Genomic DNA, 55,337 nt, shown 5'->3' on the forward strand with positions numbered 1-55,337 from the left:
GAAGGCTCGCAATCCGGCTGCGCTTTCGAAACGTTTTGGGTCGTCGCCGATTTCGGCGAGGATCCGTCCGCTCAGCACAGTCCCGAGTCCGGGTACGGATTTGAGGATCGGGGCGAGCGGATGCGTGTCGAAGACATCGGCGAGTTGCTTTTCCAGTGATTCCACGGCTGTGTGCATCGCGGCGACGATGCCGAGGAGTCCGGTGACCGCATGCCCGAGTGCATCCTCGACCTCGGGTGGCTGGGTCAATGCGGGGGCGTGCAGGTCGGTCAAGATCTGTTCGACCAACTTCTCGTCGTTGCGACGTCCCGCGCGGTGCAGCAAGGCAATGAGCTTTCGTTTGGTGAGGGCGCGGCCGGCGGACGGTGTGGGTACCGCGGCCAACACGGTCAGCGCTGCTTTGTGCTTCTGATTCGGAAACGCGTGCAGCGCTGCGGGATAGAATTCTAGGAAGACCGACCGCAGCCGGCTCAGTGTCTGATGCAGTGCCCACAAAGCTTCTTGGTGTTGGCGGGCCAGGGCTTTGACCGCGCGCGCGTGTTCAGTCGTTGCCGGAAGCGTTCGATGCGCCTCCCGGTCGGTGCGCAGAATGTTCGCCAGGATCGCGGCGTCGCCGGGATCGGATTTCCCGCCTGCTTGTCCGTGCCGTTCGCGGTACCGGGCGACGGCCCTCGGGTTGATCGGGTAGACGGTGAATCCGGCGTCGGCGAGTGCGACGACGAGCAGGTTCTTGTCGGTTTCGATGGCGACCGGGGTGTCCTCCACGGTGCCGCCGTGCGATGCGATCAGGTCGAGCAGTTCAATGAATCCGGTTGCACCGGTGTCGATCCTGGCGCGCGCGAGCATTGTTCCTTCGGTGTTCATGATGGCGACGTCGTGGTGGATCTCGGCCCAGTCGATCCCGACGGTCAGTGCCATGTGCTGCCCCTCCCCGCTAGACGGTTTACTTCTTCATCCCGTGAGCTCGAGGTGGTGCGGCGACCTAATGGACAGCGCTCGGTGGCGCGGCATCTCACAAGCCGATCACGTACCTCGAACGACCGGCAGGGCCACCGTCTACGTTCAGACCTTGGGGTGCGGTCCGTACTGTCTCGGGTAGTGGTCACCTTCCAGCAGCTCACCACCTCAGACTGCGCCCCGGTCGGTAAAATCTCAGTGACCACCTGCCAGTCGTCTTTTCGTGTCGCATACGGTGCCGACCACCCCATTATGTGAAGTCAGTAACCCATACCCGGTTGGGTTCGTCCGCCCGGAACTGCCGGTTCAGTAGATCTCCCGCCCGGACACCGTCCGCGGAACGAATGGTGGTTCTGATGCCCTTCGCTCGCCGAACACCATTGAGCGACAACAACTTCATTGCACGATCCACCGAACCGTACGAGACACCTGGGGTGACTGTTCGGTCCAGATGAGCGCGCATCTTCACCCGCCCATACAAGCCCTCCGGGTTCATCCGGCGCCGACCGTCGGTGTCGGTGCGCCAGGCGGCATCGCGAACGGCATCGACGACGTGGGCGTCGGATACGGTGCGCGCAGCGGGTTTGCGTGTCCGCCATGCTCGGTAGGTTCTCGCGGCGATCTGACACCCCTGACCACGTAGGGTCCGGCAGACCGACTCGACCGCAAAACCATTGGCGCGCAACGAATCTATGAACGCTATGATCATCGATTGCGGGGGTCGAGTTCCCCCGCGAAGAAAGTCGTCGCCGCTTTCAAGATCGCGACGTCCTCGCGTAACTGCTTGTTCTCGGCCTTGAGTCGTTTGATCTCGGCGGCCTCGGCCGAGGTGGTTCCGGTCCGGTCGCCGGCGTCGATCTGGGCTTGCACCGCCCAGCGGCGCACCGTCTCCTGGCCCACACCGACCTGCTTAGCTATGGCCTCGGCCGCAGCAGTCATCGACGGGTACTCCCCGCCGTGGGTCTCCAACAACCGCAACGCCCGCGCACGGACCTCCGGATCGATCTTCTTAGGCATGTGCTCATCCTTCCTGACTCAGAAGGAAGCGGCATCAAACCTGGGGTGATTCAGACGGCGACGGGGTCGTTGGTGAAGATGCGGGATGCCATTCGAATGGCCTCGCACGCGCATCACTATCTGGTGTTGTTCGATGAGCAGGAGCGGCCGTTGCAGTTGCGGCGGACCAAGCGGATTGCGTCGGAGGATCAGCGGATCGTGCTGATCGCAGCCGATCGGGGTTGTAGCTTTCCGGGCTGCACTCGTCCGGCGACGTGGTCGCAGGTCCATCACGTCAAGGAGTGGGCGGCCGGCGGTAATACCGATATCGAGGATTTGACGTTTGGCTGCGATCAGCATCATCGGTTGGTGGGGCCGGGGAACAACGATTGGGCGACAACGAAAGCCGGCGCAAACCATCCCTATCCGGGGCGTACGTTGTGGCATGCGCCGGCGTCGATCGATCCGAGCCGGAGGGGGCGGGTCAATCATTTTCATCACCCGAACGAATACATCTATCCCTGCCCTGAGGTTCCGCTACCGGACATGCCCGCGCCGGATAGCCCTGCGTCGGGTGTGCCTGTGTCCGAGGCGGACACGCGCGCGACCTGCCAGCCCGAGACCGTCCAGCCCGAGACCCTTCAGTCCGCTACCTGCCAGCCCGAGACCGTCCAGCCTGAGACCCTCCAGTCCGATCCCGTCCAGCCCGAGCTTTTCGATGACATTCGCGACGATCACGCCACCCGGTCCGATGCGGGAACACCCGTTGGGCAGCCGGCGACCGGGGTGTCGGGCGGTAGAGGATCTGCGGGCGGGCCGAATTCGGTTGGTGAGGAGGCCGATCCACCGGCCGCCTGATTCGGCGGCGGCTGGGGTGGTGGGCTGCAGGACGGCCCGCCCCAGCTGAGCCGGTCGACAACTACATCCGCGCCCAGCGGCACACACGAAGCCCGACGTGTGCCGCCTACAGTGCTGCCCGGAAACCCTGCCCCGAACTGCCGCACGTAAACCGTTGCAGCGCAACCGAACCATCGCGTAATTCCGTTGAGCCGGGCATCCTCATGACAGATGTCATGCTCCACCCGTGATGCTGTAACCAGAACTCGTGCGTGTGTGCACTGTCGAGAATGCGGCGTACCGACGACTCTGTACAGCGTGAACGAGCAACCTACGCCCGCGAAGCGCCTGAGTCCGTTCAGGCCGTGGCAGGTGCTGAACCGGTATCTGTACACGCTGGAGCGGCCGTCATCGGCTGGCGTGCCCATCCTGTACACCGTCGAGGTGGACTCGCTGTCCGAGGACGACACGGTCCAGCTGTACGAGAACGGATACCTCGCCACCACGAACGACCTGCCCGCCTCCATCGAGATCGACGGCGGCACCATCGAGGTGGCGGTCTCGCTGTACGGCGTCACGCGAGTCGATTTCGTGTCCGACGACGGTACCGGCCGCAGACTCGCACCTGTCCCCGGCACGCTGGAGTACCGTCGCCGACGCTTCGATCGTCGCCACCCGAGGCTCAGTCGCGCGATCGGCTGGGCAGCGATCGCCATTCTGGTCGTCAACCTCGTACTGGCCGCGTCGTTCGCGCTCGAGATCGCAACGAAGGTACCGATGGTCGCAGAACAGTTCGGCACATTCGTGTCGCCGATCCAATTACCCGCCTGGGCCAACACGACGCTGGTCGTCGCAGGCATTCTCGCAGCGACCGAACGTGTCCTGACGTTGCGTCACAACAAGATTCTGGATCTCGAAACGATCTGGGCCGCGTCCTGAGATCGACCCCATGCGCCTCGCGACCGACATGCGGCCATACCGAAACCCCAGAACCGAGAAGAGAAATGGAAGGAAGAATGATGAACGCACCCGAACTGATTTCCCTCGACGACTTCTTCGGACCCCCGGCACGGACCGGAGCGTCGATCTCGCCGGACGGCAACAGAATTGCCTTCCTGGCCCCATGGAAGAACCGCCTCAACGTGTGGGTTCAGGATGTCGACGGCAACGACGACGCAAGATGTGTGACGGCCGACGACGTTCGGAGCGTGCTCGACTACCACTGGACGGACAACCCGCGGTGGCTTCTGTACCTTCAGGATTCGGGTGGTGACGAAAACCATCACGTCTTTCGCGTCGACCTCGACGATCCCGACGCCGATGCCGTCGACCTGACGCCGTTTCCTGGATCGCGGGTCTACGCGCTGGAACGCTCGCGCGAGAAGGAGGGCGTCGTCACGCTGCTCATGAATGCCCGCGACCTGGCGGCGTTCGATCTGTACGAACTCGAGATCGCCACAGGTGAATTGACGATGATCGGCGAGAGCCCCGGGCCCGGCCAGTCCTGGACCCCCGGCGTCGGGGGCGATCTCCTGCTCTTCGAGATGACTGCGCAGGGCGGCATGAACATTGCGCGTCGAAAGAAGGGCTCGGACGTCGTCCAGCACGTGACGACGTTCGACGGAGCCGACTATCCGATGGGCGTCGGCGTCACCCACCCCACGGCCGACGGCACGGGATTGTGGATCGCGTCGACGACCGACAGCGATCTCACTCGGCTGAACCGCGTCGACCTGGACACGGGAGAGGAGACTGTCGTCGACAGTCATCCGACGCTGGAACTGGATGCTGCTCGCCGAGCCGTCGAACAGGTGGAGTCACCGCTGATCTTCGACAAGGCGGGTGAGTTGATCGGAGCCCGCTACCTCGGCGAACGGCAGGTGATACACACGTTCGACTCGGAGTTCGCCGAGGTCGTGAAGAATCTGAATGCGTTGTCCGACGGCGATATCGGCGCGATGTCCTCGGACGACAGTGGCCGAAAGTGGGTGGTGGCGTTCACGCACGACCGAGATCCCGGAGTGACCTACTACTACGACCACACGACGGGCGAGAGCCGAAAGTTGTTCCGTCCCTACCCGCATCTGAATCCCGACGACATGGCGCCGATGACCCCGGTGACGATTACCGCCCGTGACGGACTGGAACTGCCGTCGTACCTGACACTTCCGGTCGGCGTCGAACCTGTGGGTTTGCCGATGATTCTTCTGGTCCACGGCGGTCCGTGGTACCGCGACGCCTGGAGGTACGTGCCGATCGTGCAATTCCTGGCCAATCGCGGATATGCGGTGCTGCAGGTCAACTTTCGCGGATCGACCGGGTACGGGAAGGCGCATACCCAGGCCGCGATCGGTGAATTCGCCGGCAAGATGCACGACGATCTGATCGACGGCGTCGAATGGGCCATTACTCAGGGATACGCGGACAGGGATCGCGTCGCGATCATGGGCGGATCCTATGGCGGGTACGCGGCGCTCGTCGGTGCCGCATTCACGCCAGACGTCTTCGCTGCGTCCGTCGACTACGTGGGAATTTCGGACCTGGCCAATTTCATGCGGACTCAGCCGGCCTTCGCGCGTCCCGGCCTGGTCAACAACTGGTACCTGTACGTCGGCGACCCGGCGATTCCCGAGCAGGAAGCGGACATGCTCGCGCGTTCGCCCATCACCCGGCTCGACGACATCACCACGCCGCTGTTGATCGCCCAGGGCGCCAACGATGCCCGTGTCGTGAAGGCCGAGTCCGACAACGTCGTCGAACGGCTGCGGGCTCGGGGAGTCGACATCGACTACATCGTGTACGACGACGAGGGGCACGGCTTCGTCAACCCGGAGAACAGCATCGGCTTCTACCGTGCGGTGGAGAGGTTCTTCGCCGAGCATCTGGGTGGACGTCGAGTCTGATCGGAGCGAATGACGCCTTCGGTCACTCAGAGTGACCGAAGGCGCCCCTCGGTGTCGAAGGCGGAGCCGTCAGCTCAGCCGCACACCATCCCCGGCGCCGTCGAAGACGTGTGCGTGCGCCTCGTCGAACCGGATGTGCACGACCTCGCCCTTCTGCGGCGGGTCACGCCAGTCGGCGCGGGCGACGATGGTCTGCGGCGATCCGTTGATGTCCGCCCGCCCGAAGACGAAGGCCTCCGAACCGAGTTCCTCGACGACGTCGATCTCGAGCTTCAGTCCGGACTCGGAGATCTCGACGTGCTCCGGGCGAATACCGAAGACGACGTCGGCGCCCGTGGATCCGGCCAGCGCGGCGCGGGACACGGGAACGACCTGGTTGCCGATGCGGACTCCGCCGTCGGCGACAGGGACTCGGAACAGGTTCATCGACGGTGATCCCATGAAGCCGGCGACGAAGACGTTGGCCGGAGTCCGGTACAGCTCACGCGGTGACGCGCACTGCTGCAGGACCCCGCCCTTCAGCACTGCGACGCGGTCGCCCATCGTCATGGCTTCGACCTGATCGTGCGTGACGTAGACGGTCGTGGTGGCGAGTCTGCGTTGCAATTGTGCGATCTGCGTACGCGTCTGGACGCGCAGTTTGGCGTCGAGGTTCGACAACGGCTCGTCCATCAGGAATACCTGCGGCTGGCGAACGATGGCCCGTCCCATGGCAACTCGCTGACGCTGACCGCCGGACAGTGCCTTGGGCTTGCGGTCGAGGTACTGCTCGAGGTCGAGCAGCTTGGCGGCTTCGAGGACCCGCGTACGGATTTCCTCCTTGCTCGCCTTGGCGAGCTTGAGGGCGAAGCCCATGTTCTCGGCGACGCTCATGTGCGGGTACAGCGCGTAGTTCTGGAACACCATCGCGATGTCGCGTTCCTTGGGCTCGGCGTGCGTGACGTCGTTGCCGCCGATGAGGATTCGGCCGCTGTCGACCTCCTCGAGGCCCGCGAGCATGCGCAGAGACGTCGATTTGCCGCAACCCGATGGGCCGACGAGGACGAGGAATTCGCCGTCGGCGATCTCGAGGTCCAACGCGTCCACGGCGGGCGCGTCGGAACCTGGAAACAGCCTGGTGGCACGGTCGAAAGTAATCGAAGCCATGAGAAAGTAGATCCCTTCACCGGCAGGAACGTGCCGGACGATCCGAGTGACGGGTGTCGGTGAAGGAACCTACCGTAGAGCAGGGCTACCCGGAGATGTTCACCATCCAGTTGATGCCGAACTTGTCGGTGAGCATCCCGAAGGTGTCGCCCCACGGCGCCTTGTTCAGTCCCATCGTGTTCTGGGCGCCGACGGCGAGCTTGTCCCAGTAGCCGGTCAGTTCGGCTTCGTCCTCACCGCTGAGCGAGACCGAGACGTTGTTGCCGACGTCGAGAGGCATGCTAGCCGGGGTGTCCGCGCCCATCAGCGTCAGCCCGTTCGGTGTCTCGAGCTGGCTGTGCATGATCTGGTCCTTGTCGGCAGGGTCGTCGCTGGCGCCGAACTCGGCGAACGTGTTCATCGTCAGTTCGCCGCCGAAGACACCCTGGTAGAACTCCATTGCGGTGCGCGCGTCGCCTCGGAAGCCGAGGTACGGGTTGAGTCGAGTAGTCATCGTCATCTCCACAGTCGAGTCGGTTCGAAATATTCGCAGTTCTACGACATCTATCGAGACACGCAGCGAGACCGAAAATCATCGCCGACGGCGGACATCGCCGATCATCGACATGCTGGCCCCGCACGTCGATCGTAGGAAAGCGCGGCCCGTGTGACCGCCCGAAACGAAAAAAAGTTCTGGAACCATGTCGACAACGGTCCTTCGGCTCCGTCCCAGGGGTGGATGCAGCCACAGGGGCTGCCCGATACCGAAGGAGACAGTCATGGCGAAGTACCTGTTCCTGAAGCATTACCGCGGCGCCCCCGAGGCAGTGAACGACGTCCCGATGGACCAGTGGGCACCCGACGAGGTGGATGCGCACATGCAGTACATGGAAGATTTCGCGGACAAGCTTCGCGGAACCGGTGAGTTCGTCGCCAGCCATGCGCTGTCCTCCGAGGGCGCCTGGGTCCGCTACGACGGCGAGGGTAAGCCGCCTGTGACCGACGGGCCGTTCGCCGAGACGAAGGACCTGATCGCCGGGTTCATGATCATCGACGTCGACACCTACGACCGCGCCCTCGAACTCGCAGGCGAACTGTCTGCCGCGCCCGGCGCACACGGCAAGCCGATCCACGAGTGGCTCGAAGTTCGTCCGTTGATGGGTGTGCCCCCGACCGTCACCGAGTGACATGAACGAACAGCTGCTCCGGGAGCTCACTCCCGCAGTGATCGGTGTGCTCGTCCGTCGCGGACTCGATTTCGCGACGGCCGAGGACGCCGTTCAGGAGGCGCTGCTGCAGGCTTTCAAATCCTGGCCCGACAGAACGCCTGCAGATCCGAAGGGCTGGCTCGTCACCGTCGCGTGGCGCAAGTTTCTCGACGCTCACCGATCCGAGATGTCTCGACGCGAGCGCGAGCTACGCGTCGACGCCGAGCCGCCGCCGGGCCCGGCCGAGAGTCGCGACGACACACTGCATCTGTTCTTCCTGTGTGCGCACCCGTCGCTGAGCTCGGCGTCCGCGGTCGCGCTGACGTTGCGGGCCGTCGGTGGTCTGACGACCGAACAGATCGCGGCGGCCTACCTCGTCCCGAAGACGACGATGGCACAACGCATCAGCCGCGCGAAGAAGACCGTCTCGGACGTCCGATTCGACGAACCGGGCGATCCTGCGACCGTCCGCCGGGTGCTGTACCTGATCTTCAACGAGGGCTACAGCGGCGACGTCGACCTCGCGTCGGAAGCCATCCGCTTGACGAGGCAGTTGCACACCATGTCCGACGACGAGGAAACCGCCGGACTGCTGGCGTTGATGTTGCTGCATCATGCTCGGCGGCCGGCCCGGACGCGCAGCGACGGCACGTTGGTGCCCTTGGCCGAGCAAGACCGCAGCCTGTGGGACACGACGATGATCGCCGACGGCGTCGACATCCTGCAGAAGGCGTTGCGACGCGATCGACTCGGCGAGTTCCAGGCACAGGCCGCGATCGCCGCGCTGCATGCCGACGCGCCTCGCGCCGACGAGACCGACTGGGTCCAGATCGTGGAGTGGTACGACGAGCTGCAGGCGATCACCGACAGCCCCGTCGTCGGACTCAATCGCGCAGTCGCGGTCGGCGAGGCCGACGGTCCTGCGGCGGGTCTTGCAGCGCTCGCGCGGATCGATCCAGGTGTGCCGCGTTATGCCGCGGCGTCGGCGTACCTGCACGAGAAGGCGGGCGATCTCGAGACCGCTGCGACGCTGTTCGCCGAGGCGGCGGAGGCTGCGACCACCCTCGCCGAGCGGCGTCACCTGGCGACCCAGGCGGCGCGACTCGGTGGATCGCGGCGAAATCTACCCTCCTGATGTGTGCCTCGAAGCGTCGAAACCGCACAACAGGGGAGTAGATCTCGCGCGGACGGGTAGCCGTGACCCCATGAGCAAAGACGAGTTCCACAATGGCGACAAGGTCGAATGGAAAAGCCACGGCAGCACGGCCGAGGGTGAGGTCAAGGAGAAGATCACCTCGGAGAAGGAAGCCGCAGGCCGGACCGTCAAGGCGTCGAAGGACGAACCTCAATACCGCGTCGAGAGCGACAAGTCCGGCAAGGACGCCGTGCACAAGCCGTCGGCGCTGAAGAAGAAGTCCTGACCATGGCCGACGACCACGAGGACACCTGGAAGGACTTCAAGGACGCGGTCAACATGACCGCGGGCGAGCTCGAGAAGTTTCTGAAGACGGACGAGTCGAAAGACGTCGGGCAGAAGAAGGACGGTGGCGAATCCACCGGTCACGAAAGTGGCCGTCGCATCGTCGACATCCTGCATACGAAGAAAGCCGATCTGACGGACGACGACTACAAGCACATGCGGAAAGTCGTCGGGTACATCAATCGGCATTCCGCGCAGAGGCCCAAGGGCGATGTCAGCGACACACCGTGGCGGTACTCGCTGATGAACTGGGGCCACGACCCCCAGAAGAAGTAGCGCCTACTGCCGAGCCCACTCCGCCAGCGACTGCTCCGACGTCACGTGATCGAGTCCGATTGCGACGGCGCCATGCAAAGGCCCGTCGTCGCCGTGGAGGCCGTCGAGAACGGGCGGCGCTGCATTCTTACGAAAAGCCATGAGGCCCTGCCGGTATGCCGCGTCGAAGCTGTCCGACGCGGCTCCCCGCAGTGTCGGGGCGAGCCCGCCGAGCGTGACGACGTCGGGGTCGTGCAGATTGACCAGGCCCGCGATGCCACGCCCGATGGAGGTCGCGACGGCGTCGAATGCGCCGCGAATCCTGTTGTCGGACAGTTTGTTCCCCCCGGCGATGCCGCGTGCGTACGCGATCGGATCTACGGGCGCCTTTTCCCCGATGTGCCGCGCGAGGGCGCGGCCGTCGATCGTCAGGTCCCAGCAGCCCTGCGCGCCACAGGGACACACCTGGGAGGGGTCACCGAACGGGATGTGGCCGTACTCGCCTGCCGCGCCGTGCGCGCCCATCGCTGGAACGCCGTCGACGACCAACGCGCCTCCCAGTCCGACGCCGATCATCAGATGCAACGCGGTCCCGGCGCCGTGTGCCGCACCGGTTCTCGCCTCGGCCAAGCCCGCCAGCGTGGCGTCGTTCCCGATCAGCAACGGTATGTCGAGGTGGCGGGGGAGGGCGGCGGTCAGTGGGCTGAGATCCACGTCGGACCACCCGCGCGGCGTGAATTGAACGAGCCTGTCGTCGCTGACGGTGCCCGCAACCGACACCGACACCGCCCGAACCCGGCCCGGTTCACGGTCGTACGCGTCGCGAATTGCGGACGCGACCTCCGCGACGAGCTGTGCCGGATCGGGCGAGTCGAGGGGCGTCGGGGTGACGAATTTCGGCTGCCCGCCGATGTCGGCCAGCGCCAGACTCCAGTCTTTCGGACGTAGGTCGGCGGCGATGACGAGCGGCCCACGCGCGTGTGGCTGCAGCACCGTCGTCGGACGCCCACGCCCTTTGCTCGGAGCCGGAACCTCGTCGAGCAGTTCATGGGCACGAAGGCGGGCAACGAGATCGGTGGCCCCGCCGCTGCTGATGCCGAGCCTCTGCGCGGCGGTCGCTCGGGTGATGCCCGGTTCGGCGCGCACGAGTCCGACGAGTTGGGCGGCTCCGTGCCAGCGTGCGGCGGTGCTGTCCTGTGGTCGACTCATCGCCGTCATCATCGCACTTGATTAAACTCGGCGGCTGAGTATATTCAGAACGCATGACGACGACTCATGCCGCGGGCGGTGGTGCCCGAACAGTCCGGGCCACGCTCCCCGGCTTGATCTCGCTTGCCGTCGCGTCCTGCCTTGCGGTGACGACGGAGATGCTCCCGGTCGGGTTGTTGCCCGCCATCGGCTCCGGGTTCTCCGTCGACGAGTCGACGGCGGGTCTGCTCGTGAGCCTCTACGCCGGAATGGTCGCTCTGTTGGCCGTGCCGATGACCATCCTGACGCGGTCGTTGCCGCGAAAGCCGTTGCTGCTGGCCACGATTGCGGGGTACGTCGTCAGCAATGCCGTGGTGGCGGCGGCGCCGACCTTCGCAGTCGTCGTCGGTGGACGCGCGATCGGCGGCGCCGCACACGCCCTGTTCTTCTCGCTGTGCATCGGCTATGCACCTCGGCTGGTCGACCGCGGCCAGGTCGGCAAGGCGTTGGCGATCGCGACGGGCGGCGCGTCGGTCGGATTCGTGCTCGGCGTCCCGGTGTCGACGTCACTGGGCACGGCCATGGGGTGGCGAGCGGCGTTCGTGGTTCTTGCGGTGGCGTCGGCGATCACGCTCGTGTTGGTTGCCCGCTTCCTTCCGCCGGTCACGTCGGAGACTCCCGAGCGGCCCGACGGTGTCGGTGCGGGTCGGCGCCAATTGACGGCCGTCGTGTCGTCGAACGCCGTCACCTACGTCGGACAGTACATTCTGTACACCTATATCAGCCTGCTGTTCCTCGCTGCGGGAGTGAGCAATTCGGCCATCGGACCCCTGTTGCTCGTCTGCGGAGCGTGCGGCCTGGCCGGACTGTGGTTCGCCGGCCAGATGCTGGATCGCAATCCGCGTCGGACCACCGTCGTGATCCTGTCCATCGTGTCGATCGGCGTGCTCGCCGTGGGGTGGGCCCATCCGTCGGCGATCGCCGTCGTGATCGCGGCAGCGATGTGGAACGGTGCGTTCGGCGGTGTGCCGTCGATCTACCAGTCGTCCGCGGTGCGCACACACGCGACGTCACCGGAACTGGCCGGTGCGTGGGTGAACGCGTCGTCGAACATCGGGATCGCGGCCGGCGCGGCGATCGGGGCGGCGTTGCTTCCCGCTCTGGGGGTGTCGAACCTGGCATGGGTCGCTGCCGGGGTTCTCGCGTGCGGCTTGATCATCGCCGTCGTCTCCCGGCGCGCGTTTCCTGACCGGGTCTAGTCGGTCAGATACCGCGTGACGTCGGGTCGACCCACCGGACGACGTCCTCGTGCGTCAACGGATGTTGACCGAGGCGTCGGCTCAGACCAGCCAGTCGTCCGGCGCGAAGAGTTCGGTGTGCACGCGCTCCCCGGGGATCCCGCGCAGTGTCAGCTGGTCTCGAGCCGACCGGGTGAACCCGACGTTGCCGCACAGGTAGAACTCGGCGTCGTCGGGGAACGCGGTCTCACTCAGATCCATCAGGCCGCGCTGCTCGTACCAGACATCGAGCGACGCCGACGGCAGTTCCGAGATCAGCTGTGCGTGCCGCTCACGCAAAGGGTGTGTCTGCTCCGAACGATCGGCGTGCAGCGACAACACCTCACAGGTCTTCGCTTCGGCGGCAAGGAATTCGAGAATGCCGATCATCGGTGTGATGCCGATGCCCGCCGACACGAGCACCACAGGACGCGATCCGAGTGTTCCCGAGGCCAGGTCGCCGAACGGCAACGTGACGTCGATCGTGTCGCCGACGCGCAGGTGGTCGCGAATCCAGGTGGACACCTCGCCCGCGGGCGTGCCCTCGTTGTCGACAGGCTTGACCGTGAACGTCCACACACCGGTGGCGGGTGCACCGACGAGGCTGTACTGACGCAGCTGCCGTGCGCCGTCGGGAAGCGTCACGCCGACCGAAACATACTGTGCCGCAGTGAAATCAGGCAGCGAAACCGCCGGGTCTTCGACGGAGATCGACACGGCACCGGACGGGTCGTCGACGCGTTCGGTGACGGTGACGCGTCGGAACACGTCCCCGGCCTCGACGCCGGCGATCTCGTACAGGCGTCGTTCCAGGTCGATCAGCGTATCCGCCATCATCCAGTAGACCCGGTCCCATGCGGCCGCCACGTCGGCCGAAACGACGTCGGCGCCGAGGATTTCGACGATCGCTGCAAAGAGGTTCTCGTGTACGACGCTGTACTGGTCGGCCGTGATTCCGAGCGACGCGTGCTTGTGCCCGATGCGCGAGAGCAACTCGACGGGGTGCGGCAGATCGGGGTCGACGAGGTGTGTCGCGAAAGTCGCGACTGCGCCTGCGAGAGCGCGCTGTTGGGCGCCGCGAGCCTGATTCCCGCGGTTGAACAGGTTCTGCTTCAGCGACGGGTGGGCCTCGAACAAGCGGCGGTAGAACTCCGTCGTGATCGCGTCGATGTTGGCGCCGACGAGCGGAAGCGTCGCGCGGATGACGGCCGCGTGATGCTCGTCGAGTTCGTCCGGCGCCGAGGGCGTCACCGGGGTGTGGGCATGGGTCGTCTCGGTCATGGCTACGGGGCCTTTCGGGCTCAGCGTCCGGCGGTGCCGGGCAGGAGGGGAAGTGAAGAAATCAGAGGGAGGACGGCGTTGTCGGTCAGATCGCCGATCGTGTGACCGTCGAGTTCGCGGTAGAACGCTTCCTTCGCGTCCGCGAGTGCACGACGCAGTCTGCACGCAGGAAGCAGTGGGCACGGGCGCGTGCCGACGCAGTCGACGACGTCCGCGTCACCCTCGAGTCGGCGGACGACCTGTCCCACCGTCGCGGTTCGTCCCTGGGCAGTGAGGGACAGTCCGCCGCCGCGTCCGCGTTGCGACTCGACGAGACCCAGTTCGGCCAACTGGGTGACGGCTTTGGCGACGTGATGCTCGGACGCGTGAACATTCGTGGCGATGGATCGTGTGGTGACCCGGCGCCCGTCGTCGGACGCGGCTGCGAGCAGCATCAACGCTCGCAGTCCGAGGTCCGTGAAGCGCGTCAGCTGCATACGACAGACGGTAGTAATTGCGCATCGCGGATGCGACTTTTTCGGGTGTGTACTGCAACACCGCGAACAGTGCGGTTTTTGTACCTGCACGAATGGTGAAAACTCGCTGAATTCCCGGGTCGAGTCAACAGGCGTTGACCGGGATGCGGACCCGGTTCAGCGTCGAAGTCGACAACCGTTGACCCAAGCCCAGGAGGCCGTCATGGACACCGTGGATGTCGTGGTCGTCGGAGCCGGACCCGCCGGATGCACCATGGCAGGCGAGCTGGCGTCGGCAGGAAAGTCCGTCGTCGTGCTGGAGAAACATGACGCGGTGTCACCACTCAGCCGAGCTTTCGGCGTGCACGCACGCACGCTCGAAATGCTCGACACTCGCGCGCGGCGCCGCGACGACGGACCGGCGATGCTCGTCCGTCCCGACGGCTACGTGGCGTGGGCCGGTGACAGTGCGTCGGGTGACTGGCAACCGGTGCTCAGGCGCTGGACCGGTCAGTCGTCGTTTTCCTCGGCGATCTCGGGTGCGAGTTCGCGCGTGGCCATGCCGCCGTCTTTGCCTTGGTCCGTCGGACCCGGTCGGCCGCCCTTGGGTTCGTCCTCGGTGTGATCGGGGTTCTCGTTCGCGGTCATGTCTGGCGAGATAACCCCTCGCGGGAACTTCCAATCATCGGTAGGCGGAGCGCCCTCGCGCGACGTCGATCTTGTAGTAGCGGATCTTGCGGTACAGCGTCGCCCGGCTCATCCCGAGTTCTGCCGCTGCCTGCTGCATCGTGAGCTTTCCGGACAGCACGCGCACGATCTCGCCGTGCTCGAATGCCTCGATCGACGACATCCGTCGAGCAGGCCCGGCGAGCACCTCGGTGGGAAGAACGGGAGTGTCGACGATGTCCGAGCGATTGATCGCGCGGGCGATCACGCGTGACAGCTCGGCGGCATCGTGTGGCCAGTCGTAGTTGCGCAGAGCGCGTTCCGCGGCGGGCGAGAACGCCACCTCGCGACCGCGGAACGTCGCGGCGAAGTGACGCGCGAGCGGCATGACGTCCTCGGGGCGATTGCGCAACGGCGGCACCGCTGCGACCGACGTGACCACGTCGGCCAACGCGGTGGGAACATCCTGGTACGTCTCGGCCGTCAGTGCGACGGGCATCGCCGCGCCCTGGGCGGTGAACAACAGATTTCTGAGTTGACCCGCGGCGTAGGCGGGCAGCGTGTCGACGTCACGCAACACGACGACGGTGTCGGACCGTCCCGCCTCGAACGACCACAGATCGAGCCACGCCTGCAGGTCTGCGAGGTCGGGAGCCGCAGCCGAGAGAATGCGGTGACGCGGGAACACGCGTCGCGCAGCCTGGGCCAGCAGCGTCGCGCGACCGGAACTCGGCGGACCGACTGCCGCGACGACGGAGCCCGCCGACATCGCGGTACACGCGGTGGTCGACGCCTCGGACCAGGCTGGGCCGAGTTCGAGACCGTCGGCCGACGACGGGTGCTCGATGCGAAAGAGGTTGCGACGCGACGGCGGCCGCGCGCGACGTTCGGAGCCGCGCGCCAGCATCGAGCCGGCGATCGTGCTCGCAGCCGAGCGCGCCAACGTCAGCAGTAGGTTGCTCGACGTCCTCGACCACGTCGTGAGGTTGACCGCCCCTTCGAGCTTGCCGGTGGCCGGGTCGACGACGGGAGCCGCCGCGCACGTGAATCCGGTGAGGCTGTGGGAGTAGTGCTGGTCGGCACGCACCATCGTCGGAGCGATGTCGGCGAGCGCGAGACCGAGGCCGTTGGTGCCCACCTCCCGCTCGGAGTATCCGAACCCGGGTGCGAGATGAACTGCGTCCAGCGCACGGAGAAGGCTGTGGTCGCCGCTGACCCGGCTCAGTACGACGCCGTCGGAGTCGGTCAGCATCATGCCGACCGGCTCGGACTCCATCGTGCGCTGCAGATCGGCGAGCACCTCGTTGCCGCATTCGTGGAACAGCGACTCCGCTGGTTCGGTGCCGGCGAACATCGGCTCGACGGCGTCGGCGGAGACGCCGTAGCGCTCGCTTCTGAGCCAGGACGCGCGCAGCCGCTGCGGGACGAGGGCGTCGTCCCGATTCGCGAGCGGGCCGGATGCGGCCGGTCGGTCTGGTCGAAGGTCTGACAAGCGGCTTCCTCGCGCGTCGACGGCATATGTGTGATTCAGGTTACAGCCAGAAGCCGAGATGTCCGCGTCTCACATTGAGACATCCGAGCCCTGCCCGACGTCTTCGCGTCGCCCTAGCGTCGACGCCACCAAGTGTGGTGCCGGTCACTGGCCGGAAAAGCGGGAAGGATGCGAGATGTATCAAAAGGGAGACGACAAGTTCTTCATCGTCGATGCGCACGTCGCGCTGTGGGATGCGCGCGTCGAGAATCAACGCAACATCCACGGCAAGCAGTTCATCGACTGCTTCTACGACTACCACCGGAACCTGTCGCCGGAGTCGGAGCTGTGGACGTACGACGAGTACCTGTACCAGGGCGGCGAACGCCTGATCAAGGATTTGTTCATCGACGGCTATGTCGACCATGCGATCTTCCAGCCGGCGCACCTCGGTGAGTTCTACGTGAACGGTTTCGGCCAGACCGAGGAAGCGTGGGCGTTGACGCAAGCCCACAAGGGACTGCTCACCTACAACCACCACTTCGACCCGCGGAACGGTGAGCGCGGACTCGACCAGCTTCGTGCGGACGCCGAACGGTTCGGACTGAAGGGCGTCAAGCTCTACACCGCCGAGTGGCACGGAGACTCTCGCGGCTACAAGCTGGACGACGACTGGACTCGCCGCTACCTCGAGGTGTGCCGAGAACTCGGCATCACGAACATCCACGTTCACAAGGGACCGACCATCCGGCCGCTGGACCGCGACGCCTTCGACGTCGCCGACGTCGATCACATCGCCACCGACTTCACCGACCTGAACTTCGTCGTCGAACACTGCGGACTACCGCGGCTCGAAGATTTCTGTTGGATCGCGACGCAGGAGCCGAACGTGCACGCGGGTCTCGCGGTGGCGATACCGTTCATGCACACCCGTCCGAAGTACTTCGGGCAGATCATGGGTGAACTGCTGTACTGGCTGGGAGAGGATCGCATCCAGTTCTCGTCGGACTATGCGCTGTGGACGCCGCGGTGGTTGATCGAGTCGTTCGTCGACTTCCAGATCCCGGAGGAGCTCAGCGAATACCCACCGATCACGCTCGATCAGAAGAAGAAGGTTCTGGGGCTGAACGCGGCCAAGATGTACGACATCGAGGTACCCGAGGATCTCCGACTCGCCGACGCCGACGAGCCTGCCGTCGGCCCGCGTGGCGCGGACCGGATGGACGACGATCGTCTCGTGGGAGCATGAGATGTCGGATTCACGTGAAACAGAGGCATTTCGAGCGTTGAGCGTGGTCGTCGATCCCGAATTGGACGAGCCGATAACCGATCTCGACTTCGTGCATTCGCTGATCGTCTCGTCGGACCACGACGTGCTGGTTCAGTTGCGGTTGCCGACGTCGTTCTGCGCGCCGAACTTCGCGTACCTGATGGCGTCGGACGCCAAGGATGTGCTGACAGCCTTGCCCTGGACGCGAAGTGTGACAGTCGAATTGATCGACCATCACGACTCGAAGATCATCAACGCGGGGTTGGCCGCCGATGCCGGCTATCGGGGTACGTTCTTGCACGAGGCGGAGGACGATCTGGAGGAACTCCGAACGATTTTCCACCGCAAGGCCCATGTGGCCGCCATGGAGCGGTGCTTGACGGCGCTGCTCAAAGCGGAACCGTCGCGGCAGATGAACGAGATGGGACGCGTCGTGCTCGGCGATCTGCCGAATGACTCCGTGACCCGTGCTCTGTTGTCGCGTCGCAGGGTCATCGGACTGCCGTCATCTCCGGACAGCCTCGTCATGGTCGACCACGACGGAAACGACTATGCCGAGATCGACGTTCCGCTCGCATTGCGCCGAGCCCGCTCGACACGAATCTCGATCGACGGCAACGCGCACTTCTGCCGCGGGCTCCTGCGCACCCGCTACGACGACCCCGACCGCACCACGGTCGACGCCCTCTAGGAGAGAAACGATGAGCACGATGCGAGCCGTACAGGTCGTGGGATACCACGACAAACTGCAGATGGCCGAACTGCCGATACCCACGCCCACAGGGCCTTTCGACGTCGTCGTCAAGATCGGCGGTGCAGGCGTGTGCCGCACCGACCTGCACATCCTCGAAGGGCAATGGGCCGAGAAATCGGGCGTCCAGCTGCCGTACACGATCGGTCACGAGAACGCGGGATGGGTACATGCCGTCGGGTCCGCCGTGACGAACGTGCAGGAGGGCGACAAGGTCATCGTCCACCCCCTGATCACGTGCGGGCTCTGTCGTGCGTGCCGGTCCGGCGACGACGTGCACTGCGAGATCAACCAGTTCCCCGGAATCGACACGAACGGCGGCTACGCCGAGTACTTGAAGACGTCGGCACGGAGCGTCGTCAAGATCGACGACTCACTCGAACCCGCCGACGTCGCCGCCCTCGCCGACGCGGGACTGACGGCCTACCATGCGGCCGCGAAGGCGTCGAAACTGTTGACGCCGCGAGACCGCGTCGTCGTCATCGGCGCAGGCGGATTGGGCCACATCGGAATTCAGGTGTTGAAGTCGCTGACCGCAGCGGAGATCGTCGTCGTCGATCGCAATGCCGCCGCCGTCGAACTCGCGACGTCGATCGGTGCGGACCACGGAATCGTGGCCGACGGAACGCATATCGATCAGGTACTCGAGCTGACCGGCGGTACAGGCGGTGAGGCGGTGATCGACTTCGTCGGCGAAGGAGGTGCGACGAAGGAAGGCGTCGCGATGCTGCGTCAGGCAGGCAACTACTACGTCGTCGGATACGGCGAGAACATCGATGTGCCGACGATCGACATCGTGTCCTCCGAGATCAACATCGTCGGTAATCTGGTGGGGTCCTACAACGATCTGTGCGACCTGATGGCGCTGGCGGCCAGAGGATCGGTGGTGCTGCACACGGTGAAGTATGCGCTCGACGACTTCCAAAGTGCCATAGACGATCTCGACGCAGGCGCCATCCGCGGCCGCGCAATCCTGACCCCGTGAGGAGTACGCCATGATCTTCATCGTCGTCAAGTTCGAGACGAAGCCCGAATGGACCGAGAAGTGGCCCGACCACGTCGCCGAGTTCACCGCTGCCACCCGCGCCGAAGAGGGCAACATGTGGTTCGAGTGGTCCCGCAGCCTCGAAAACCCGGCGGTCTACGTGCTCGTCGAGGCGTTCCGCGACGGCGACGCCGGCGGCGCACACGTGAACAGCGACCACTTCAAGAAAGCCATGGAGGAGCTGCCGCAGGCCCTCGTATCCACCCCGAAGATCATCAGCCAGTCCCTCGACGCGACCGGCTGGAACGAGATGGGGGAGATGACCGTGGGCGAGTGAGGCGCCTCCGGCGCTCGTGCGTGCGAATGTATAGCCCGCTATACATTCGCGCGCACGTGCGCCTTGCGCAATTCCGCCTTCGCGATGGTCCGCAGATGCACCTCGTCCGGCCCGTCGAAGATGCGCATGGCCCGGTGCCACCCGTACATCGCGGCGAGCGGCACGTCGTCGCTGACACCCGCACCGCCGTGGACCTGAATGGCACGGTCGATGACTTCGAGCGCGACACGCGGCACGGACACCTTCGCCGCCGAAACATACGGCGCCGCAGCCTTGTTGCCGTGTACGTCGGTGATCTTCGACGCGTACTGGCACAGCAACCGGGCCTGATCGATCGCGATGCGCGACTCCGCGATCTGCTGCTGCACGACGCCCTGTTCGGCGAGAGGTTTGCCGAACGCAATGCGGTCCTGTGCCCGCGCCGTCATCAGCCCGAGTGCACGTTCGGCGGCACCGAGTGCACGCATGCAGTGGTGAATACGTCCGGGGCCGAGACGGGCCTGCGCGATCGCGAACCCCGCGCCCTCCTCGCCGAGGATGTTGCTCACCGGGACGCGCACGTTGTCGTAGACGATTTCGCAGTGCCCGTGCTGATCGTGCCTGCCGAACACCGGAACATCCCGTACGACGGTCACACCCGGGGTGTCGACGGGCACCAGCACCATCGACTGCTGTCGATGCGTCGCCGCGTCGGGATCGGTCTTGCCCATCACGATGAGCAGTTCGCACCGCGGATCCGACGCCCCACTCGTCCACCATTTGCGCCCGTCGATGACGTACTCGTCGCCGTCGCGTCGGATGCGGGTCTGGATGTTGGTGGCGTCGGAACTCGCGACCTCGACCTCGGTCATCGAGAACGCGGATCGAATCACGCCGTCCTTCAACGGTTCCAGCCATCGCGCCTGCTGTTCCTCGGTGCCGAACATGTGCAGCAACTCCATGTTGCCCGTGTCCGGCGCCTGCCCGTTGGTTGCTTCGGGTGCGAGATGCAAGCTCCAGCCGGTGATCTCGGCGAGACCCGCGTAATCGAGCTGACTGATACGGGAATACGCGGGGAGGAACAGATTCCACAGCCCGCGCGAGCGTGCTTCCTTCTTGAGCTCTTCGACGACGGGAGGCAGTGAGCTGTCACCGGGGTCGGCCGACGCTCGGTACTTCTCGTACTCGTGCTCCGCGGGGAAGACGTGGGTGTGCATGAAGTCGACGAGCGTCTCGCGAAGCTCCAGCGCCCTGGCCGACGGCCGAAGATCGAGCGAAGCGACGTCGATCGAAGCGGGCATTGCGACGGTGTTCACGGTGTGTGTCAAGAGATGCGTCCTTCTACGAGTTAAGCTCGGGAACCGAAGAGGCAGAGGCGCGTTCGAGAGCGCGGCCCAGTAGCGGGCCGACCATCTCGCCGACCGTCGAGAAGTCCTCACCCTCGGTGTGCCCCTGCTGGTGACGCGCGTGAATGCCTTCGAGAATCACGGCGACCTTGAAGTCGGCGAACACGAGATACCAGTCGATGTCGGGCACGTCGATGCCCCGCGCGGCGATGTACCGGCGCACCACCTCGTCGCGCGTCGGGAATCCGGGGAGTGCGGTCGCGCCCGCGGTGATGGGATTGAAGAACTCGCCTTCCTGATCCCAGAACGAGCACAGAATGCCGAGGTCGGTCAGTGTGTCTCCGAGAGTGGACATCTCCCAGTCGAGCACCCCGAGGATCTTCGTCGGGTCGGACCGATCGACCATCATGTTGTCGATCTTGAAGTCTCCGTGCACGATTCCCGGAAAGCTCTTCTGCGGCAGCGCCGCGGTGAGCCTGCGATGAATCTCCGCGACTTCCGGTCGCTCGGACGTCGCCGACGCGTCCCACTGTCGCATCCACCGGCGCAACTGGCGTTCGAGAAAGCCGTCGGGATTACCCCAATCGGACAGGCCGACGTCCGCCGGATCGAGGGAATGCAGCGCGACGAGCGTGTCGATCATCGAGTCGGTGATTCCGGTGCGCTGCTGCTCCGTCAGCTCTTCGGTGTCCGATTGCGTGCGTAGCGTGATGCCGTCGAGTTTGTCCATGACGTAGAACGATGCGCCGATGACGCTCGAATCCTCGCACAGGCCAACAGTTCTGGGGACAGGAACCGTGCTGTCGCGCAGCGACGACATCGCTCGGTACTCACGCCCCATGTCGTGCGCCGTCGGGAGCACGTGTCCCTGGGGTGGGCGACGCAGAATCCACTGCCGGGTGCCGTCGCCGATCTCGTACGTCGGGTTCGAGCGACCCCCCGCGATGAGGCGTGTCGTGAGATCGCCGATCGGTCCGGTCTCGTTGTCCACCAGCCATTGTCGAACTCCGGCGACGTCGAGGTCGTCCGTCGTGGTCGCTGCCGTCATCGTTCACTGCCTCCCGGCGTCTGCGGTACGAAGTTCGCGACGGAGCAGCTTTCCGCTCGTCGTCTTGGGTAGTTCGTCGAGAATCACGACGTCGCGCGGGTACTTGTAGGCCGCCATACGCGTCTTGCAGAAGTCGACGAGTTCGGCGGGGGTCACCGTCGCATCGCGCGTCAGAGACACGAACGCCTTCACGGTTTCTCCTCGATACTCGTCGGGCACACCGATGACCGACGCTTCCCGGACTGCCGGATGCTGGTACAGCACGTCCTCGACGTCGCGCGGAAAGACCTTGTAGCCACCGGCATTGATCATGTCCTTGAGACGGTCGACGACGAACAGCCACCCGTCTTCGGTCATCTTGCCGATGTCACCGGTGTGCAGCCAGCCGTCGCGAATCGCATGCGCCGATTCTTCGGGCAGTTGCCAGTATCCCGGCACCACCATGGGGCCCGACACGATGATCTCGCCGGTCTCACCGGGAGCGACGTCGTGGCCGTCGGTGATGTCGACGATGCGCACCCGCGCATTCGGTACCGGCACACCGACCGACAACGCGCCGCTGTCCGGATCGACCGGTGGATCGACGCCGACCGGACCGAGATGTGTGGGCGAGGTGGTCTCGGTCATGCCGTACGCGCCGCGCAGCACCCAACCCGTTGCGGCACGGACGCGTTCGAGCAACGCGGGTCCGACGGGGGCGCCACCGGACGGCGTCTTCGTCAGCGACGTCAGGTCGTACTTCTCGCGCGACGGGTGATTGCACAACGCGATGAACGCCGTACTCGCACCGATCATGAAAGTGCCCCGCCACGTGTCGATGGCTCGCAGCGTCTCTTCGGCGTCGAAGCGATGCAGCAACACGATCGGTGCGCCGCTCAGGATGTGGATGCCGAAGCCCGCGACGAGACCGGTGATGTGGAAAACCGGTGCGACGCCGATGATCACGTCCTGGTCTGCGCGCAGGTCCCACCACGACGTGTAGACCGTCGAGTTGTGGACGAGCGCACTCTGCAGGTTCATCGCTCCCTTGGAGCGGCCGGTCGTACCGGACGTGTAGGTCAGGACGCCGATGTCGGATGCCGAACACGGTGCCGAAACGGGTTGGGAGCCTGCGTGTTCGGCCAGCAACGTATGCCAGTCCACAGTGTCTTCGAATGTGCGACGCTCCCCGATGTGCGACGCGATCGACGCGGGCACCTCGGCCGTCGGCGTCATGTCGAGCGGATGCGTCGTGACGACGATCGCCAGGTCCGTCGTGTCGCGCATCGGGGCGACGACGTCGTCGTACAGGCTGTCGAGGCAGACGAGCGCACGCGCACCCGAGTCGAGCAGATGGTGTGTCAGTTCCTTCTCGCGCAGCATCGGATTGATCGCGACGGGTACCGCGCCCGCCTTCCAGGCGGCGAGCAGCGCGACGAGCCATTGCGGATCGTTCTGCAGATAGATCGCGACGCGGTCGCCCGGCACGAGACCGTGCGACGTCAGTCCCGATGCCAGGGCATCCGCGGCGGCGTCAATCTCGGCGAAGCTGAGCGTCGACCCGAAGTAGTGCACCGCAGGCGCGCCCGGCCTCGTCGCGACGTGGGCGTCCCAGGCATCGCGCATCGTCGAGAACTCCAGGTCCATACCGGCGCGGACGGCGTCGGGGTAGAGCGCCGTCCAGGGCGCGTCGATCTGCTTCACGTTGGTCCACCTCATCGGGCTCGAACTGTCACTGCAGTCGGTGCACGGCACTCGATCCCCACCATAGTCGTGATCCGAACGATCGTTTGTCAACTGTTCGGCGCTGGAGTGCAGATGTGCGGAAACAACCACTACAGGTGCCGCATGCAGATGTTCAGTCATTGACAAACGATTGTTCGACATTCAGTATCAGCATGACGTAGGTCACATTCTTCGCGAGGAGCCGAACCCTATGACCGCACCAGACATCACGTCCGCCCCACCGGCGAAGCCGTGGACGACCGAGGATCGCAAGAAGACTCGGCGTGCCGCGCTCGCCGGTGGCGTCGGAACGCTCATCGAGTACTACGACTTCAGCCTGTACGGCTACCTGGCCGTCGTCATCGCGCCGCTGTACTTCCCGAGTGAGCACCCCGTGACGTCGCTGCTGTCGGCGCTTGCGGTGTTCGGCACGGCCTACCTCGTGCGCCCGCTCGGCGGCATCGTGTTCGGTCACATCGGCGATCGGTTCGGCCGCAAGCGTGCGCTGATGGCGACCCTCGTCTGCATGGGCGTCGGAAGCACGGCGATGGGTCTGCTGCCCACCCCGGCGCAGATCGGCGTCTGGGCGACGGTTCTGCTCGTGATCGTGCGTCTGCTGCAGGGCTTCTCGGCGGGCGGAGAGGTCGGTGGCTCGGCGACCTTCATCTCCGAGTCGGCGCCGTCGCACCTGAAGGCCACGTACGGCGCCTTCACCCCGATGGGCTCGACGGGCGGCTTCGCCCTGGCTGCTGCCGTAGCCGGCGCTGTGTCCGCGCTGACGACGGACGTGCAGATGGACAGCTGGGGGTGGCGCATCCCGTTCCTGATGGCGCTGCCGCTCACGCTGTTCTGCCTGTGGGTGCGCACCCGCGTCGAGGAGACCCACGAGGTCACCGAGACGAAGCACGAGAAGAGCTCGCCCGTGCGTTCGGTGTTCCTCCGTCAACCGCGCGCCCTGGCCCAGGCCACCGCACTCAGCGCGGCGGTCAACGGCACCGCCTACATCGGCCTGACGTACATGGCCATTCACCTGACCAAGCAGCTCGGCTACGACGCGACGCCCGTGTTCTGGGTGGCGACGACGGCAATCGGCATCGCCGCAGTGGCCATGCCCCTGGCGGGACGTCTCGGTGACCGCATCGGAACGGTCCGTCTGATGGCCATCGGATTCGTCGGGTTCATCGTGCTGACCTATCCGATGATGGGGCTGATGCATCTCGGATTGGTCGTCGCGACACTCGCATTCGTCGTGATCATGCTGAACAGCGCCGCGGCGCAGGTCGGCGCCTACACGATCCTGCCGCAGTTCTTCGACAAGCAGTCGCGGTACACCGGCGTCGCGATGGGCTGGAACCTCGGCGTCATCATCGCAGGCGGTACGGCGCCGTTCGTCGCAGTCTGGCTGGTCGAGCAGACGGGCAACATTCTGTCACCGGCGTTCTTCGTGATGACGCTCGCCGTGGTCGGGCTGATCGCCCTGGCGACGGTCCGGGCGCGTCACACGCAGGGGACGTAGCCCACGTGCGCGCGAATGTACAGCCGGCTATACATTCGCGCGCACGGGTGGAGCCGCCGGCCGAACGAAGAACGACGCCGCCACGGCGAGCAAGGACACGACGCCGCCGACCAGGAAGGCGGTGTGGATACCCGCCTCGTTCGCGGCGAGTTCGGCCGTCCCCGACGAGATGCGCGACGTGGTGGTCGTCGTCATCACCGTCACGAACAACGCGGTACCGGCGGCGCCTGCAACCTGCTGAAGCGTGTTGAAGATCGCGCTGCCGTGCGAATAGAGCTGCGGCGGTAGCGAACCCAGCGACGACGTCATCATCGGCGTCATGACGGTCGCGAGCCCGGCGGTCATCAGACAGTGGATTCCGACGACCATCGGCAGCGGGGACTGCGCGTCGAGCAGCGTCATCAGCCACAGAGCCGCGCTGACGACGACGATGCCGGGAATGACGAGCGGCCGCGGACCGATGCGGTCGAACGCGCGTCCGACGAACGGTGCGAGCGCACCCATCAGCAGGCCGCCGGGGAGCAGCATCAAACCGGTGGTCAGCGTGTCGAGACCCCGAATGTTCTGCAGGTACAGCGGCAGCAGGATGAGTGCGCCGAACAGTGCCATCATGCTGATCGCGAGCATGCCGAGGCCGATGCTGAAGGTCGGCGTCGCAAAGGGGCGCAGGTCGAGCAAGGCGCGTCCGGATTCCTGACGCTTGATCTGCCGCAGGACGAACACGACCAGGGCGACGGCACCGACGAGCAGTGGTATCCAGACGGGCACCGACGATTCCTCGGCCGAATGGCCGATGCTGCTGAGGCCGTAGATCAATCCGCCGAACGCGAGTGCCGACAGGACCACCGACACGGCGTCGAACGAGGTCTTGCTGGTCGCGGTCACATTCTTGACCAGAGCCGATCCGACCGCGAACGCGACAAGTGCGATCGGCAGGACGAGCCAGAACATCCAGCGCCAGTCGAGTGCGTCGAGGATGATGCCGGAGATGGTCGGGCCGATGGCAGGCGCAACGGCGATGACGATCGAGATGACGCCCATCATGCGGCCGCGATTCTCGGCGGGCACGAGGTTGAGCACGGTGTTCATCAGCAACGGCAGCATCACCGCGGTGCCGCTCGCCTGCACGACCCGGCCGGCGAGGAGGAGTTCGAAACCGGGTGCCGACGCGGCCAGCAGGGTGCCGACGCTGAACAGGCCCATGGCGGCGACGAATACCTGCCGCAGCGTGAACCGCTGGAACAGGAAGCCCGTCACCGGAATGACGACGGCCATCGTGAGCATGAAGCCGGTGGTCAGCCACTGTGCGGTGCTCGCGGTGATGCTCAGATCCACCATCAGTCGCGGCAGTGCGACGCTCATGATCGTCTCGTTGAGGATCATCACGAACGAGGCGACGACGAGAACGCCGATGAGCAATCTGTTGGCGGACGTGAGTGGCTCAGCGGAGTGCTGACCCGTCGTGGAGTCGATCGCTTGTGTGTCCATCGAGAAATGATCCCTTGCGAAGAGAAGTCGGCATGTACAACGTCCGATAGTCTGAATCAATCTGACAGTGACTGTCAACTTGAAATCGGCTGGTATCTTGGCCCGTGGCGAAGGGAGATGCCATGACCACCGGAACGCCTGACCTCAGAGAACGTCGACGACGGGAGACGCGGCTCGAGATCACCCGCGCCGCTCTCGACCTGTTCGAGCAGAAAGGCGTCGCGGCCACAACGGTCGACGAGATAGCGCGTGCAGCGGGCGTCTCGCCGAGCACCTTCTTCCGCCAGTTCCCGACGAAGGAAGAGTCGATCCTGGGCGGTGACGTCGACATCGAAGCCGACATCGACGACTGGCTGGCGTCCACCGACTCCGCGGACATCGACCTCGCGGGTATGGAAGCGATCTACGAACGCGCCGCGGTGCGACTCGTCGAGGCATCCGACGAGACACGCAGCCGCGTCCTGCGGACCCGTCGACTCATCGTCGGCGACGCGCATCTCCGTGCGACTGCCATCGCGCTCGACGCGACGACGATGTGTCGGCTGACCGATGCCGTGGCGTCGAAACTCGGTGATCGTGAGTCGCTTTCGTACGCTCGACTGCTGGTCGAAGGCGCAGGGATGACTCTGCGCATCGCGTTCGACGACTGGGCGACGCGTGTCGACGCCGGTGAAGACGCCGATCTGGCGGACATCTATCGCGCTACGCGCGCCGAGTTGCGCAGGGTCGTCGCGCGCTAGCGGTCTCGTCGCCGCATGAATGTGGCATTCGAGCTATCCGATCGTATGGACCGCTCGTTCACGCGGTGGGCACCGGAGATAACGGCGCCTCCCCGGCCAGTACCCGCAGGATGTCTCCGCTGCCGCCCGGCTCGCCGCGACGCGCGCCTGAGCCGTCTGTCCGCCGAGATGCGACATCATGACGACGTTCGGAAGCGACCGCAGAGGACTGTCCTGCGGGAGTGGTTCGACGGCGAACACGTCGAGTCCGGCCGCGGCGATCGTGCCGTCGGCAAGCGCGGCGGCCAGAGCATCCTCGTCCACCAGTGAGCCGCGCGCCGTATTGATCAGCGACGCAGTCGGTTTCATCATCGACAGGGCGCGGCGACCGATCAACCCGACGTTCTGCTTCGTCGCCCTCGGGTGCAGCGACACGAAGTCCGAGACCGCGAGCAGGTCGTCGAGCTCGGCGTACCGCACGACGAGCTCGGGGTCCGGGTAGGCCGTCGTGACGACGACACTCATGCCGAACGCGGCCGCGAGCTCGACCAACCTGCGAGCGCTCGGCCCGAATCCGACGATGCCGAGGGTCGTCCCGCGTAGCTCGTACGTGTCGTGCCGGGGCCATTCGCCCTGTGCGACACCGGCCGTCGTGTCGACTGCGCGGCGCGCGCACATCAGCATCAACATGCAGGCGAGCTCGGCCACGGCGTTCGCGTTGGCGCCGGGGGTGTTGGTGACGACGACTCCGTGCGCGGCGGCTGCGTCGACGTCGACGGCGTCGTATCCGACGCCACTGCGCGCGATGATGGCCAATCGAGGTGCGCCCGAGATCATCTCGTCGGTGATCGTGTCGCCTCCGACGAGCGCCGCATCGGACTCCGCGAGCAGCGACGCCAGCTCACCGTCCGGCCGGGCGCCGACCGCCGAGCTGTGTGTCGTGGTGTGCCCTCGATCGGTGAACATGCGGTCGACGTCGTCACCGGGGGCGAGGTAGTCGGTCGTGATCAGAACATGCGCCATCACGACGCCTGACGAACCAGCTCGTCGCGTACTGCCGCGCCGAGCGACGACGTCGTTCCGGTGCCGCCCATGTCCGGCGTCAACGAGGAACCGCCCTGTGCGAGAACGGTTTCGACGGCCGTCAGAATCGCCTCGCCCGCTTTCACCTCACCGAGATGTTCGAGCATCAGCGAGGCGCTCCAGATCTGCCCGACCGGGTTGGCGACGCCGCGGCCTGCGATGTCCGGTGCCGAACCGTGCACGGGCTCGAACAGGCTGGGGAACTTGCGTTCCGGGTTGATGTTCGCGCTCGGTGCGATACCGATCGTGCCGGTGCACGCAGGACCGAGATCCGACAGGATGTCGCCGAACAGGTTGCTCGCGACGACGACGTCGAACCAGTCGGGGTGCATCACGAAGTTCGCAGCCAGAATGTCGATGTGGTACTTGTCCACGCGAATGTCCTCGTACCCCTTGGCCATTGCCTCGACCCGCTCGTCCCAGTACGGCATCGTGATGGAGATCCCGTTGCTCTTCGTCGCCGACGTCAGGTGTCTGGCGGGCCGCTTCTGCGCAAGATCGAACGCGTACTTCAGGATTCGGTCGACGCCGGTCCGCGTCATGACGGTCTCCTGCATGACCGTCTCGCGGTCGGTGCCCTCGAACATCTTGCCGCCGATGCTCGAGTACTCGCCTTCGGTGTTCTCGCGTACGACGTAGAAGTCGACGTCGCCGGGTGCGCGGCCGGCCAGCGGGCTCGTGACGCCCGGCATCAGCTTGACGGGCCGAAGATTGACGTACTGATCGAAGTGGCGGCGGAACTGCAGCAGGCTGCCCCACAGCGAGATGTGATCCGGGACGACGTCGGGCCAGCCGACGGCACCGAAGTAGATGGCGTCGAATTCGCTCAGTTGCTCGAACCAGCCGTCGGGCAACATCTGGCCGGTGTCCGTGTAGTAGTCGGCGCTCGCGTAGTCGAACTCCTCGTAGTCGATCGTGAAGTCGAATGCCGACGCCGCGGCTTCGAGCACTGCCATGCCTTCGGGTACGACCTCTTTTCCGATTCCGTCGCCCGGGATGACGGCAATGCGGTGTGTGGCGCCCATGAGTGCTCCGTATTCGATCGAGGGTGATCACTGGTATTGCCACCGTATTGCGCAATAAGCTCGAGCGAAAGCCGTGCGACGGCAACACTGCTTTTCCGAATTGGAAAGAAGGCGCGTGTGAGTCAGTTCGACGACCTCGAGTTCTTCGACGTCGTGGCGCGTTCGTCGAGCCTGACGGAGGCCGGACGCGCTCTCGGCATGTCGGTGTCGTCGGTGAGCAAGCGGCTCTCGCAGCTCGAGAGTCGACTCGGAGTCCGCCTCGTGCGACGCAGCACGAGGCGTTCGACGCTGACCCCCGAAGGGGAGCGGTACGCGGCGGGCGTCGCGGTGATCGCCGGCGAACTGGCCGAGCTCGAGGAGTCGGTGAGCGGGCACTACGCCGAACTGCGCGGGCGGCTGCTGATCCAGTCGTCGGTGGGTCTCGGACGGGCGCACATCGCACCGCTGATGGCAGACTTCGTGGCCGAGCATCCCCGCGTCGAGGTCGACGTCGAACTGTCGTCGGCGCCGCCGAACCCGTCGGCCGCGCCGTTCGACATCGCGATACGGGTGGGTGCGCTGCAGGATTCCCGGTTGACGGCAAAGCTGTTGTGCCACAACCGACGAGTGGTCGTCGCGTCGCCACGCTATCTCGAGACGCACACGGCTCCACGGGAGATGGGCGATCTGCGCGACCACAACTGCATCGTCCTACGTCAGGACGAAGGTGATTACGCGTTGTGGAGGTTCGGTTTCGGCGCGGGTGAGACGGCGATCCGTGTCGCCGGGAACATGATCAGCAACGACGGAGACATCGCGACGCAGTGGTGCATCGACGGCCGCGGCGTCCTCATGCGATCGATGTGGCACGTGAAACCGATGCTCGACGACGGAACGCTCGTCCAACTCCTGCCCGACGTCCCGACCCCCGCCGCGGACATCCATGCCGTGTATTCCGCTGCCGCACAGGTGCCGCGACGAGTGCAGGCCGCCGTCGACCATCTGCATGCGCACCTGAAGGTTCGGCTGCGTACATAATGGTGGCCATGCGGTCACGTCAGAAAATTCTGAACGCCACGTTGCGCTTGATCGAGGAGCACGGGTTCGAAGGCGTCAACGTCGCGGCGGTCGCGTCCGCCGCGGGCGTGTCCAGGCAGACCGTGTACTCCATCTTCGGATCACGCGAAGAAGTGGTGTCCCAGGCCATGGCAGGGGTGGTGCGCGAGGTGCTCGGCGGTATTCGCTCGCACCTCGATACGGTCGATACCGCATTCGACTACGTCGCGGACGTGATCGTCGCCGGAAGAACCGCTGTGCGTACGCATCCCGTGCTGGCGACACTGCTCGTGGCCGAGCGCGGCAACCCCGTGTTCGACGCCGGCATGATGGCGCGCGCGAAACCTGTTGCGCGAGAGTTGTTCGAGCCGATGATCGCGCGCGGCCTGATCGACCGGGCAGGTCTCGACGACGTCGTGGAACTCGTGGTGCGATTGGGGCTGTCGGTCATCTCGTTCGACAGCGACACCGTGCGCACCGACGACGATCTGCGGTCCTTCCTCCGTCGTTGGTTCGAGCCGGCTCTCCGCGCTCTTCCTTGACACTCTTACGTCTACCTGTCTAGTTTGTTCCCCACATGACGATCTGCGGATGTGTGGGGGTACATCTTGACCGGTCCGAACAGGCGTTCCTTTCTCCTCGGTGCCGCGGCCGCGGTGGGCGCGGTTGCCGTCTCCCGGCCGCTGGCTCATGCAGGGCCGAGGGTGCAACGCATCCCGCTGACGCGCGAAGAGCATCGAGTCGTGGTGGTGGGCTCCGGTTTCGGTGGGGGAGTGACGGCCCTGCGGCTGGCCGAGGCGGGCGTTCCGGTGACGATGCTGGAGCGCGGAAGACGTTGGCCGACAGGGCCGAACGCCGACACTTTCCCGCACGCCACCAATCCGGACAAGCGGATACTGTGGCACCGATCGAATCCGCAACTCTTCGGTACTCCGGTAGCCTTCGAGCCGTACGTCGGACTGCTCGAAACGGTCGTCGGCGACAACATGACTGCCGTGTGCGCGGCGGGTCTCGGCGGCGGATCGCTTGTGTACCAGGGCATGACGCTGCAACCGGCGCAACACGTGTTCGACGCCAACTTCCCGGAGGAACTCGACTGGGCGCTGATGAACCGCGTCCACTACCCGCGGGTGGCGCGCATGCTCCAACTCGCCACGGCGCCGGACGAATTGATCGACAGCCCCAATTACGAGGTCACACGCATCTTCGCGCGCAACGCGGCTCGCGAAGGATTTCCGGTGTCGAAGATCCCGATGCCGATCGACTGGAACTACGCGCTGGCCGAGCTGCGGGGTGAGATGGCCCCGTCGTACACCAACGGCGACGGTGCACTCGGCGTCAACAACGGCGGAAAACACTCCGTCGACGTCACGTACATCGCGGCCGCGGAAGCGACGGGGCTCGTGACCGTCGAGACGCTGCACGAGGTTCGCGACGTCGAACGAGCACCCGACGGACGGTGGACCGTGTACGTCGACCGCACCGACGAGACGGGACGGGTGGTGGAGAACAAGATCCTGACCACCGGCGCCCTCGTCATGGCCGCCGGAAGCGCGAACACCACCAGGCTGTTGATGCGCGCGTCCGCTGCCGGACGGATTCCCGACCTGCCGGACGAACTCGGCGCGGGGTGGGGCACCAACGCCGACCGCATCTACGTGTGGGCCGACATCGTCGACGGGTTCGGCCCGGGTCAGGGCGGGCCTGTCGTCTACGGCAGCTTGAACTGGGACGACCCGCACTCTGCCTACACCGTCATCCAGGCATCGTTCCCGCCGGTGACGGTGGGTGCCAACACGATCGACACCCGCAGTACGACGATGGTCGGCTACGGAGTCAGTTCCGGCAGAGGGCGATTCGTCTACGACTCCCGCATCGACGACGCCGTGCTGCAGTGGCCGCGCGAGGGCGACCACGTACTTCAGAAGTCGTGCATCGGCCCGGCGACCGCACGGATCGCCGGACCGACGGGCACACTCGTCGACACCAACTCCCTCGTGCCGTCGACATGGCACCCGCTCGGCGGCGCGAACATGGGTTCGGTGTGCGATCTCGAAGGTCGAGTACTCGGTCAGCGTGGGCTGTACGTCCTCGACGGGGCGCTGATGCCGGGAAACTCCGCGGCCTGCAACCCGTCGATGACGATCGCGGCGGTAGCCGAGCGCGCGTTGGACCGACTGGTTGCCGAGGATGTGGGCACCACCATCTGACCCCGAATCACGAAGAGGGCCACCCGGCCGTCTCCACCGCGGCGCGGTAGGTCTGCTCGAGAAAAGCCCGAAGCATGGCGTCGGGATCGGGTGCCTGCCGGACGAGGTGATACGGCAGTACCCACTCGCCGAGTGCGGAGTCCCACCGGGCCGGTGCCTCGACGGCCGGGTGCGTGTCGTACCCCTCCGGGTGGGGGTACGCGTACGAGTAGAAGACACCCTCCTCGTCGCCGCCCGGCCAGTATCCCGAGCTCGACACCTCGGCGCTGTATGCCTCGTGCATCACCCAGTCGGGGCAGTTGGGGATTCCGCCCGGGTGTGTGGGTGCGGGACGGCCGGAGAAGCGGGTGACCGCGAGATCGAAAGCGCCCCAGAAGAAGTGCGACGGACTCGATTTGCCGCGGAACTCACCCCGGAACCGGGAGAAGACTCGGTCTGCGCTGACCAGCGAGTGCCAGAACGTCGACATCGCCTCCGCGTCGTACGAGCAGTGGGTGGTGTCCTCGGCGAACGGAACGGCATGGGGTAGTTCGACGGGCGTTCCGACAATTCGAACATCGAGACCGAGCTCGCGAAGGTGGCGGGTGTACTCGTCGTGGAAATCGGCGACGGTCCGCGGAGCGAGCGCCATCCGGCGGCTCGTACCGTCCGTCAGCTGGAACAGGAGTTCGTGGTTCAGGAAGTCGAACTTGATCTCGAGCCCGCGATCTCCCGCGGGCATGAGCGACGTCGTCAGTCCCGAGCCGTCCACGTACAGCGTCACACCCCACCAATGGTTCACCGCAGGCCCGAGCGCCATGCGGGTCTTTCCGACGATCTGCGTCCACAGGTGAACGGTGTCCCGAGTGTCGATCCAGGAATCGACGGGGAGCGACGGCCATGCCTCGTATCGGTTGGTCATGCGGTCGATCGTCCCCCGGCTCGGCGAAAAATGCACGGCCTATGTGGCGCTGCGCCTGCTGCGGAACGCGTCGACTCCGTTGCGTTCGATCATCGTGGCGGCGGTGCGCCAGGCCGGGCGCGTCGGATCCGGGTCGTCGCCGCGCCCGAGAATGTGGAGCTGGTCGGTGTGCCATTGCAGATCGAGTGCGCCGTCGAGCGCTTTCAGCGCGCGGACCTTCGCCAGCGCGCGAGGGAGCCCGAGGCTGATGCGCGGCGCGTCGAGACGCTCGACGCGCTCGTCCACGAGTTGCCGGCCGGCATCGGGGACGACGGTGGTGGGCCGACCGAGTCCGATCACATCGCAATCGCCCTCTGCGACAGCGTGGTTCATCGCCTTCCTGGTGCGGAATCCGCCGGTCACGGCGAGCGGGACGTCGCCGGCCGCCTGCCTGACCTCCCGCGCGTATTCCAGGAAGTAGGCCTCGCGCGCCGCGGTGCTCGCGGCGACCGTCGCACGGCCCATCATGGCGGGTGATTCGTAACTGCCACCGCTGATCTCGATGAGGTCGATACGTTCACCGGCCAGATGTTCGACGGTCTCTCGCGACTCCTCCTCGGTGAACCCGCCGCGTTGGAAATCCGCCGAATTCAGCTTGATGCCGACGGCGAAACCGGGCGACACCGCGGCGCGGATGGCACGTACGACCTCGAGCACGAAACGCATTCTGCCGTCCAGGTTTCCGCCCCAGCGGTCCTCCCGGCGATTGGACAGTGGAGAAAGGAACTGCGAGACGAGATAGCCGTGCGCACCGTGAATCTGGACGCCGTCGAAACCGGCGGCTTCGGCGACCGATGCCGCAGTCGCGAATCTGTCGACGATGTCCAGAATCTCGGACTCGGTCAGCGCCCGAGGAGCAGGCAGTCCGGGAACTCCCGACGCCACCGCCGACGGCGCGACCGGTTTCGCCTTCGTGGCCAGCGGATTCGCTTGACGCCCCGGGTGGTTGAGTTGCATCCAGATGGGCGAGCCGCCGTCCTTCGTGGCCTTGGCCCACGTGGTGAGCCCGTCCAGGTCCCGATCGTCCTCGATGACGACGTTGCCCGGTTCGCCGAGGTGGGTGCGGTCGACCATGACGTTGCCGGTGATCACCAGACCGAACCCGCCCGTTCCCCAGCGGGTGTAGAGGCGTGTCAGCCGGTCGTCCGGCGCGTGACTCGGCGTCCCAAGGCCTTCGCTCAACGCAGCCTTCATCAGGCGATTCGGCAGTACCTGACCGCATGCGAGCGTGAGCGGTGAGCCGAGCCGATGTGGGTCGTCGATCGTCATGACTCTCTCCCGGGGTCTCGCATCTTCTATGCTGGACGACATAGCTTGCCGCCGACATTAAACGTTACCGGCGGTTACGTCAATGGGAGGGTGTGTGGCCAAGAGGTCGACGCGAGACGACATGCTGCGCAGCGCGGCCCAGTTGTTCCGAGAGCGCGGGATCGAAGCGACGTCGTTGCTGGACGTCGTCGAACATGCAGGCGCGCCGCGGGGATCCATCTATCACCATTTCCCCGGTGGCAAGCCGCAGTTGGTGGAGGAGGCGACGCGCACCGCGGGCGTGCTGATGGGGTCGATGATCTCAGCCGGGCTCGCCGAGCACGGACCTGTCGCGACGCTGCGGGCGTTGATCTCCGGCTTCCGCGACGAGCTCACGGCAACCGACTTCGTCGCCGGCTGTCCGGTCGCCCCTGCGGCGCTCGACGGGGTCAATGCTCCGGCGGCCGTCGCGGCGGCGGGCGAGAGTTTCGAGTTCTGGGAGGACATGATCGCGGCGGCTCTGTGGCAGCGAGGAGTCGAACGAGAGCGTGCCCGCGGCATGGCGACGATGTCGATCGCCGCCGTCGAGGGGGCGCTTCTCGTCGCGAAAGCCCAGCGCAGCACGCGCGCACTCGACCGTGTCGAGACCGAGATAGTTCGATGGGTGGAGTACTCCCTGCCCGACCAGCCATTGCTATAACCCTCGGTTACAGATAACTTCGCGTTATGCACCCCGTCATAATCGGCGCCCGTCGCCGCTATCTAGCCCTCGCCGTGATCTGCGCGGCCGAGCTGTTGGTCGTGCTCGACAACACCGTCGTCAACGTCGCGCTCCCGTCGATGGGTCTCGAGATGCGCGCGAGCATCGGCGGCCTGCAATGGGTCGTCGACGCGTACACCCTCACGTTCGCGGGTCTTCTGCTCGCATTCGGCCACCTCGGCGACCGATACGGCAGGCGCAGGGTCATGACGGTGGGACTGGCAGGCATCGCCGTCATGTCCATCGGCGGGGCACTCGCCGCGGACCTCGGTCAAGTCGTCGCGGCCAGGGCAGCGATGGGAGTGTGTGCGGCGGCGGTGTTCCCGGCGACGCTCGCGCTCATTATCAACATGTTCTCCGACGCCCGCGAGCGGGCTCTCGCCATCGCCGCGTGGACCGCGATGGCCGGTTTCGCCATCGCGATCGGGCCCACCGCGGGAGGTTTTCTGCTCGAACACTTCTCGTGGCATTCGGTGTTCTGGATCAATGTGCCGGTCGCGCTCGTCGTACTGCTGGCCGCGTTGGCCTGCGTTCCCGAATCGAAGGCGTCGCACGTCGGGAAGTTCGACCTGCTGGGTATCGCGCTGTCGCTGGTCGGCATCACGTCGCTCGTGTGGGGCATCATCGAGGCCCCGCACCAGGGCTGGCTCTCCACGACGAGTGTGACCGCCTACGTGATCGGGGTCCTGTGCGTCGGCGCGTTCGTGTGGTGGGAGCTGCGGGCGCCGTCGCCGGTTCTCGACATGAGTCTGTTCCGCATCCGGCGATTCTCGTTGCCCGCGTTGGCAATCGCGGTCGCCTACTTCAGCATGTTCGGCTTTCTGTTCATGATCACCCAGTACTTCCAGGGTGTCCGGGAGATGACCCCACTCGAATTCGGTGTCCACTCGCTGCCGTTCGCGGCGTCGATCGGTGTCGGTGCGCCCGTCGCCACGCTGATCGCGAAACGCATCGGTACCACCGCCGTCATCGCGTTCGGCATGGTCGTGATGAGCGCAGGAATGTTCATCGCAGGTCAGGTGAAGGTCGAAACACCGTATGTCGGACCGGTACTGCTCTCCATGGTGCTGATGGGTCTCGGGCTCGCGATCGTGCAGGGTCCCGCGACGGAGTCGATCATGTCGTCGGTGTCGCTCGACGAAGCAGGCGCCGGGTCCGCCGTCAACGACACGACCCGAGAAGTCGGGGGCACACTCGGCGTCGCCGTACTCGGGTCGATCGTCGCCTCGATCTACACCGACCGGGTCGCGCCGAGGATCGACGCCATTCCCGACACGGTCATGGAGCCGTACCAGAAGGCGTTCGCCCGTGAAACTGTCGTCAGCGTCCTCGAGATCGTCAAGGCGCCGACCAGTTCGATCTTCGCCACGCAGAAGGCCGACCTGGTGTACGCGATGAAAGCGGCGTCACTCGAGGGGTTTCAGCTCGCGTCGTACGTGACGGTGTCGGCGTCGTTGGCGTGCGCTCTCGCCGTGGCGATCTTCCTGCCGTGGAAACCTGACCGCGGAGAAGGCGTGCTGCTTTCCTGGCGACGGTCTGCCGCATGAGCGCATAATGCACCATGGCCGAGGCGATCGACGAGTACTTCCTGGAGCACGTCGGGGCGCGTTCCAGCAGACGGTCGTTGGGTTCGCTGACGCCGGAACGAGCTCTCGAGCTGTTCGACGCGCAACTCGGCAGTCGCCATCTCGACCTCGCGGCCCGGCGGCTCCGCTCCGAGGGTACGGGGTACTACACGATCGGCTCGTCCGGGCACGAGGGCAACGCTGCCGTCGCGGGCGCGCTCAGGGTCACCGATCCTGCACTGCTGCACTACCGTTCGGGCGCATTCTTCCTCGAACGGGCACGACAGGGTGGAGGCAGCGATCCGATCCGAGACGTGTTGCTCGGGCTGGTCGCGGCGGTCGACGAACCGATCTCCGGTGGCAGACACAAGGTGTTCGGCCGCGCCGACCTCGCGGTGATTCCGCAGACGTCGACCATCGCGTCGCACCTGCCGCGTGCCGTCGGAGTCGCGTTCTCGACGGTGCGTGCCCGCAAACTGGGTGTCCCGTGTCCGTGGCCTGGCGACGCGGTGACCGTGTGCAGTTTCGGGGACGCGTCGGCCAACCATTCGACAGCACTGGGTGCTTTCAACACCGCCGTGCACTCGGCGTATCAGGGAGTGCCGTTGCCCATCCTCTTCGTCTGCGAGGACAACGGACTCGGCATCAGCGTGCCGACCCCGGCTGGGTGGATCGCGTCGAACTTCTCGTCCCGGCCTGGACTCGACTACGTCCACGCCGACGGCAGTGACCTCGTCGACACCTACGAGAAATCGATCGCCGCCGTCGATCGTGTTCGACGCAGGCGCCGTCCGGTGTTCCTGCACATCGACACGGTCAGGCTGATGGGGCATGCCGGGTCCGACGTCGAGTCGTCGTACCGCAGTCGACGGGACATCACCGCGGACTACGCGCGAGACCCTGTGTTGCAGACGGCGAGGACGCTGATCGACAGCGGCGTGCTGACCGCGTCCGACGCCGTCGCACTGTACGAGGAGAAGCGTGCGGAGGTGATGGACACGGCCCGTGACGTCGCCGACGCGTCCCAGCTCGCGACGGCCGAGGCCGTCATGACGCCGCTCGCGTACAAGGCTGTCGCACCGTCCGACTCGATCGACCTTCCCGCCGAATCGACTCTCGCGCAGGCGATCAACGCTGATCTACGATGCATTCTCGACCGGTACCCGCAGGCAGTACTGTTCGGCGAGGACGTCGCACGCAAAGGCGGCGTGTACGGGGTCACGCGTGGGCTGTTGTCCGCGGCGGGTTCGGCCCGGGTGTTCGACACCGTGCTCGACGAGCAATCGATCCTCGGACTGGCCGCGGGCGCGGGGGTGTCCGGGCTCCTGCCGATCGCGGAGATCCAGTACCTCGCGTACCTGCACAATGCTGCCGACCAGATCCGCGGTGAGGCGGCGACGCTGCAGTTCTTCTCGAACGGCCAGTATCGAAACCCCATGATCGTTCGTATCGCCGGATACGGGTACCAGAAGGGTTTCGGCGGTCACTTCCACAACGACAATGCCGTTGCGGCACTGCGGGATATACCCGGCATCGTCGTGGCGTCACCCGCGCGGGGGGACGACGCCGCAGCCATGCTCGACGCGTGTGCGTCGGCTGCCGTCGAGCAGGGGGCGGTCTGTGTGTTTCTCGAACCCATCGCGCTGTACCACACACGGGACCTCTACGACGACGGCGACGACGGCTGGCTGTCCGGTGGACGCGTCGAGGCAGCGACGATCGGACGTGCCCGGGTGTACGGCGAGGGTGCGGACCTCACGATCATCACGTTCGGCAACGGAGTTCCCATGAGTCTTCGCGCGGCGCAGCGACTTTCGCAGCGGGGCGTTCATGCTCGCGTCGTCGACATGCGCTGGCTCGCACCGCTTCCGGTGGACGACGTCGTCGCACAGGCGTCGGCGACATCGTGCGTGCTGGTCGTCGACGAGACCAGGCGATCCGGTGGAGTCGGCGAGGGCGTGATCGCCGCGCTCGTCGACGCGGGCTACACGGGGAAGTTGGCCCGCATCGCCAGTGAGGACAGTTTCATCCCGCTCGGCGACGCGGCGCTGCACGTCCTGGTGTCCGAGGATCGGATCGTCGACGCCGCCGTCAGCGTGCTGTCCTGAGCATCGGGAGGTGCATGATGCCGTCCTCGTCGTAATCCGGGCCGGACCGCACGAATCCGAAACCGCCGTACCACGTTTCGAGCTGCACCTGCGCGCCGATGACGATGTCCTGGCCGTCCGCGTGTTCGATCGCGGCGCGCATCAACTGGGCGCTCAGTCCACGTCCACGCGCGTCGACGGCGGTGCACACGCGGCCGATCCGAGTTTCTCCGTCGCGGCGGAGCAACCGCAGTGTCGACAGCACACGTCCGTCGTCCTCGTGCCAGAAGTGCACGGTGTCCGGGTGTTCGTCGGCGCCATCGAGTTCGGGGTACGCGCAGTTCTGTTCCACGACGAACACGTCGACTCGCAGCTTGCAGAGGGAGTAGACGATGTGCCCGCTGAGGTCCGAGAAAGGTGCATGGTGGAGCTGACTCATGGTGTCACTCTCGCACACCGGGTTCTTCAGGCCGTGCCCTGGACCTTGTCGACGAACGGCGTGAGCAGCGACGCCATGTCGGCTGCGACGTCGGCCGAATTCGTGGGGGGCATCGAGATGTAGCTGAGGGCGAGCCTGACGACCGCTCGACCCAGCACGTCCGCGTTGTGCGGCGACACGTGCATCCAACTGCGCTGGAACGTCTCCGCGAGCCGAAAAGCCGCGTGCTCGATCAGGATTCCGCTCTCGGTGGTGACGAGTCGCAGCAAGTCCGGCGGTGGGTCGTCGGTGAGCATCGACAGCACCAGCGGGTCCTTCGCGCTGCGACCGAAGAATTCGGTGAACGACACGTACAGAGTTCGGAGACCGTCGCCTTCATTGGAGTAGACGGCGTCGTCGACCGCGGACACGAACGCGTCCGTCAGGCGCAGTGCGTACCCCTGCGCCAGACCCTTCCTGGTCCCGAACTCCTTGTACAGGGTCTGCCTGCTGATGCCGGCGGCTTTCGCGACGTCGGCCATGTTGACCGTCGACCACGTTCGTTCGAGAAGCAGATCGTGGAGGCTGTCGAGAATGGTGGAACGCATCAGGTTCGTTGCCGCGTTCTTGTACGGGCTGACCGGATGTGTCGTCACAGCGGCCAGTCTAGCGATCACCTTCGCTCCCGTTACGGTCTGCTGATCTCGACCATGAAGAAGTCGGCTTTCGCTGCGCCGCAGTCCGGGCAGCTCCAGTCGTCGGGAATGTCTTCCCACCGGGTGCCCGGTTCGATGCCGTCCTCCGGCCAGCCGAGCTCTTCGTCGTACTCGAATCCGCATTGAATGCACTGGTAGAGCTTGAAATCGGTGTTCATCTCAGCCTGCTTTCTGTTCGAAGTCGATCTTTTCCCGTACCCCACAGTCGGGGCACGGCCAGTCGTCGGGGATCTCGGACCATCCGGTCCCGGCCGGAAAGCCCTCTCGCGGTGCGCCTGTCACCTCGTCGAACACGTAGGCGCAGACCGGGCATTCGTATTTCGCCATCGTCACGCGTCCGCCCCGTAGCGGGCGAGGATCTTCTCGCGCTTGCTCGGCTGGATGTTCACGGACTCGATGTCGCCGCGATAGTGTTCCAACACCCTGTGATCCATGACCCTGCGCCAGATCGGAGGGAAGTAGGCGAGCGAGATCATGCTCGCGTACCCGCTGGGAAGGTTCGGAGCGCCGTCCATGCTGCGCAGTGTCTGATAGCGCCGGGTGGGATTGGCGTGGTGATCACTGTGTCGCTGAAGGTGATACAGGAAGATGTTGGTGACGATGTGGTCGGAGTTCCAGCTGTGTGCAGGTGCGCAGCGTTCGTATCGACCGGATGCGGTCTTGGCGCGGAGCAGTCCGTAGTGCTCGAGGTAGTTCACCGTCTCGAGCAACGAGAAGCCGTACACCGCTTGCAGTACCAGGAACGGCAGGATGCCGACGCCGAACACGGCCGTGAGCGTTCCGAAGAGTACGAGTGACATCAGCCAGGCGTTGAGTACGTCGTTACGAATGTTCCACGTGGACTTGCCGAGTCGGTTCATCCGCGTCTTCTCGAGCGCCCAGGACGACTTCAAGCTGCCCCAGACGCTGCGAGGAAGGAACTGCCAGAACGTCTCACCGAAGCGCGCACTCGCCGGGTCCTCGGGCGTCGCGACGCGTACGTGGTGGCCGCGATTGTGTTCGATGTAGAAGTGGCCGTAGAAGGTCTGTGCCAGAGTCACTTTCGACAGCCATCGCTCGAGACTGTCCTTCTTGTGGCCCATTTCGTGCGCGGTGTTGATGCCGACGCCACCCATGACGCCGATGCTGAACGCGAGCCCGATCTTCGAGATCACGCTCAAGCCGCCCTCCATGCCGAGCCAGCTCAGGTTGTCGGCCGTCCAGAGGTAGCATGCGACGACCAGGCTGGTGAGCTGGAACGGAATGTAGATGTACGTGCAGTAGCGGTAGTACTTGTCGTTCTCCAGCTGCTCCATCACGTCGTCGGGCGGGTTCTGCCCGTCGGGGCCGAAGAACAGGTCGAGCACCGGAAGCAGTCCGTAGACGAGGATCGGGCCGATCCACCAGAAGACCGGCGACACGGCGGTCCAGCCGAGCCCGTTGAACGCCCAGACCAAGGCGACCGCCATGAGGACTGCCGTGGGCGGAACGAGGCCCATGAGCCACAGGTAGCGCTTCTTGTCGTGCCATTCCTCTACCGGGGCTTCCGGCTGTGGGCTCGTGTGAGTCGCCATGACGAGAGTCCTCCTCGGACCATCCGTTGAGTGGTGTGAGTCACTGCACGGATGACAATACTCCGAAATTGTCCACTGTCTAGACAAAAACGTAAATTTGTCCACGGAGGTGAAACGACTCGTGCGCGGCAATGTACAGCCCGCTGTACATTGCCGCGCACGTGTGCCGAAGGCGCTTAGAAGTCGGCTTTCGCCCGAGAGCGCACCTTGCCCACGATCGTGAAGACGATCGCGATGGCCATCAGTGAATACAGGACGATGGTGATCGCACTGCTGACGAGAACGGTCGGGTCGCCTTCGCTGACGGCGAGTGCGCGGCGTAGCGAGTCCTCGGCGAGCGGCCCGAGGATGACGGCGATCATCACCGGCGCGAGTGGGATGCCGTAGCGACGCATCATGAACCCGAGAACGCCGAGCCCGAGCATGAACATCAGGTCCACTATCGACGCGCTCGTCGCGTAGACGCCGAGGGCGGCGAACACGGAGATGCCCGCGTACAGGTAGTTCTTCGGGATCTTCAGCAGCTTCGCCCACAGCGGCGCGAAGGGCAGGTTGAGGATCAACAGCACGATCATCGCGACGAACAGGCTGGCCAGCAGTGCCCAGACGATCTCGCCGCTACGGTCGAACAACAGTGGTCCTGGCTGCATTCCGTACTGCTGAAATGCGGCGAGAAGGATCGCAGCGGTTGCCGACGTCGGTAGGCCGAGCGCGAGCAGTGCACCCATCGCGGTACCGGCGGTGGCGTTGCCTGCGGCTTCCGGGCCGGCGACACCCTTGATCGCGCCTTTTCCGAACATCGGGTTCTTGCGGCGACGGTCGAGTCGACGCTCGGTGCCGTAGGCGAGGAAGCTCGGAACCTCGGCTCCACCCGCCGGAATCACGCCGAACGGGACACCGAATGCCGTGCCGCGCAACCAGGCAGGCATCGCCTCACGAAACTCGGAGCGACTCAGGAACGGGCGCCCGCCGGACGGGATCAACGAGTTGTCCTCCGGTCGCCCGATCTTCGAAGCGACGTGGATGACTTCGCCGAGTGCCAGCATGGCAACAGTGATGACGACGATGTGAATGCCGTCGAACATCGCGGGTACCTCGAACGTGAATCGCGATGCTCCGGAGGGGCCGTCGATACCGATGACGGCCAACGTGAGGCCGATCAACAGGGCCGTCAGGCCCTTCAGTGCGGAGTCGGACACGACGGCCGACGTCGCGATGAAGGCGAACACCGCAAGCGCGAAGTACTCGGCCGGACCGAAATTCGTCGCGAGCGATGCGAGCGTCGGAGCGAAGAACACCACGAGCGTGGTCGCGACGATTCCGCCGATGAACGCACCGATCGCCGACGTCGCCAATGCCTGCGGGGCTCGGCCGCTCTTGGCCATGCGATGGCCCTCGAAGGTGCCTGCGATGGCCGTCGAGTTGCCAGGGGTGTTCATCAGAATGCCGGCGATCGAGTCGCCGAAGAGTCCACCGAAGTAGACGCCGGCGAACATGATCAACGCTGCGGTGGGATCGAGGGTGAACGTGACCGGGAGGAGGAGTGCGACGGCCATGGCAGAGCCCAGGCCGGGCAGCACACCGACGGCCGTGCCGAGAACGGCTCCCACGAGAACCCAGACGAGGTTCATCGGCGTCAGCGCCGTACCGAACCCGTCGAGGAGATTGCTCAACGAATCCATCAGAAGATCAGCTCCATCAGAACACCTGGGCCAGAAGGCCGCCGGGCAACGTCAGGCCGAGACCGGCCGAGAAGGCGATTTGAACCGCGGAGGACACCAGCAGGGCGATGGCTCCGTCGAACACATAACGGCGAGAACCCAATCCGATGGAGACACCCCAGAAGAGCAGCGCCCCCGCGAGAACCCAGCCGAGCGGGTCTAGCAGCGCGATGAACAGGGCGACCGACCCGACGGTGATTCCGAGGGTGCGCCAATTGCTCACCGGGCCCGACACCGGGCGGCCGTCGTCGTCGACACCCCGCTCGACCACCTCGGGACGTAGCAGAATCTGCAGTGCGACCAGCGCGGCGACGACGAAGCATCCGCCCGCCACGATCGCCGGAAAGACCTGTGGCCCCGGCGAAGTCGCCGTGGGTGGAACCTCCATCGTCACCGTGCCGTAGACGAGGAACAGCCCGAGTGCGACGAGCAGTGCGGGGACGACGAGTCCGCTCCGGCCGGTCCAGAAACTGCGCCGGACGTCCGTGGTGGTTTCGACGGCGGTCATACCAACCCCAATTCTCGGAGGATGTCGGTGATGCGAGTCTGCTCGACCTCGAGGAACTCGCCGAACTCGTCTCCGGTCTGGAACGATTCCTTCCACCTGTTGCGCTCGACCGCGGTCATCCACTGTTCGGTCTCGTGCATCTCGGTGGCGATGTCGACGAGCGTGTCACGGTCCTCGTCCGAAATACCGGGCGGCGCAACGATTCCACGCCAGTTCACGAGGTCCACGTCGTATCCGAGTTCGACGAACGTCTCGACGTCGATGCCCTCGACCGGTTCGGGTGCTGCCACCGCGAGCGCGCGGACGTTTCCGGCCTCGATCTGGTCGCGGAAGTCGTTGTAGCCACTGACAGCGACACCGACGGTGTTGGACAGGAGGGACGTGAGTACCTCGCCGCCACCGGAGTAGGCGATGTAGTTGATCGCCGCAGGGTCGATGTCCGCTTCCTGCGCGAGTTGGCCGGCCACGATGTGGTCGATTCCGCCGAGCGAACCGCCTCCGATGGGCAGTCCGCCCGGATTGGCGCGCCACGCCGCGATCATGTCGTCGATGGTCTGGTACGGCGAATCCTTGGGGACGACGAAGACCTCGAAGTCCTCCGCGAACTTCGCGATCGGCACGGTATCGGCCAACGTCGTGTCGGAGTCGTTGATGGCGATACCGCCGAGCATCACGGTGCCGGTCACCATGACGGTGGTCGACTGACCGCGGAGACCTTCGAGTTGGCTCAGGCCGATCGTGCCACCGGCACCGGGGACGTTCACCACCTGCGCGTTGTTGACGATGCCGTCGCTCCGGAGTGCCTGCTGCGCCTCACGGGCAACCAGATCCCAGCCTCCACCTGCGGCAGCAGGAGCGATCAAGGTCAATTTTGCTCGTGCGTCCGAACCGGTGCCGCTGCGGGCAGCATCGATTCCGGCGACTGTCACCGCCGCCGCGACGGCAACTGCAAGTAGAGACTTGGACAGAGTGGGCGAGAACCTCGCGAGTGATTTTCCGGTCACTCCGCAGGCTCCGCTCCTGGCGAGCCTTTCGTGTGATGTGTCACAGCGACACAGTAGATACGCTTTGTCCGAATAGTCCAATCAACGATTTCCCGGAAGCGGAGACAAGCATGGCGGTAGCCGTAGTGGCAAGCGATTCACCCGAGGGCCGCGAGGCGCTCGTCCGTGCAGTCGAGGAAGCAACACTGAGAGGCAAGGAACTCGTCGTCCTGGCCGTCGTCGATTCCAACACCGTGTCCGAGGAAGACAGGGAGGCAACGACTCTCGCGACGAGACAGATCCTCGAATCGCGCGGACTCGGGGACGCGACACTGTCCGTGCGCGTCGAACCCGATGCGGGCGATCCGGCTGGTGCGATCGTGGATCTCGTCGCCGACGTCGGCGCGTCGCTGCTGGTGATCGGGTCTCGGCGACGCTCGGCCGTCGGGAAGTTCCTGATGGGCAGCACGGTGCAGCGTGTCCTCCTCGACAGCCCTGTGCCCGTTCTTGTCGTGAAATCTCCCGACGGCGTCGGCACCCGCTAGAATCGGACATCACCGCCGAAACCCCCACAAACAGAGGATTCATGGACAGCGATAAACCCGGGCCGGACACGGCCCCACGCACTATGTCGACTAGTTGCGAGGCGGTGTCCGGCGAATGAGTGTGATTCTCACTCTCTTGCTCGGCGTCCTCGTCGTCTTCCTGATCACCGTCGCCACGGGTTACTTCGTGGCTCAGGAATTCGCATACATGACCGTGGACCGCTCCCGGCTGAAGGCTCGCGCCGAGGCCGGCGACGCAGGTGCCCGTCGCACATTGCAAGTCACCAAACGCACGTCGTTCATGCTGTCGGGTGCCCAGTTGGGCATCACCGTGACCGGCCTGCTGGTCGGTTACGTGGCCGAACCACTCATCGGGCAGTCGCTCGGAACCATGTTCGGCGGGATCGGAATTCCGACGGCCGTCGGCGTGGGTATCGGTGCGGTCGCAGCGCTGCTCTTCTCCACGTTCGTGCAGATGCTGTTCGGTGAACTGTTCCCGAAGAACTTCGCCATCGCGCGCCCCGAACCTGTCGCCAGGTGGTTGTCGTTGTCGACGACCGTCTACCTGAAGCTGTTCGGTTGGCTCATCACGATCTTCGATCACGCGTCGAATCTGCTGCTGCGCTCGCTCAAGATCGAGCCGGTGCACGACGTCGAACATTCGGCGACGCCGCGCGACCTCGAGCACATCGTCGCCGAGTCCAAGGATTCGGGCGATCTGCCCGACGAGCTGTCCGATCTACTCGATCGGATTCTCGACTTCCCGACGCGCACCGTGGAACATGCGATGATTCCGCGCTCGCGTGCGGCGACGGTGCGTGCCACCGATTCGCTCGTCGAAGTGAAAACGCTGATGGGGCAGGAGCATTCGCGTTACCCCGTCCTCGACGAGGACGACGGCATCGTCGGTGTCGTCCACCTGCAGGACATCCTGGCGGTGACCGATCGTCCCGAGGCGGAGATCGCCGAGTTCGTGCGTCCCGCGCTGATCCTTCCGGAGACACAGGCGCTGCCGAACGCGGTCGTCGAACTCCGCACGTCGAAGAACCAACTTGCTTGTGTGATCGACGAATACGGCGGTCTCACCGGCGTCATCACCATCGAGGATCTCGCCGAGGAACTCGTCGGAGAGATCACCGACGAGCACGACGAGGACGAGATCGACACGACGCCCGTCGCGGGTGAGGACGGCACGTGGACGATGGCGGGCGAGATCCACATCGACGAGGTCGAGCGGTCCATCGACCACGACCTGCCTGCCGGTGACTACGAGACCATCGCCGGATTCGTCATCGCGCACCACGGTTCGCTGCCCGACGTCGGGACGCGAATCGAAGTCGATCTGCCCGCCGAATCGGAGGATCTGATCGCCGACGACGACGAGATCCCGGAGAGGTTCGTGTCGGTCGAGGTGCTCGAAATCGACAACTACGTACCGTCGTCCGTGCGACTCGAACTCGGACAACGGGAACGCACCGACGCCGACGACCGCACGGACAGCGCAGAAATGGACAACCACCGATGAGCAATCCCTGGGTCGTTCTCGCGGTCACCGTCGGGCTCATCGCGGCCAGTGCGTTCTTCGTCGCCGTCGAGTTCGCGTTGCTCGCGGCGAAGCGTCACCGTCTCGAGGACGCGGCTCCGAACAGCAGATCCGCGCGTGCCGCACTGCGCAGTGCGAGTGAGTTGACTGTTCTTCTCGCCGGCTCGCAGCTCGGAATCACGTTGTGCACGTTGGCACTCGGCGCGACGACGAAGCCCGCAGTCCACTACGCGCTCACACCGCTCTTCGAGTCGTGGGGCGTCCCGTACTGGGTCGCGGACGTTGCAGGGTTCGTGCTGGCGTTGATCATCGTGACGTTCCTGCACCTGGTCGTCGGCGAGATGGCGCCGAAGTCGTGGGCCATCGCGCACCCGGAGAAGTCCGCCACGATGCTGGCGATCCCGATGCGTGGGTTCATGTTCCTGACCAGGCCCGTCATCGTTGCGATGAACGAGATGGCGAACTGGCTGCTTCGACGCGTCGGCGTCGAACCGTCCGGTCAGGTCGCGTCGGGTCAGAATCCCGACGACCTGCGCCAGCTCGTCGAACACTCGGTCAACGTCGGTGCACTCGACGCCAGCTACTCCGTCCAGATCGCGGGAGCACTGGAACTGCAGAACCTGGTGGTCGGAGATCTTCTTCGCACGCACGGGGTTCCGATCTCGGTCGAATCCACCGCGACGCTCGACGACGTTCGAGCAGCGTCGCGGGAGTCGGGCCACCTACGCATCCTGGTGCGTGACGGGGAAACCGTCAGCGGCGTCGTCCATGTGCGCGACACGCTCGCCGACGACGTCGGCCTGGCGGACGTGACGCGTCCGGTGTTCACGCTCGCGGTCGATACACCCGTCTACGTCGCGCTCGCGTCGATGCGCGAGACGAGCAGCCACCTCGCACTCGTCGTCGACGGTGACCGCACGGTCGGGGTGGTCACGCTCTCGGACGTGCTGTCGAGACTGCTGCCGACACCTGCACTGGCCTAGCCGAAGCCCGGACGAACAGGGCCCGGACAACAGGGGCCGAACACGAACGCGCGAGGGTCGCACCGAAACGTTTCGGTGCGACCCTCGCGTCGGCCGTGCTATCGGTGCGTCAGAAGGGATTGACGACGAGCAACGTTGCCCAGTACGTCGCCGCGTCGGATCCGAGGTGGGGGAGAAGCGCGTCGTACAGCAGGTAGGACATCATCGAAGCTCATTACTCCTGTGGTCATGGCCGACGGACGATGCCGCCGAAAGGGGTGTGTCCGAATCATGTTCCACCAGAACGGTCGGAAAGGTCAACGGTGTCCGCCGAATCCGGACGCCGAGCCAGTTTCCAGAGGATGGGCGCGGCGAGGTGCAGGACGTCCCGCTCGAGTCCCGTCAGCTCTTCGTTCATCGCGTCGGCGAGCCAGCGGTCGCGCTGCTGACGATCGGCGGCGACGAGTTCGGTGCCCTTGTCGGTGATGCGGATCAGCAGACGGCGTCGGTCACCCGGGTCCGGCGTGCGGGTGACCAGGTCCTCGGCTTCCAGAGCGTTGAGGTTGCTCGTCAACGACTGAATGCGGACTCCCTGCAGAGCCGCGAGGTCGACGGGGGCGCTCGACCCACCACTGCGTTCGACGTCGCCGAGGATCTGCATCTGACTCGGTGTCAGATAGTGCTTCGGGCGTTGCCTGCGCAACCGCCGTGTCAATGCGAGCATCGCCTCCCGTAGCTCCGTTGCGCTCATGAATAACCCTCCCCGGCACACCTGTTAGTACGTGCAACAGTATCTTTGTAGGCCTGTTTCGTCTGGTTTGACGCTTCGATTGATAAGCGTAGTCTTACCGTGTGCGAAAACCCATGTTCCGTTGGCTTGCTCTTCTGGCTGTGACGAGCGTGGTGTGGGCGGTCATGGCAGCCCTGGGACTGTCTGCCGCGGCGTTGTTCGCATCTCTCGTCGTCGCTGCCGTCTTCGCGGTGCGCGGCGCCGGTCCCGACCGTCTTCCGAGACCGGCGGGCATGCTCGCGCAGGGCATTCTGGCCGTGAGTGTCGGACTGATGGTCGACACCGAGACGTTGTCGGCTCTCGGTTCGAGTTGGTTGCCCGCGCTCGGTGTGTGCATCGCAACCCTCGTCGTCAGCGTGGCGGCGGGAATGCTCCTCGCGTTCCATCGCGACGTCGATGCTCTGACCGGTGCTCTGTCGATGATCGCCGGAGGAGCGCAGGGGCTCGTCGCAGTCTCTCGTGAACTCGGCGGCGACGAGCGCATGGTCGCCGTGGTCCAGTACATGCGTGTGGGACTGATCATCGTGACGATGCCGTTGGTCGCGACGCTCGTCTTCGGTGCGGGTACCAGCGGCGCAGCGTCGACCGGCTCCGGCGAAACCCCGTGGTACGTGGACCTTCTCGTCGTTGCCGGTGCCATCGTCGTCGGGATCGTCGTCGCACGGCTGATTCGGCTGCCCGCGCCCGCGACGCTCGGACCGCTCGCGGTGTCGATGGGTATGGAGCTCTCAGGGTGGATCGACGGGGTCACCGCTCCGACGGTTCTGCTCCCGATCGCGTTCGTTCTCATCGGATGGCAGGCAGGGCTCGCTTTCACTCGGGACAGCGTGCGGGCCGTCGGACGGGTGATGCCGTGGGCTGTGGCGCTCATTCTCGTGGTCGGCGGAGTGTGTGCCCTGCTCGGCTTGCTGTTGTCCCACGTCGCCGGAATCTCGCTGTTGGAGGGATATCTCGCGACGACGCCCGGCGGTCTGTCGGCGGTGCTGGCCGTCTCCGCAGCGAGCGGCGCGAACGTCACCTTCGTCGCGGCCGTACAGGTGGTCCGGCTCGTGATCATGCTCTTCGCGGCGCCGTTCGGCGCCAAGGTGTTTCTCGCGCTCCGCGCGCGACGGTCGCGAAACGCGGAGCGCGAGAACGCATCCGTCAGCTGACGGTCAGCCGATGCAGCCCTGCAATGTGGTGAAGCTTCCCGCGATGCCGGGGCCGTTGCAGACCGCGCCCGTCGGTGTCAGTGTCACGACGGAACCGGGGCCTGCGATGGCGATGGACAGACCGGGTCCGATGGCCTCGTTGGTGGCGACGCTGCCAGGACCGAACGAGATCGCGGCGGGACCCGCGCCGAACGTCGCGTCGGACACCGCGGTTCCCCCGCCGAACCCGAGCGCCAGGGCGGCGGCGTTGCTCAGCGCGGTCGCCGATCCCCAGCCTTCGAATCCATAGCCCGCGGCGGCGCTGGTCGCATCGGCAGTGCTGTCGCACTGGGACGCCCCCGCGAGGCCGGTTTCGGCGGCGCCTGAAGGTGCAGTCGTGCATTCGACGGGCGCTGCGGATGCGGTGCCCGGTAGCAGTGCCGCGCAGGCAAGAGCGATTCCGAGGGATGCAGCACCGCCGAGCGCGCGAGTGATCGTCGTGTTACGTGCGAGAGACATGAGGACGCCTTCCGAGTGGTGGTCGAGCCGGTCGGAGGCGCTCGCGCTGGGACGAAACGCTGTGACGCCTCTTACATCACGCTTCCCGTTGCACGACACGACAACACATCCGCCATCGTAACGGTCGAGTCTCGGAACGATGTCGGTTCGGTAACTTGGACTTGCGCGGCATATCATCAAGCGATGACATCGACCGATGACACGCTGCCGACCGCGGTGAGACGCGGGCTCGTTCCGGTACTGGTGTCGATCTGCACGGTCGTCGCCGTCGTGAGCAGTGTGGGTGCCCCATTGATTCCGACCGTTGCATCCACGTACGGGGTGTCGTTCACCAGCGCGCAGTGGTCGCTGACCATCGCGATGCTCACCGGCGCCGTCACCGTCCCGATCCTCGGCAGACTCGGCGACGGACCCCACCGCAAGCAGGCGGTGGTCGGGTCACTTGCGGTCGTCGCGCTCGGGTGTGTGCTCGCCGCGATGCCGGGCAACTTCGCGATGCTGATCGTCGGACGAGCACTTCAGGGCATCGGCCTCGGGCTGATGCCGCTGGCGATGGCGGTCGCTCGCGATCATCTCGCACCTGCGCGTGCTCGGTCGTGCGTCGCGGCGCTGTCGGTCACCGCGGTCGCCGGGATCGGACTCGGCTACCCGCTCACCGGAGTAATCGCCCACTACTGGGGATTCCACGCGTGCTTCGTCGTCGCCGCGATCGCGACGTCGGCTGTGCTTCTCGCGTCGGTGTTCATCGTGCCGACCAGCGGCCACCTGAAGCGTCGTCCCCTCGACGTCCTCGGAGCGGTTCTGCTCGGTGCGGGCCTGACGGCGTTGCTCCTCGCGCTCAGTACCGGCGGTACCTGGGGGTGGACGTCATGGCCCTCGGCGATCTGCGTCGTCGTCCTGCCGCTGTGGGCACGCCACGAGGTGCGCTGCGCGTTCCCGCTCGTACAGCTGTCGTTGCTGCGCAACAGATCCGTCCTGACGGCCGACGTCACCGGGCTGCTGGCGGGCATCGGCATGTTCGTGCTGTCCTCCACGGTCATTCGACTGGTGCAGACGCCCGAGGACACCGGATACGGACTCGGTCGTTCCGCGATGGTCGCGGGCCTCGTCCTCGTCCCGTTCTCGCTGGCGAGCGTCGTCGCCAACCGGCTTCTGCCGAGTGCGAGTCGGTGGGTGCCGCGCACCCTGGTGATGCCGCTCGGGGCCGTGGCGTTCGTCGTCGCGCTGGTCCTGTTGGCGGTCGGGCGTTCGGAGTTGTGGGTCGTGTTCGCCGTGATGGGTATCGCGGGTCTCGGTGTCGGCTTGACGTTCGCGGCGATGCCCGCGCTGATCGTCAGCGCGGTGCCGTCGCACGAGACCGGGAGTGCCCTCGGCGTCAACCAGGTCACGCGCACCGTCGGCGGTGCCGTCGGAAGTGCGCTCAGCGCAACCATTCTCGCCGCCTACACCCTGCCCGGCGCGGTGTACCCGACGGACGACGGATACTCGGCGACGGCCACCGCAGGCATCGTTCTGTGGATCGTGACGGGACTGCTGGCCCTGGGCCTGCCGTATGCGCGACGTCGGGTGTCGAAGTCGCTGGTGGACGAGAGCGTGGAGTCGGCGGTGTCGGGCGGCTTCGCGTACGACGTGGATTCGCGCAGAACGCATTCGGTGGGAGAGAGATGACACGCAGTCGAGATTCCACCCGGACCCGTCGAGACCTTCTCGCCGCCGCCGCTGAACTGTTCGGAACCCGCGGATACGAGCGCACGACGATTCGAGAGATCGGCGAACGCGCAGGTGCCGACCCCGCGCTGATCGCTCGCTACTTCGGTAACAAGGCCGCGCTGTACATCGCGACGCTGCCCGCGGGCAACGACGAGGTCGCAGAGCTCGGTGACATCAGCGAGCCGCGTCGGATCGACGACGCACTGAGGCGAATTCACGACGTCGGACCGAGCCCTGTCCTGCATGCGGTCATGCGCGCCCACGACGATCCCGCGGTGCAGGCTGCCGCGTCGGAACGCGTCGACCAGCGTCTGACGGCCGGGGTTCAGGCACGCATGACCGCCGGGGGGCTCGACAACCCTCGCCTTCGAGCGCAGCTGGCCGTCGCCGCCCTGGCAGGCATCGCGATGGGTCGGTCGTCGGGGACTCTCGACGCGTTGGCCGAGGCGGACCACGACGAGGTCGTCGCACTCACGGCGGCAGTGCTCGGCGCCCTGCTACAGCCCTGACGGTAGGGCGAGCCGACCTGCGACGGCGACGGCCAGTGTCAGCACGGCCGCGGTGAGCAACGCCAGACCGGGATGCACGAGTAGCAACAACGCGCCGACGACGGCACCGACGAAGATCGCCGTTATGGCACCGACGCGGCGGTCGGCGAGTCGGGCCCACCACGATTCGGCGTTCGGGACCGTCAACGACTCGCTGGCGAACGACGTGAGCGTCGACGTCACGACGACCGTGGTCATGTCCTTGACCGCGACGGCGCGGGCGACCGTGGCTTGAAGGCCCATCGCCAGCGCTGCGGCCGCCGCGATTCCGATCCGAGTTCGACCGTCGTCGGTGTCGAGCAGGAACAGCGCTACCGCGGCGGCCCCGAGCACGAGACCACCGGCTGTGACGAGCGCTGTGGTGCGGCGGTTCCAGCGTCCCGCAGCGCCACGCAGAGCGAATCCCGCCGCGACCGCGCCGCCGGTGAACGACACCAGCGCGATGACGGGACTCAGTACCGGAAGGTCGTCACCGCCCGCGACGCCCATACCGAGGACGACGACGTTGCCGGTCATGTTGCCGACGAAAGTGCGGTCGAGGGCGAGGAATCCCACCGCGTCGGCAATTCCGGTCGTGAACGTCAGCGCCGTCATCAACGCGATGGCTCTGTGCTCGAGCGACATGGTCAGGCCACGTCGAACTCGGCCGTGGTTCCGGTGAACGGCGTGAGTCGGCCGTCCGCCGACCGGGCGTCACCGAAATAGACGACGCGATAGCGCCCGGCCTGCTGCGAGCGCGGAATGTCCCATGTGACAGTCGTTTCCGTGATCGGGCCGACGTTGTCGAAGTAGATCTTCGTGTACCAGTCGCCGTCGTCGAAAACCCGTGTCCACCCGGTGTCGTCGGCCCGCTCGATCGCGAGGTACGTGTCGTCGCGTCGCAGATTCGAGTTGGGATTGGCGCCCGAGAATCGCACCGACACCTGTTGGCCCGCCGCATAGCGTGCGGCCGGCTCGGTGAGCACGTCACCGAAAGACCGTCCAGGACTGGGCAGGTCGACGAATGGGTTTCCGGTGGGTGCGCTCGGAACGAGCCCGGTCAGGTCGCGTTGTGCCGTGCCGCTGTCGACGGGACGGCCGTCGCGCATGGCCGACGCCAGTTCGACCGCGATCTGCATCGTCGCGGGAAGCTGCCATCGTCCGAAAACCGTTGCGCCGCCCTCGTAGTCCTGCTGGTCGTATTCTTCCGGCGTCGTCAGATAATGCCCGTATCCGTTCGTGTATCCCTGGACGACGACGAGTTCGCGATCGACGGCCAGTGCGTCGGCGAGGGCCGTTCTCAGTCTGGATCCGGCGACGATCGTCGGTTCGAACGGACACGTGAACAGGTGAAAGCTTCCCAGGCGTGCCAGGTGGAACGGGAGGATCTGTTGCACGATTCCGGGGATCAACCCGACGGGAAGCACGACGTCCTTCGATGCCTGGGCGTCGCGCAGCCACTGCGGGAGCAGCACCGAACCGAGCGCTGCCAGTGCAGGATTGCCACCCCGTTCGCCCTCCTGGAGTCCGAGCGCCGGAATGCCACCACCGTCCTCCTGGCTCGATGCGGCGAACGCGGCACCCAGCGAGGCCGGGCTGGTCGTGTGGGTCTGTCCGTCGCCGGTGAATTCCGGGCGGACGGTGTACTGGGAGAAATCGACGTACACCCACCGAACGTCGACACCCGAATCGAGCTGTGGCGCAGTCGTTTCGGCGAGCACCTGCGACGTCTCGAACTGCCGGAGGCCGATGATGCGAGTGTTCTCGAACTCGTCGGTCGTCGGACCCGTGCCGGGTTGCCCCTCGAGGTTGGGCGTGATGTCGCCGGGCGTGCTCTGGCAGAACGCCGCGACGAAGCTCGGGTTTCGGTAATCGACTCGTTCCACCTCACGTTCCCAGTGCCACGCCGCGTAGCCCTTGTTGTCGGTGCTGACCAGCAGGTTGGTCGCCTTCATCGAGGTGCCGTGTGTCGCGAACCAATTGACGACGCCGACCAGTTCACCGCCCCGAGTCACCTGCAGATTGACCGAGCGTGGATCGATCCGGTCCGAGAACCGGTCGCGGTCGGGATTGCGGTCGAACGCCATCGGAGACCGATTGACGCCTGCGTCGTCGAGCGAACCCGACGCGATCGACACGTGGCTGGGTTGTACGTCGTCGTGCGCACGCACGATCGCGTCGACGATGCCGGCGACGTTGGATTCGAACGTCGCCGGTCTGAAACCGAGAGTGGTGATGTCGACCAGGAGGTGACCGTCCGTGCCGCCGGGGGCGCCGTGGGTATGCGTCGCCGACAGCAGGACGTTGCCGCGGTGATAGGTCTCGCCGTAACGCATCGCCAGGCGGCGCAGGACCTCCTCGAAGATGCTCTCGAACATCAACCCGAGCTCGCACGTCACGTGGGCGAGCCGCCCGCCGGATGCGGCGTCGACGAAGACGAACGCGCGGGCGCGCTGGCGCAGATGCAGTCCGGCAGAGGATTGTTCGAGGACGGCGTATCCGTTCATGCCTGCACCG

Annotated in this window: 53 protein-coding genes and 2 pseudogenes (1 of these 55 running past the window's edge); 27 read left to right on the forward strand and 28 right to left on the reverse strand. The window is 65.5% G+C overall.

Annotated elements, in window-relative coordinates; genetic code table 11:
• Together RhoFasB10_RS05620 and RhoFasB10_RS26255 are read right to left on the reverse strand one after the other, a co-directional pair.
• Window positions 1-918 (reverse strand): transposase (locus tag RhoFasB10_RS05620; protein ID WP_167675538.1); only part of this gene is annotated, 918 nt, incomplete at its 3' end.
• Between the two features lie 292 nt (window positions 919-1,210).
• A pseudogene (locus RhoFasB10_RS26255) lies at window positions 1,211-1,974 on the reverse strand (IS3 family transposase); the annotation flags it as partial.
• Between RhoFasB10_RS26255 and RhoFasB10_RS26260 the strand changes: the two are divergent.
• From RhoFasB10_RS26260 to RhoFasB10_RS05640, 3 genes are all read left to right on the forward strand, one after another.
• Window positions 1,975-2,811: a DUF222 domain-containing protein gene (locus RhoFasB10_RS26260; RefSeq protein WP_346764358.1), complete on the forward strand. Its 837-nt coding sequence runs from the start codon at window positions 1,975-1,977 to the stop codon at window positions 2,809-2,811.
• A 297-nt stretch (window positions 2,812-3,108) separates the two neighbouring features.
• On the forward strand, window positions 3,109-3,729 hold the full coding sequence (locus RhoFasB10_RS05635; protein ID WP_084423706.1) for a hypothetical protein: 621 nt from the start codon (window positions 3,109-3,111) through the stop codon (window positions 3,727-3,729).
• A gap of 80 nt (window positions 3,730-3,809) precedes the next feature.
• Window positions 3,810-5,693: a S9 family peptidase gene (locus tag RhoFasB10_RS05640; RefSeq protein WP_068426162.1), complete on the forward strand. Its 1,884-nt coding sequence runs from the start codon at window positions 3,810-3,812 to the stop codon at window positions 5,691-5,693.
• Between the two features lie 69 nt (window positions 5,694-5,762).
• Here the strand turns inward: RhoFasB10_RS05640 and ugpC are convergent, their stop codons facing one another.
• Window positions 5,763-6,839 carry a sn-glycerol-3-phosphate ABC transporter ATP-binding protein UgpC gene (ugpC, locus tag RhoFasB10_RS05645; RefSeq protein WP_068425226.1) on the reverse strand — a complete coding sequence of 359 codons (1,077 nt, stop codon included), beginning with the start codon at window positions 6,837-6,839 and terminating at the stop codon, window positions 5,763-5,765.
• A gap of 85 nt (window positions 6,840-6,924) precedes the next feature.
• A complete protein-coding gene (locus RhoFasB10_RS05650; RefSeq protein ID WP_068426161.1) occupies window positions 6,925-7,332 on the reverse strand; it encodes a VOC family protein in 408 nt (135 codons plus the stop codon).
• Window positions 7,333-7,597: 265 nt separating this feature from the next.
• Between RhoFasB10_RS05650 and RhoFasB10_RS05655 the strand changes: the two genes are divergently transcribed.
• The 4 genes from RhoFasB10_RS05655 to RhoFasB10_RS05670 all read left to right on the forward strand — a co-directional run bounded on the left by RhoFasB10_RS05655 (window position 7,598) and on the right by RhoFasB10_RS05670 (window position 9,782).
• On the forward strand, window positions 7,598-8,005 hold the full coding sequence (locus RhoFasB10_RS05655; RefSeq protein WP_068425223.1) for a YciI family protein: 408 nt from the start codon (window positions 7,598-7,600) through the stop codon (window positions 8,003-8,005).
• 1 nt (window position 8,006) lies between these two features.
• On the forward strand, window positions 8,007-9,161 hold the full coding sequence (locus RhoFasB10_RS05660) for a DUF6596 domain-containing protein (protein ID WP_068425221.1): 1,155 nt from the start codon (window positions 8,007-8,009) through the stop codon (window positions 9,159-9,161).
• A 70-nt stretch (window positions 9,162-9,231) separates the two neighbouring features.
• Window positions 9,232-9,447, forward strand: a complete 216-nt coding sequence (locus tag RhoFasB10_RS05665; RefSeq protein ID WP_068425219.1) for a DUF2945 domain-containing protein — start codon at window positions 9,232-9,234, stop codon at window positions 9,445-9,447.
• Between the two features lie 2 nt (window positions 9,448-9,449).
• The gene (locus RhoFasB10_RS05670) at window positions 9,450-9,782 is read left to right on the forward strand and encodes a DUF3140 domain-containing protein (RefSeq protein ID WP_068425210.1); all 333 of its coding nucleotides are present in this window, start codon (window positions 9,450-9,452) and stop codon (window positions 9,780-9,782) included.
• Between the two features lie 3 nt (window positions 9,783-9,785).
• Here the strand turns inward: RhoFasB10_RS05670 and RhoFasB10_RS05675 are convergent, their stop codons facing one another.
• Window positions 9,786-10,970 (reverse strand): ROK family transcriptional regulator, encoded by a 1,185-nt coding sequence (locus RhoFasB10_RS05675; RefSeq protein ID WP_240930926.1) that lies wholly within the window; start codon window positions 10,968-10,970, stop codon window positions 9,786-9,788.
• A 53-nt stretch (window positions 10,971-11,023) separates the two neighbouring features.
• Between RhoFasB10_RS05675 and RhoFasB10_RS05680 the strand changes: the two genes are divergently transcribed.
• Entirely contained in the window at window positions 11,024-12,208 is a 1,185-nt protein-coding gene (locus RhoFasB10_RS05680) for an MFS transporter (protein ID WP_068425208.1), read from the forward strand.
• An 81-nt stretch (window positions 12,209-12,289) separates the two neighbouring features.
• Here RhoFasB10_RS05680 and RhoFasB10_RS05685 read toward each other — a convergent pair whose 3' ends face one another.
• Entirely contained in the window at window positions 12,290-13,507 is a 1,218-nt protein-coding gene (locus tag RhoFasB10_RS05685) for a globin domain-containing protein (RefSeq protein ID WP_068425205.1), read from the reverse strand.
• A 20-nt stretch (window positions 13,508-13,527) separates the two neighbouring features.
• The gene (locus RhoFasB10_RS05690; protein ID WP_068425202.1) at window positions 13,528-13,983 is read right to left on the reverse strand and encodes an Rrf2 family transcriptional regulator; all 456 of its coding nucleotides are present in this window, start codon (window positions 13,981-13,983) and stop codon (window positions 13,528-13,530) included.
• Window positions 13,984-14,185: 202 nt separating this feature from the next.
• On the opposite strand from RhoFasB10_RS05690, the pseudogene RhoFasB10_RS26590 reads away from it, so the two are divergent.
• Window positions 14,186-14,416 (forward strand): annotated as a pseudogene (locus RhoFasB10_RS26590) (FAD-dependent oxidoreductase); the annotation flags it as partial.
• 228 nt (window positions 14,417-14,644) lie between these two features.
• On the opposite strand, the gene RhoFasB10_RS05700 reads toward RhoFasB10_RS26590, so the two are convergent.
• The gene (locus RhoFasB10_RS05700) at window positions 14,645-16,120 is read right to left on the reverse strand and encodes a GAF domain-containing protein (RefSeq protein ID WP_240930927.1); all 1,476 of its coding nucleotides are present in this window, start codon (window positions 16,118-16,120) and stop codon (window positions 14,645-14,647) included.
• Window positions 16,121-16,295: 175 nt separating this feature from the next.
• Between RhoFasB10_RS05700 and RhoFasB10_RS05705 the strand changes: the two genes are divergently transcribed.
• The 4 genes from RhoFasB10_RS05705 to RhoFasB10_RS05720 are packed head-to-tail and all read left to right on the forward strand — an operon-like array spanning window position 16,296 to window position 19,442.
• Window positions 16,296-17,348 carry an amidohydrolase family protein gene (locus RhoFasB10_RS05705; RefSeq protein ID WP_068425196.1) on the forward strand — a complete coding sequence of 351 codons (1,053 nt, stop codon included), beginning with the start codon at window positions 16,296-16,298 and terminating at the stop codon, window positions 17,346-17,348.
• A gap of 1 nt (window position 17,349) precedes the next feature.
• Window positions 17,350-18,060 (forward strand): iron-sulfur cluster assembly protein, encoded by a 711-nt coding sequence (locus RhoFasB10_RS05710; RefSeq protein ID WP_068426155.1) that lies wholly within the window; start codon window positions 17,350-17,352, stop codon window positions 18,058-18,060.
• 19 nt (window positions 18,061-18,079) lie between these two features.
• On the forward strand, window positions 18,080-19,105 hold the full coding sequence (locus tag RhoFasB10_RS05715) for an NAD(P)-dependent alcohol dehydrogenase (protein WP_068426152.1): 1,026 nt from the start codon (window positions 18,080-18,082) through the stop codon (window positions 19,103-19,105).
• A 10-nt stretch (window positions 19,106-19,115) separates the two neighbouring features.
• Window positions 19,116-19,442 carry a putative quinol monooxygenase gene (locus RhoFasB10_RS05720; RefSeq protein ID WP_068425194.1) on the forward strand — a complete coding sequence of 109 codons (327 nt, stop codon included), beginning with the start codon at window positions 19,116-19,118 and terminating at the stop codon, window positions 19,440-19,442.
• A 38-nt stretch (window positions 19,443-19,480) separates the two neighbouring features.
• Here the strand turns inward: RhoFasB10_RS05720 and RhoFasB10_RS05725 are convergent, their stop codons facing one another.
• From RhoFasB10_RS05725 to RhoFasB10_RS05735, 3 genes are read right to left on the reverse strand one after another with little or no spacing between them, the layout of a single operon-like run.
• A complete protein-coding gene (locus tag RhoFasB10_RS05725) occupies window positions 19,481-20,722 on the reverse strand; it encodes an acyl-CoA dehydrogenase family protein (protein WP_068426149.1) in 1,242 nt (413 codons plus the stop codon).
• A 40-nt stretch (window positions 20,723-20,762) separates the two neighbouring features.
• On the reverse strand, window positions 20,763-21,815 hold the full coding sequence (locus RhoFasB10_RS05730; protein WP_068425190.1) for a phosphotransferase family protein: 1,053 nt from the start codon (window positions 21,813-21,815) through the stop codon (window positions 20,763-20,765).
• A gap of 3 nt (window positions 21,816-21,818) precedes the next feature.
• A complete protein-coding gene (locus RhoFasB10_RS05735; RefSeq protein ID WP_254303491.1) occupies window positions 21,819-23,498 on the reverse strand; it encodes an AMP-binding protein in 1,680 nt (559 codons plus the stop codon).
• 232 nt (window positions 23,499-23,730) lie between these two features.
• Here RhoFasB10_RS05735 and RhoFasB10_RS05740 point away from each other — a divergent pair, with 232 nt between their 5' ends.
• Complete coding sequence (locus tag RhoFasB10_RS05740; RefSeq protein ID WP_068425184.1) at window positions 23,731-25,035, forward strand: MFS transporter; 1,305 nt, start codon at window positions 23,731-23,733, stop codon at window positions 25,033-25,035.
• 27 nt (window positions 25,036-25,062) lie between these two features.
• Here RhoFasB10_RS05740 and RhoFasB10_RS05745 read toward each other — a convergent pair whose 3' ends face one another.
• Entirely contained in the window at window positions 25,063-26,523 is a 1,461-nt protein-coding gene (locus RhoFasB10_RS05745) for an MDR family MFS transporter (RefSeq protein WP_068425180.1), read from the reverse strand.
• Between the two features lie 122 nt (window positions 26,524-26,645).
• Between RhoFasB10_RS05745 and RhoFasB10_RS05750 the strand changes: the two genes are divergently transcribed.
• Window positions 26,646-27,263 carry a TetR/AcrR family transcriptional regulator gene (locus tag RhoFasB10_RS05750; protein WP_068426146.1) on the forward strand — a complete coding sequence of 206 codons (618 nt, stop codon included), beginning with the start codon at window positions 26,646-26,648 and terminating at the stop codon, window positions 27,261-27,263.
• Window positions 27,264-27,296: 33 nt separating this feature from the next.
• On the opposite strand, the gene RhoFasB10_RS05755 is transcribed toward RhoFasB10_RS05750, so the two are convergent.
• Both RhoFasB10_RS05755 and RhoFasB10_RS05760 read right to left on the reverse strand, forming a co-directional pair.
• Window positions 27,297-28,265 (reverse strand): NAD(P)-dependent oxidoreductase, encoded by a 969-nt coding sequence (locus RhoFasB10_RS05755; RefSeq protein ID WP_240930928.1) that lies wholly within the window; start codon window positions 28,263-28,265, stop codon window positions 27,297-27,299.
• A complete protein-coding gene (locus tag RhoFasB10_RS05760) occupies window positions 28,265-29,350 on the reverse strand; it encodes a tartrate dehydrogenase (protein WP_068425174.1) in 1,086 nt (361 codons plus the stop codon). The genes RhoFasB10_RS05755 and RhoFasB10_RS05760 overlap by 1 nt, the downstream gene beginning before the upstream one ends.
• A gap of 117 nt (window positions 29,351-29,467) precedes the next feature.
• Here RhoFasB10_RS05760 and RhoFasB10_RS05765 point away from each other — a divergent pair, with 117 nt between their 5' ends.
• The 3 genes from RhoFasB10_RS05765 to RhoFasB10_RS05775 all read left to right on the forward strand — a co-directional run bounded on the left by RhoFasB10_RS05765 (window position 29,468) and on the right by RhoFasB10_RS05775 (window position 32,595).
• Complete coding sequence (locus RhoFasB10_RS05765) at window positions 29,468-30,367, forward strand: LysR family transcriptional regulator (RefSeq protein WP_068425171.1); 900 nt, start codon at window positions 29,468-29,470, stop codon at window positions 30,365-30,367.
• Between the two features lie 8 nt (window positions 30,368-30,375).
• Window positions 30,376-30,927: a TetR/AcrR family transcriptional regulator gene (locus tag RhoFasB10_RS05770; RefSeq protein ID WP_068426143.1), complete on the forward strand. Its 552-nt coding sequence runs from the start codon at window positions 30,376-30,378 to the stop codon at window positions 30,925-30,927.
• Between the two features lie 66 nt (window positions 30,928-30,993).
• Window positions 30,994-32,595 carry a GMC oxidoreductase gene (locus RhoFasB10_RS05775; RefSeq protein WP_167675540.1) on the forward strand — a complete coding sequence of 534 codons (1,602 nt, stop codon included), beginning with the start codon at window positions 30,994-30,996 and terminating at the stop codon, window positions 32,593-32,595.
• Window positions 32,596-32,602: 7 nt separating this feature from the next.
• Here the strand turns inward: RhoFasB10_RS05775 and RhoFasB10_RS05780 are convergent, their stop codons facing one another.
• Together RhoFasB10_RS05780 and RhoFasB10_RS05785 are read right to left on the reverse strand one after the other, a co-directional pair.
• Window positions 32,603-33,496 (reverse strand): DUF5996 family protein, encoded by an 894-nt coding sequence (locus RhoFasB10_RS05780; RefSeq protein WP_167675542.1) that lies wholly within the window; start codon window positions 33,494-33,496, stop codon window positions 32,603-32,605.
• A 39-nt stretch (window positions 33,497-33,535) separates the two neighbouring features.
• The gene (locus RhoFasB10_RS05785; RefSeq protein ID WP_068425165.1) at window positions 33,536-34,804 is read right to left on the reverse strand and encodes an NADH:flavin oxidoreductase/NADH oxidase family protein; all 1,269 of its coding nucleotides are present in this window, start codon (window positions 34,802-34,804) and stop codon (window positions 33,536-33,538) included.
• 94 nt (window positions 34,805-34,898) lie between these two features.
• Between RhoFasB10_RS05785 and RhoFasB10_RS05790 the strand changes: the two genes are divergently transcribed.
• The 3 genes from RhoFasB10_RS05790 to RhoFasB10_RS05800 are packed head-to-tail and all read left to right on the forward strand — an operon-like array spanning window position 34,899 to window position 39,216.
• Window positions 34,899-35,483 carry a TetR/AcrR family transcriptional regulator gene (locus RhoFasB10_RS05790; protein ID WP_346764359.1) on the forward strand — a complete coding sequence of 195 codons (585 nt, stop codon included), beginning with the start codon at window positions 34,899-34,901 and terminating at the stop codon, window positions 35,481-35,483.
• Between the two features lie 26 nt (window positions 35,484-35,509).
• Window positions 35,510-37,090, forward strand: coding sequence for an MFS transporter (locus RhoFasB10_RS05795; protein WP_167675544.1), 1,581 nt, complete (start codon window positions 35,510-35,512; stop codon window positions 37,088-37,090).
• 14 nt (window positions 37,091-37,104) lie between these two features.
• Entirely contained in the window at window positions 37,105-39,216 is a 2,112-nt protein-coding gene (locus RhoFasB10_RS05800) for a thiamine pyrophosphate-dependent enzyme (RefSeq protein WP_167675546.1), read from the forward strand.
• Here the strand turns inward: RhoFasB10_RS05800 and RhoFasB10_RS05805 are convergent.
• The 8 genes from RhoFasB10_RS05805 to RhoFasB10_RS05840 form a co-directional block, all read right to left on the reverse strand.
• Window positions 39,200-39,634 carry a GNAT family N-acetyltransferase gene (locus RhoFasB10_RS05805; protein ID WP_174551405.1) on the reverse strand — a complete coding sequence of 145 codons (435 nt, stop codon included), beginning with the start codon at window positions 39,632-39,634 and terminating at the stop codon, window positions 39,200-39,202. The two genes, RhoFasB10_RS05800 and RhoFasB10_RS05805, sit on opposite strands and share 17 nt — an antisense overlap.
• A gap of 26 nt (window positions 39,635-39,660) precedes the next feature.
• Window positions 39,661-40,221, reverse strand: coding sequence for a TetR family transcriptional regulator (locus RhoFasB10_RS05810; RefSeq protein ID WP_084423748.1), 561 nt, complete (start codon window positions 40,219-40,221; stop codon window positions 39,661-39,663).
• 80 nt (window positions 40,222-40,301) lie between these two features.
• On the reverse strand, window positions 40,302-40,487 hold the full coding sequence (locus RhoFasB10_RS05815; RefSeq protein ID WP_068425148.1) for a rubredoxin: 186 nt from the start codon (window positions 40,485-40,487) through the stop codon (window positions 40,302-40,304).
• A gap of 1 nt (window position 40,488) precedes the next feature.
• Window positions 40,489-40,656, reverse strand: coding sequence for a rubredoxin (locus RhoFasB10_RS05820; protein WP_068425145.1), 168 nt, complete (start codon window positions 40,654-40,656; stop codon window positions 40,489-40,491).
• A 2-nt stretch (window positions 40,657-40,658) separates the two neighbouring features.
• Window positions 40,659-41,882 carry an alkane 1-monooxygenase gene (locus RhoFasB10_RS05825; protein ID WP_068425142.1) on the reverse strand — a complete coding sequence of 408 codons (1,224 nt, stop codon included), beginning with the start codon at window positions 41,880-41,882 and terminating at the stop codon, window positions 40,659-40,661.
• 176 nt (window positions 41,883-42,058) lie between these two features.
• A complete protein-coding gene (locus RhoFasB10_RS05830; RefSeq protein WP_068425139.1) occupies window positions 42,059-43,564 on the reverse strand; it encodes a tripartite tricarboxylate transporter permease in 1,506 nt (501 codons plus the stop codon).
• A gap of 16 nt (window positions 43,565-43,580) precedes the next feature.
• On the reverse strand, window positions 43,581-44,111 hold the full coding sequence (locus tag RhoFasB10_RS05835) for a tripartite tricarboxylate transporter TctB family protein (RefSeq protein ID WP_167675548.1): 531 nt from the start codon (window positions 44,109-44,111) through the stop codon (window positions 43,581-43,583).
• A complete protein-coding gene (locus RhoFasB10_RS05840) occupies window positions 44,108-45,115 on the reverse strand; it encodes a tripartite tricarboxylate transporter substrate-binding protein (RefSeq protein WP_068425132.1) in 1,008 nt (335 codons plus the stop codon). Before RhoFasB10_RS05840 ends, RhoFasB10_RS05835 begins: the two co-directional genes overlap by 4 nt.
• Window positions 45,116-45,225: 110 nt before the next feature.
• Here RhoFasB10_RS05840 and RhoFasB10_RS05845 point away from each other — a divergent pair, with 110 nt between their 5' ends.
• The 3 genes from RhoFasB10_RS05845 (at window position 45,226) to RhoFasB10_RS05855 (ending at window position 48,165) form a co-directional block, all read left to right on the forward strand.
• Window positions 45,226-45,639 (forward strand): universal stress protein, encoded by a 414-nt coding sequence (locus tag RhoFasB10_RS05845; protein ID WP_068425129.1) that lies wholly within the window; start codon window positions 45,226-45,228, stop codon window positions 45,637-45,639.
• A 115-nt stretch (window positions 45,640-45,754) separates the two neighbouring features.
• Complete coding sequence (locus RhoFasB10_RS05850; RefSeq protein WP_068425126.1) at window positions 45,755-47,164, forward strand: hemolysin family protein; 1,410 nt, start codon at window positions 45,755-45,757, stop codon at window positions 47,162-47,164.
• A complete protein-coding gene (locus RhoFasB10_RS05855) occupies window positions 47,161-48,165 on the forward strand; it encodes a hemolysin family protein (RefSeq protein WP_068425123.1) in 1,005 nt (334 codons plus the stop codon). The genes RhoFasB10_RS05850 and RhoFasB10_RS05855 overlap by 4 nt, the downstream gene beginning before the upstream one ends.
• A gap of 268 nt (window positions 48,166-48,433) precedes the next feature.
• On the opposite strand, the gene RhoFasB10_RS05860 is transcribed toward RhoFasB10_RS05855, so the two are convergent.
• On the reverse strand, window positions 48,434-48,895 hold the full coding sequence (locus tag RhoFasB10_RS05860) for a MarR family transcriptional regulator (RefSeq protein WP_068425120.1): 462 nt from the start codon (window positions 48,893-48,895) through the stop codon (window positions 48,434-48,436).
• 113 nt (window positions 48,896-49,008) lie between these two features.
• On the opposite strand from RhoFasB10_RS05860, the gene RhoFasB10_RS05865 reads away from it, so the two are divergent.
• Window positions 49,009-50,085 (forward strand): AbrB family transcriptional regulator, encoded by a 1,077-nt coding sequence (locus tag RhoFasB10_RS05865; protein WP_068425117.1) that lies wholly within the window; start codon window positions 49,009-49,011, stop codon window positions 50,083-50,085.
• 3 nt (window positions 50,086-50,088) lie between these two features.
• Here the strand turns inward: RhoFasB10_RS05865 and RhoFasB10_RS05870 are convergent, their stop codons facing one another.
• Window positions 50,089-50,583, reverse strand: a complete 495-nt coding sequence (locus tag RhoFasB10_RS05870; RefSeq protein WP_114331401.1) for a DUF6764 family protein — start codon at window positions 50,581-50,583, stop codon at window positions 50,089-50,091.
• 183 nt (window positions 50,584-50,766) lie between these two features.
• Between RhoFasB10_RS05870 and RhoFasB10_RS05875 the strand changes: the two genes are divergently transcribed.
• A complete protein-coding gene (locus tag RhoFasB10_RS05875) occupies window positions 50,767-52,251 on the forward strand; it encodes an MFS transporter (RefSeq protein ID WP_167675550.1) in 1,485 nt (494 codons plus the stop codon).
• Window positions 52,248-52,802: a TetR/AcrR family transcriptional regulator gene (locus RhoFasB10_RS05880; protein WP_167675552.1), complete on the forward strand. Its 555-nt coding sequence runs from the start codon at window positions 52,248-52,250 to the stop codon at window positions 52,800-52,802. The genes RhoFasB10_RS05875 and RhoFasB10_RS05880 overlap by 4 nt, the downstream gene beginning before the upstream one ends.
• On the opposite strand, the gene RhoFasB10_RS05885 is transcribed toward RhoFasB10_RS05880, so the two are convergent.
• Both RhoFasB10_RS05885 and RhoFasB10_RS05890 read right to left on the reverse strand, forming a co-directional pair.
• Window positions 52,791-53,465, reverse strand: coding sequence for a YoaK family protein (locus tag RhoFasB10_RS05885; protein ID WP_167675554.1), 675 nt, complete (start codon window positions 53,463-53,465; stop codon window positions 52,791-52,793). The two genes, RhoFasB10_RS05880 and RhoFasB10_RS05885, sit on opposite strands and share 12 nt — an antisense overlap.
• Before the next feature lie 2 nt (window positions 53,466-53,467).
• Window positions 53,468-55,337, reverse strand: partial view of a neutral/alkaline non-lysosomal ceramidase N-terminal domain-containing protein gene (locus RhoFasB10_RS05890; protein WP_167675556.1) — the 3' portion only. Its footprint extends 143 nt past the window's final position; 1,870 of the gene's 2,013 nt are visible here — the last part of the coding sequence; its start codon lies beyond the right edge, outside the window; it ends in the stop codon at window positions 53,468-53,470.

This window comes from Rhodococcus sp. B10, assembly GCF_011770055.1.
Taxonomy (GTDB): domain Bacteria; phylum Actinomycetota; class Actinomycetes; order Mycobacteriales; family Mycobacteriaceae; genus Rhodococcoides; species Rhodococcoides kyotonensis_B.

Excerpts from the sequence above, each read along its gene's own strand:
- RhoFasB10_RS05640 (WP_068426162.1), top strand. The coding sequence starts at position 3,810 with ATGAACGCACCCGAACTGATTTCCCTCGACGACTTCTTCGGACCCCCG.
- ugpC (WP_068425226.1), bottom strand. The coding sequence starts at position 6,839 with ATGGCTTCGATTACTTTCGACCGTGCCACCAGGCTGTTTCCAGGTTCC.
- RhoFasB10_RS05650 (WP_068426161.1), bottom strand. The coding sequence starts at position 7,332 with ATGACTACTCGACTCAACCCGTACCTCGGCTTCCGAGGCGACGCGCGC.
- RhoFasB10_RS05655 (WP_068425223.1), top strand. The coding sequence starts at position 7,598 with ATGGCGAAGTACCTGTTCCTGAAGCATTACCGCGGCGCCCCCGAGGCA.
- RhoFasB10_RS05660 (WP_068425221.1), top strand. The coding sequence starts at position 8,007 with ATGAACGAACAGCTGCTCCGGGAGCTCACTCCCGCAGTGATCGGTGTG.
- RhoFasB10_RS05665 (WP_068425219.1), top strand. The coding sequence starts at position 9,232 with ATGAGCAAAGACGAGTTCCACAATGGCGACAAGGTCGAATGGAAAAGC.
- RhoFasB10_RS05670 (WP_068425210.1), top strand. The coding sequence starts at position 9,450 with ATGGCCGACGACCACGAGGACACCTGGAAGGACTTCAAGGACGCGGTC.
- RhoFasB10_RS05675 (WP_240930926.1), bottom strand. The coding sequence starts at position 10,970 with ATGAGTCGACCACAGGACAGCACCGCCGCACGCTGGCACGGAGCCGCC.
- RhoFasB10_RS05680 (WP_068425208.1), top strand. The coding sequence starts at position 11,024 with ATGACGACGACTCATGCCGCGGGCGGTGGTGCCCGAACAGTCCGGGCC.
- RhoFasB10_RS05685 (WP_068425205.1), bottom strand. The coding sequence starts at position 13,507 with ATGACCGAGACGACCCATGCCCACACCCCGGTGACGCCCTCGGCGCCG.
- RhoFasB10_RS05690 (WP_068425202.1), bottom strand. The coding sequence starts at position 13,983 with ATGCAGCTGACGCGCTTCACGGACCTCGGACTGCGAGCGTTGATGCTG.
- RhoFasB10_RS05705 (WP_068425196.1), top strand. The coding sequence starts at position 16,296 with ATGTATCAAAAGGGAGACGACAAGTTCTTCATCGTCGATGCGCACGTC.
- RhoFasB10_RS05710 (WP_068426155.1), top strand. The coding sequence starts at position 17,350 with ATGTCGGATTCACGTGAAACAGAGGCATTTCGAGCGTTGAGCGTGGTC.
- RhoFasB10_RS05715 (WP_068426152.1), top strand. The coding sequence starts at position 18,080 with ATGCGAGCCGTACAGGTCGTGGGATACCACGACAAACTGCAGATGGCC.
- RhoFasB10_RS05720 (WP_068425194.1), top strand. The coding sequence starts at position 19,116 with ATGATCTTCATCGTCGTCAAGTTCGAGACGAAGCCCGAATGGACCGAG.
- RhoFasB10_RS05725 (WP_068426149.1), bottom strand. The coding sequence starts at position 20,722 with ATGCCCGCTTCGATCGACGTCGCTTCGCTCGATCTTCGGCCGTCGGCC.
- RhoFasB10_RS05730 (WP_068425190.1), bottom strand. The coding sequence starts at position 21,815 with ATGACGGCAGCGACCACGACGGACGACCTCGACGTCGCCGGAGTTCGA.
- RhoFasB10_RS05740 (WP_068425184.1), top strand. The coding sequence starts at position 23,731 with ATGACCGCACCAGACATCACGTCCGCCCCACCGGCGAAGCCGTGGACG.
- RhoFasB10_RS05745 (WP_068425180.1), bottom strand. The coding sequence starts at position 26,523 with ATGGACACACAAGCGATCGACTCCACGACGGGTCAGCACTCCGCTGAG.
- RhoFasB10_RS05750 (WP_068426146.1), top strand. The coding sequence starts at position 26,646 with ATGACCACCGGAACGCCTGACCTCAGAGAACGTCGACGACGGGAGACG.
- RhoFasB10_RS05755 (WP_240930928.1), bottom strand. The coding sequence starts at position 28,265 with ATGGCGCATGTTCTGATCACGACCGACTACCTCGCCCCCGGTGACGAC.
- RhoFasB10_RS05760 (WP_068425174.1), bottom strand. The coding sequence starts at position 29,350 with ATGGGCGCCACACACCGCATTGCCGTCATCCCGGGCGACGGAATCGGA.
- RhoFasB10_RS05770 (WP_068426143.1), top strand. The coding sequence starts at position 30,376 with ATGCGGTCACGTCAGAAAATTCTGAACGCCACGTTGCGCTTGATCGAG.
- RhoFasB10_RS05780 (WP_167675542.1), bottom strand. The coding sequence starts at position 33,496 with ATGACCAACCGATACGAGGCATGGCCGTCGCTCCCCGTCGATTCCTGG.
- RhoFasB10_RS05785 (WP_068425165.1), bottom strand. The coding sequence starts at position 34,804 with ATGACGATCGACGACCCACATCGGCTCGGCTCACCGCTCACGCTCGCA.
- RhoFasB10_RS05795 (WP_167675544.1), top strand. The coding sequence starts at position 35,510 with ATGCACCCCGTCATAATCGGCGCCCGTCGCCGCTATCTAGCCCTCGCC.
- RhoFasB10_RS05800 (WP_167675546.1), top strand. The coding sequence starts at position 37,105 with ATGGCCGAGGCGATCGACGAGTACTTCCTGGAGCACGTCGGGGCGCGT.
- RhoFasB10_RS05805 (WP_174551405.1), bottom strand. The coding sequence starts at position 39,634 with ATGAGTCAGCTCCACCATGCACCTTTCTCGGACCTCAGCGGGCACATC.
- RhoFasB10_RS05810 (WP_084423748.1), bottom strand. The coding sequence starts at position 40,221 with ATGCGTTCCACCATTCTCGACAGCCTCCACGATCTGCTTCTCGAACGA.
- RhoFasB10_RS05815 (WP_068425148.1), bottom strand. The coding sequence starts at position 40,487 with ATGAACACCGATTTCAAGCTCTACCAGTGCATTCAATGCGGATTCGAG.
- RhoFasB10_RS05820 (WP_068425145.1), bottom strand. The coding sequence starts at position 40,656 with ATGGCGAAATACGAATGCCCGGTCTGCGCCTACGTGTTCGACGAGGTG.
- RhoFasB10_RS05825 (WP_068425142.1), bottom strand. The coding sequence starts at position 41,882 with ATGGCGACTCACACGAGCCCACAGCCGGAAGCCCCGGTAGAGGAATGG.
- RhoFasB10_RS05830 (WP_068425139.1), bottom strand. The coding sequence starts at position 43,564 with ATGGATTCGTTGAGCAATCTCCTCGACGGGTTCGGTACGGCGCTGACG.
- RhoFasB10_RS05835 (WP_167675548.1), bottom strand. The coding sequence starts at position 44,111 with ATGACCGCCGTCGAAACCACCACGGACGTCCGGCGCAGTTTCTGGACC.
- RhoFasB10_RS05845 (WP_068425129.1), top strand. The coding sequence starts at position 45,226 with ATGGCGGTAGCCGTAGTGGCAAGCGATTCACCCGAGGGCCGCGAGGCG.
- RhoFasB10_RS05850 (WP_068425126.1), top strand. The coding sequence starts at position 45,755 with ATGAGTGTGATTCTCACTCTCTTGCTCGGCGTCCTCGTCGTCTTCCTG.
- RhoFasB10_RS05855 (WP_068425123.1), top strand. The coding sequence starts at position 47,161 with ATGAGCAATCCCTGGGTCGTTCTCGCGGTCACCGTCGGGCTCATCGCG.
- RhoFasB10_RS05860 (WP_068425120.1), bottom strand. The coding sequence starts at position 48,895 with ATGAGCGCAACGGAGCTACGGGAGGCGATGCTCGCATTGACACGGCGG.
- RhoFasB10_RS05865 (WP_068425117.1), top strand. The coding sequence starts at position 49,009 with ATGTTCCGTTGGCTTGCTCTTCTGGCTGTGACGAGCGTGGTGTGGGCG.
- RhoFasB10_RS05870 (WP_114331401.1), bottom strand. The coding sequence starts at position 50,583 with ATGTCTCTCGCACGTAACACGACGATCACTCGCGCGCTCGGCGGTGCT.
- RhoFasB10_RS05875 (WP_167675550.1), top strand. The coding sequence starts at position 50,767 with ATGACATCGACCGATGACACGCTGCCGACCGCGGTGAGACGCGGGCTC.
- RhoFasB10_RS05880 (WP_167675552.1), top strand. The coding sequence starts at position 52,248 with ATGACACGCAGTCGAGATTCCACCCGGACCCGTCGAGACCTTCTCGCC.
- RhoFasB10_RS05885 (WP_167675554.1), bottom strand. The coding sequence starts at position 53,465 with ATGTCGCTCGAGCACAGAGCCATCGCGTTGATGACGGCGCTGACGTTC.